51 protein-coding genes, 3 tRNA genes, 2 pseudogenes and 1 riboswitch (1 of these 57 cut by a window edge) are annotated in these 54,135 nt (G+C 57.7%); of the genes and pseudogenes, 20 read left to right on the top strand and 36 right to left on the bottom strand.

The window, feature by feature from the left end; translation table 11 throughout:
• Positions 1–653: 653 nt before the first annotated feature.
• The 5 genes from A1830_RS04805 to A1830_RS04785 form a co-directional block, all read right to left on the bottom strand.
• Positions 654–1,679 carry a DUF481 domain-containing protein gene (locus A1830_RS04805; protein WP_067702553.1) on the bottom strand — a complete coding sequence of 342 codons (1,026 nt, stop codon included), beginning with the start codon at positions 1,677–1,679 and terminating at the stop codon, positions 654–656.
• 419 nt (positions 1,680–2,098) lie between these two features.
• Positions 2,099–3,292 (bottom strand): MFS transporter, encoded by a 1,194-nt coding sequence (locus A1830_RS04800; RefSeq protein ID WP_067702550.1) that lies wholly within the window; start codon positions 3,290–3,292, stop codon positions 2,099–2,101.
• A 50-nt stretch (positions 3,293–3,342) separates the two neighbouring features.
• Positions 3,343–4,311, bottom strand: a complete 969-nt coding sequence (gene dusC / locus A1830_RS04795; RefSeq protein WP_067702547.1) for a tRNA dihydrouridine(16) synthase DusC — start codon at positions 4,309–4,311, stop codon at positions 3,343–3,345.
• A gap of 113 nt (positions 4,312–4,424) precedes the next feature.
• Complete coding sequence (rhlE, locus tag A1830_RS04790) at positions 4,425–5,840, bottom strand: ATP-dependent RNA helicase RhlE (protein WP_067702544.1); 1,416 nt, start codon at positions 5,838–5,840, stop codon at positions 4,425–4,427.
• A 421-nt stretch (positions 5,841–6,261) separates the two neighbouring features.
• A complete protein-coding gene (locus A1830_RS04785) occupies positions 6,262–6,657 on the bottom strand; it encodes a YbhQ family protein (protein WP_067702542.1) in 396 nt (131 codons plus the stop codon).
• Positions 6,658–6,838: 181 nt separating this feature from the next.
• Here A1830_RS04785 and A1830_RS04780 point away from each other — a divergent pair, with 181 nt between their 5' ends.
• The 3 genes and pseudogenes from A1830_RS04780 to A1830_RS04770 all read left to right on the top strand — a co-directional run bounded on the left by A1830_RS04780 (position 6,839) and on the right by A1830_RS04770 (position 9,920).
• Complete coding sequence (locus A1830_RS04780) at positions 6,839–7,600, top strand: endonuclease/exonuclease/phosphatase family protein (RefSeq protein ID WP_067702539.1); 762 nt, start codon at positions 6,839–6,841, stop codon at positions 7,598–7,600.
• Positions 7,597–8,862: pseudogene (gene clsB, locus A1830_RS04775) on the top strand (cardiolipin synthase ClsB); the annotation flags it as partial. The gene A1830_RS04780 and the pseudogene clsB, both read left to right, overlap by 4 nt.
• A gap of 92 nt (positions 8,863–8,954) precedes the next feature.
• Entirely contained in the window at positions 8,955–9,920 is a 966-nt protein-coding gene (locus A1830_RS04770) for a lysylphosphatidylglycerol synthase domain-containing protein (protein WP_067702536.1), read from the top strand.
• 240 nt (positions 9,921–10,160) lie between these two features.
• Here the strand turns inward: A1830_RS04770 and A1830_RS04765 are convergent, their stop codons facing one another.
• The gene (locus A1830_RS04765) at positions 10,161–10,871 is read right to left on the bottom strand and encodes a Bax inhibitor-1/YccA family protein (protein WP_067702533.1); all 711 of its coding nucleotides are present in this window, start codon (positions 10,869–10,871) and stop codon (positions 10,161–10,163) included.
• 250 nt (positions 10,872–11,121) lie between these two features.
• Here A1830_RS04765 and A1830_RS04760 point away from each other — a divergent pair, with 250 nt between their 5' ends.
• Positions 11,122–13,068: a methyl-accepting chemotaxis protein gene (locus tag A1830_RS04760; protein ID WP_067702530.1), complete on the top strand. Its 1,947-nt coding sequence runs from the start codon at positions 11,122–11,124 to the stop codon at positions 13,066–13,068.
• Between the two features lie 47 nt (positions 13,069–13,115).
• On the opposite strand, the gene A1830_RS04755 is transcribed toward A1830_RS04760, so the two are convergent.
• From A1830_RS04755 to moaA, 6 genes are all read right to left on the bottom strand, one after another.
• Positions 13,116–14,210, bottom strand: coding sequence for a DUF1615 domain-containing protein (locus A1830_RS04755; protein WP_067702527.1), 1,095 nt, complete (start codon positions 14,208–14,210; stop codon positions 13,116–13,118).
• Positions 14,211–14,225: 15 nt separating this feature from the next.
• Positions 14,226–14,678, bottom strand: a complete 453-nt coding sequence (moaE, locus tag A1830_RS04750) for a molybdopterin synthase catalytic subunit MoaE (protein WP_067702524.1) — start codon at positions 14,676–14,678, stop codon at positions 14,226–14,228.
• Positions 14,679–14,924 (bottom strand): molybdopterin synthase sulfur carrier subunit, encoded by a 246-nt coding sequence (gene moaD, locus A1830_RS04745; RefSeq protein WP_067702521.1) that lies wholly within the window; start codon positions 14,922–14,924, stop codon positions 14,679–14,681.
• Complete coding sequence (gene moaC, locus A1830_RS04740) at positions 14,917–15,402, bottom strand: cyclic pyranopterin monophosphate synthase MoaC (protein ID WP_067702518.1); 486 nt, start codon at positions 15,400–15,402, stop codon at positions 14,917–14,919. Before moaC ends, moaD begins: the two co-directional genes overlap by 8 nt.
• A gap of 4 nt (positions 15,403–15,406) precedes the next feature.
• Complete coding sequence (gene moaB / locus A1830_RS04735) at positions 15,407–15,922, bottom strand: molybdenum cofactor biosynthesis protein B (protein ID WP_067702515.1); 516 nt, start codon at positions 15,920–15,922, stop codon at positions 15,407–15,409.
• A 14-nt stretch (positions 15,923–15,936) separates the two neighbouring features.
• Positions 15,937–16,926 carry a GTP 3',8-cyclase MoaA gene (gene moaA, locus A1830_RS04730; RefSeq protein ID WP_156484939.1) on the bottom strand — a complete coding sequence of 330 codons (990 nt, stop codon included), beginning with the start codon at positions 16,924–16,926 and terminating at the stop codon, positions 15,937–15,939.
• Positions 16,913–17,044, bottom strand: a riboswitch (molybdenum cofactor riboswitch). (Overlaps the previous gene by 14 nt.)
• A gap of 185 nt (positions 17,045–17,229) precedes the next feature.
• Here moaA and yvcK point away from each other — a divergent pair.
• A complete protein-coding gene (gene yvcK, locus A1830_RS04725) occupies positions 17,230–18,138 on the top strand; it encodes a gluconeogenesis factor YvcK family protein (protein WP_067702508.1) in 909 nt (302 codons plus the stop codon).
• Positions 18,139–18,190: 52 nt separating this feature from the next.
• Here yvcK and uvrB read toward each other — a convergent pair whose 3' ends face one another.
• On the bottom strand, positions 18,191–20,218 hold the full coding sequence (gene uvrB, locus A1830_RS04720; RefSeq protein ID WP_067702504.1) for an excinuclease ABC subunit UvrB: 2,028 nt from the start codon (positions 20,216–20,218) through the stop codon (positions 18,191–18,193).
• Between the two features lie 293 nt (positions 20,219–20,511).
• Entirely contained in the window at positions 20,512–20,718 is a 207-nt protein-coding gene (locus A1830_RS04715) for a hypothetical protein (RefSeq protein ID WP_156484938.1), read from the bottom strand.
• A 428-nt stretch (positions 20,719–21,146) separates the two neighbouring features.
• Between A1830_RS04715 and A1830_RS04710 the strand changes: the two genes are divergently transcribed.
• Positions 21,147–21,863, top strand: a complete 717-nt coding sequence (locus A1830_RS04710; protein WP_067702498.1) for an ATP-binding cassette domain-containing protein — start codon at positions 21,147–21,149, stop codon at positions 21,861–21,863.
• A gap of 71 nt (positions 21,864–21,934) precedes the next feature.
• On the opposite strand, the gene bioD is transcribed toward A1830_RS04710, so the two are convergent.
• The 4 genes from bioD to bioB all read right to left on the bottom strand — a co-directional run bounded on the left by bioD (position 21,935) and on the right by bioB (position 25,676).
• Entirely contained in the window at positions 21,935–22,609 is a 675-nt protein-coding gene (bioD, locus tag A1830_RS04705; RefSeq protein ID WP_067702495.1) for a dethiobiotin synthase, read from the bottom strand.
• On the bottom strand, positions 22,602–23,360 hold the full coding sequence (gene bioC, locus A1830_RS04700) for a malonyl-ACP O-methyltransferase BioC (protein WP_067702492.1): 759 nt from the start codon (positions 23,358–23,360) through the stop codon (positions 22,602–22,604). The genes bioD and bioC overlap by 8 nt, the downstream gene beginning before the upstream one ends.
• A complete protein-coding gene (gene bioF, locus A1830_RS04695) occupies positions 23,357–24,565 on the bottom strand; it encodes an 8-amino-7-oxononanoate synthase (RefSeq protein ID WP_082804094.1) in 1,209 nt (402 codons plus the stop codon). Before bioF ends, bioC begins: the two co-directional genes overlap by 4 nt.
• A gap of 79 nt (positions 24,566–24,644) precedes the next feature.
• Positions 24,645–25,676 carry a biotin synthase BioB gene (gene bioB, locus A1830_RS04690; protein WP_067702489.1) on the bottom strand — a complete coding sequence of 344 codons (1,032 nt, stop codon included), beginning with the start codon at positions 25,674–25,676 and terminating at the stop codon, positions 24,645–24,647.
• Between the two features lie 90 nt (positions 25,677–25,766).
• Between bioB and bioA the strand changes: the two genes are divergently transcribed.
• The 4 genes from bioA (at position 25,767) to A1830_RS04670 (ending at position 29,382) form a co-directional block, all read left to right on the top strand.
• On the top strand, positions 25,767–27,059 hold the full coding sequence (bioA, locus tag A1830_RS04685) for an adenosylmethionine--8-amino-7-oxononanoate transaminase (protein WP_067702486.1): 1,293 nt from the start codon (positions 25,767–25,769) through the stop codon (positions 27,057–27,059).
• 96 nt (positions 27,060–27,155) lie between these two features.
• Positions 27,156–28,199 (top strand): NADP-dependent oxidoreductase, encoded by a 1,044-nt coding sequence (locus A1830_RS04680; protein ID WP_067702483.1) that lies wholly within the window; start codon positions 27,156–27,158, stop codon positions 28,197–28,199.
• 10 nt (positions 28,200–28,209) lie between these two features.
• Positions 28,210–28,890, top strand: a complete 681-nt coding sequence (locus A1830_RS04675; RefSeq protein ID WP_067702480.1) for a type 1 glutamine amidotransferase domain-containing protein — start codon at positions 28,210–28,212, stop codon at positions 28,888–28,890.
• 15 nt (positions 28,891–28,905) lie between these two features.
• A complete protein-coding gene (locus A1830_RS04670; RefSeq protein WP_067702477.1) occupies positions 28,906–29,382 on the top strand; it encodes a kinase inhibitor in 477 nt (158 codons plus the stop codon).
• Positions 29,383–29,428: 46 nt separating this feature from the next.
• Here A1830_RS04670 and pgl read toward each other — a convergent pair whose 3' ends face one another.
• Positions 29,429–30,427 (bottom strand): 6-phosphogluconolactonase, encoded by a 999-nt coding sequence (gene pgl, locus A1830_RS04665; RefSeq protein ID WP_067702474.1) that lies wholly within the window; start codon positions 30,425–30,427, stop codon positions 29,429–29,431.
• Positions 30,428–30,584: 157 nt separating this feature from the next.
• On the opposite strand from pgl, the gene A1830_RS04660 reads away from it, so the two are divergent.
• Positions 30,585–31,403, top strand: a complete 819-nt coding sequence (locus A1830_RS04660) for a pyridoxal phosphatase (RefSeq protein WP_067702471.1) — start codon at positions 30,585–30,587, stop codon at positions 31,401–31,403.
• Here A1830_RS04660 and modC read toward each other — a convergent pair.
• The 4 genes from modC to A1830_RS21155 all read right to left on the bottom strand — a co-directional run bounded on the left by modC (position 31,385) and on the right by A1830_RS21155 (position 34,221).
• A complete protein-coding gene (gene modC / locus A1830_RS04655) occupies positions 31,385–32,461 on the bottom strand; it encodes a molybdenum ABC transporter ATP-binding protein ModC (RefSeq protein ID WP_067702468.1) in 1,077 nt (358 codons plus the stop codon). The genes A1830_RS04660 and modC overlap by 19 nt on opposite strands.
• Positions 32,455–33,150: a molybdate ABC transporter permease subunit gene (modB, locus tag A1830_RS04650; protein ID WP_067702465.1), complete on the bottom strand. Its 696-nt coding sequence runs from the start codon at positions 33,148–33,150 to the stop codon at positions 32,455–32,457. The genes modC and modB overlap by 7 nt, the downstream gene beginning before the upstream one ends.
• A complete protein-coding gene (modA, locus tag A1830_RS04645; protein ID WP_067702462.1) occupies positions 33,147–33,920 on the bottom strand; it encodes a molybdate ABC transporter substrate-binding protein in 774 nt (257 codons plus the stop codon). Before modA ends, modB begins: the two co-directional genes overlap by 4 nt.
• A 145-nt stretch (positions 33,921–34,065) precedes the next feature.
• Entirely contained in the window at positions 34,066–34,221 is a 156-nt protein-coding gene (locus tag A1830_RS21155) for an AcrZ family multidrug efflux pump-associated protein (RefSeq protein WP_073980956.1), read from the bottom strand.
• 144 nt (positions 34,222–34,365) lie between these two features.
• Here A1830_RS21155 and modE point away from each other — a divergent pair, with 144 nt between their 5' ends.
• The 6 genes from modE to gpmA all read left to right on the top strand — a co-directional run bounded on the left by modE (position 34,366) and on the right by gpmA (position 41,063).
• Positions 34,366–35,145, top strand: a complete 780-nt coding sequence (modE, locus tag A1830_RS04640; RefSeq protein ID WP_067702460.1) for a molybdenum-dependent transcriptional regulator — start codon at positions 34,366–34,368, stop codon at positions 35,143–35,145.
• A gap of 75 nt (positions 35,146–35,220) precedes the next feature.
• A complete protein-coding gene (gene modF / locus A1830_RS04635) occupies positions 35,221–36,696 on the top strand; it encodes a molybdate ABC transporter ATP-binding protein ModF (RefSeq protein ID WP_067702458.1) in 1,476 nt (491 codons plus the stop codon).
• Positions 36,697–36,940: 244 nt separating this feature from the next.
• Positions 36,941–37,987, top strand: a complete 1,047-nt coding sequence (gene galT / locus A1830_RS04630; protein ID WP_067702456.1) for a galactose-1-phosphate uridylyltransferase — start codon at positions 36,941–36,943, stop codon at positions 37,985–37,987.
• 2 nt (positions 37,988–37,989) lie between these two features.
• Positions 37,990–39,138: a galactokinase gene (gene galK / locus A1830_RS04625; RefSeq protein WP_067702453.1), complete on the top strand. Its 1,149-nt coding sequence runs from the start codon at positions 37,990–37,992 to the stop codon at positions 39,136–39,138.
• Entirely contained in the window at positions 39,132–40,169 is a 1,038-nt protein-coding gene (galM, locus tag A1830_RS04620; RefSeq protein ID WP_067702450.1) for a galactose-1-epimerase, read from the top strand. The genes galK and galM overlap by 7 nt, the downstream gene beginning before the upstream one ends.
• A 141-nt stretch (positions 40,170–40,310) precedes the next feature.
• Positions 40,311–41,063: a 2,3-diphosphoglycerate-dependent phosphoglycerate mutase gene (gene gpmA, locus A1830_RS04615; RefSeq protein ID WP_067702447.1), complete on the top strand. Its 753-nt coding sequence runs from the start codon at positions 40,311–40,313 to the stop codon at positions 41,061–41,063.
• 99 nt (positions 41,064–41,162) lie between these two features.
• On the opposite strand, the gene aroG is transcribed toward gpmA, so the two are convergent.
• Positions 41,163–42,215, bottom strand: coding sequence for a 3-deoxy-7-phosphoheptulonate synthase AroG (gene aroG, locus A1830_RS04610; RefSeq protein WP_067702444.1), 1,053 nt, complete (start codon positions 42,213–42,215; stop codon positions 41,163–41,165).
• A gap of 288 nt (positions 42,216–42,503) precedes the next feature.
• Between aroG and A1830_RS04605 the strand changes: the two genes are divergently transcribed.
• Together A1830_RS04605 and zitB are read left to right on the top strand one after the other, a co-directional pair.
• Complete coding sequence (locus tag A1830_RS04605; protein WP_067702442.1) at positions 42,504–42,860, top strand: protein YbgS; 357 nt, start codon at positions 42,504–42,506, stop codon at positions 42,858–42,860.
• A 251-nt stretch (positions 42,861–43,111) separates the two neighbouring features.
• Positions 43,112–44,035 carry a CDF family zinc transporter ZitB gene (gene zitB, locus A1830_RS04600; protein WP_067702439.1) on the top strand — a complete coding sequence of 308 codons (924 nt, stop codon included), beginning with the start codon at positions 43,112–43,114 and terminating at the stop codon, positions 44,033–44,035.
• A gap of 1 nt (position 44,036) precedes the next feature.
• On the opposite strand, the gene pnuC is transcribed toward zitB, so the two are convergent.
• The 3 genes from pnuC to A1830_RS04585 all read right to left on the bottom strand — a co-directional run bounded on the left by pnuC (position 44,037) and on the right by A1830_RS04585 (position 46,641).
• Entirely contained in the window at positions 44,037–44,756 is a 720-nt protein-coding gene (gene pnuC, locus A1830_RS04595; protein WP_067702437.1) for a nicotinamide riboside transporter PnuC, read from the bottom strand.
• A 35-nt stretch (positions 44,757–44,791) separates the two neighbouring features.
• Complete coding sequence (nadA, locus tag A1830_RS04590; protein ID WP_067702433.1) at positions 44,792–45,832, bottom strand: quinolinate synthase NadA; 1,041 nt, start codon at positions 45,830–45,832, stop codon at positions 44,792–44,794.
• A 281-nt stretch (positions 45,833–46,113) separates the two neighbouring features.
• The gene (locus A1830_RS04585) at positions 46,114–46,641 is read right to left on the bottom strand and encodes a methylated-DNA--[protein]-cysteine S-methyltransferase (protein WP_067702430.1); all 528 of its coding nucleotides are present in this window, start codon (positions 46,639–46,641) and stop codon (positions 46,114–46,116) included.
• A gap of 222 nt (positions 46,642–46,863) precedes the next feature.
• Here A1830_RS04585 and A1830_RS04580 point away from each other — a divergent pair.
• Positions 46,864–48,305: pseudogene (locus A1830_RS04580) on the top strand (AlkA N-terminal domain-containing protein).
• A gap of 95 nt (positions 48,306–48,400) precedes the next feature.
• Here A1830_RS04580 and A1830_RS04575 read toward each other — a convergent pair.
• From A1830_RS04575 to tolQ, 9 genes are all read right to left on the bottom strand, one after another.
• Positions 48,401–48,476, bottom strand: a tRNA-Lys gene (locus tag A1830_RS04575).
• Positions 48,477–48,483: 7 nt separating this feature from the next.
• Positions 48,484–48,557, bottom strand: a tRNA-Lys gene (locus A1830_RS04570).
• Between the two features lie 35 nt (positions 48,558–48,592).
• A tRNA-Lys gene (locus A1830_RS04565) sits at positions 48,593–48,668 on the bottom strand.
• 164 nt (positions 48,669–48,832) lie between these two features.
• Positions 48,833–49,660, bottom strand: a complete 828-nt coding sequence (cpoB, locus tag A1830_RS04560; protein ID WP_067702427.1) for a cell division protein CpoB — start codon at positions 49,658–49,660, stop codon at positions 48,833–48,835.
• Between the two features lie 9 nt (positions 49,661–49,669).
• Positions 49,670–50,197, bottom strand: coding sequence for a peptidoglycan-associated lipoprotein Pal (gene pal, locus A1830_RS04555; protein ID WP_067702424.1), 528 nt, complete (start codon positions 50,195–50,197; stop codon positions 49,670–49,672).
• A gap of 44 nt (positions 50,198–50,241) precedes the next feature.
• Positions 50,242–51,534: a Tol-Pal system beta propeller repeat protein TolB gene (gene tolB, locus A1830_RS04550; protein ID WP_067702421.1), complete on the bottom strand. Its 1,293-nt coding sequence runs from the start codon at positions 51,532–51,534 to the stop codon at positions 50,242–50,244.
• A gap of 121 nt (positions 51,535–51,655) precedes the next feature.
• The gene (gene tolA, locus A1830_RS04545; RefSeq protein WP_067702419.1) at positions 51,656–53,005 is read right to left on the bottom strand and encodes a cell envelope integrity protein TolA; all 1,350 of its coding nucleotides are present in this window, start codon (positions 53,003–53,005) and stop codon (positions 51,656–51,658) included.
• A 29-nt stretch (positions 53,006–53,034) separates the two neighbouring features.
• Positions 53,035–53,466 (bottom strand): colicin uptake protein TolR, encoded by a 432-nt coding sequence (gene tolR, locus A1830_RS04540; RefSeq protein ID WP_067702418.1) that lies wholly within the window; start codon positions 53,464–53,466, stop codon positions 53,035–53,037.
• Positions 53,467–53,479: 13 nt separating this feature from the next.
• Positions 53,480–54,135: the 3' portion of a Tol-Pal system protein TolQ gene (gene tolQ / locus A1830_RS04535; RefSeq protein ID WP_197473287.1), read on the bottom strand. Its footprint extends 22 nt past the window's final position; only the last 656 of its 678 coding nucleotides appear in the window; its start codon lies beyond the right edge, outside the window; it ends in the stop codon at positions 53,480–53,482.

The raw sequence follows: 54,135 nt of genomic DNA, 5'->3' as shown, positions 1-54,135 counted from the left end.
CGGGACAGGGATGTCACGTCATGACCGCTCCGAAAGGTCGACGAGCGGAGCGAAGAAACCGCGCCACGCGCGGCGCGAGGACCGCCAGGCACCGGGTCCCAGCCGTAGGCGACGGCACTAAGCCTCTAGCGCAACGGGCACTATCCGCAGGCGACATTCATCGTAACCTTCATACACCATGCGCCCCCACAGGCAACATCTTTGCAGCATCAGGCTCCTGTGACAACACGGAGTCTTTGGCAAAGATGGTTCTTATCTACAGCNTATAACCACGAAACCGCTCTTACCCGCAGCCAGCACAATGCAATAAGCAGACGGGTGGGGCCCGGTGACAGGCAATCCGCAGCGCTGAGTGCAGGGAGGAAGACCCGGATGTGTCAGCAGGGATGCTGGCACAAGGGCATGCCGGGACAGGGATGTCACGTCATGACCGCTCCGAAAGGTCGACGAGCGGAGCGAAGGCACCGGGCCACGCGCGGCGCGAGGACCGCCTGGCACCGGGCCCCACCCGTTGGCGACCACACCCCTACCCCCTGGCGACCACTAGGGCCTCTGTCACACCGGGCCCCACCCGTAGGCGACGACACAAGCCTCTGCCACACCAGGCGACACTCACGCCGGGATGGTATGCCCGCTGCGAAAAAACGACTGAACTACCACTTAACCCCCAGCCCGGTAATAAAACTCCGCTCGTTAAGCGTATCACGCGTGCCGCTAATCAGGTTATGACCGTAGGTGATATTAAGCGATGACCAGCTGGTGAGCTGATAACGTAATCCCACCTCCGCATCCATACTGAAAATAGCATCGTCATCCAGCGAATGACCCACTTCACCGTGCGTGAAAAGCGACAGCGTCCTGCCCCGAAGGAAACGCTGATAGTCCCAGCGTACTGAAGCCCCAAAATGGCTATCTGAACTGCCATCGCTGTAACTGTAGGCAAAGGCACCGCCCAAAAGCGACATCGAAAATGAACCCAGCTCATCATCCCAAAACTGGTAGCCGGGACCAGTGCCGATCAAACCCTGCTGGGAAATATCCTCTACCCAGTCACGCTTATAGCTCGCCCTGCCCTGCCAGAAATACCGATCGCGAAACATATAGTCCAGCGCATAGCGCAGACTGTAATTATCGGTATTCATCGTACCGTCTTCTTCTTCGCGGTTGTAAGTTCCGCCAAAGTCATTACGCCACTTACCGACATTCACTTTGTTGTTATAGGCGAGATTGTAATCCTGAGTGCGGGTAGAAGCCTTTTTCAGGCTGACACCCGCATCAATATTCCCCGTCCAGCTCAGCGCAGCCGTTTTCGGCTTTGGCTTGAGGAACTCTTCAAATCGGGCGACGGGCACGCGCTGCTGGCTTTCTCCCTGATGCACGATAATGTAGCCAGCATCGGTGGCTTCAAGGCGGGCTTTAAAGGTTTTGCTGCTTTTACCGTTACGGACGTCAAAATCCTTTTCGCTGGACAGGGTACTCACTGCATTCCAGTTTAGCGATACCGTTCCCGCATAGCCGGTGTCTATGACCAGCTTGCCGTCGCTGAGCGAGCGCACCGTGCCGCTGACCCGGTCACCATTTTTCATCCAGACGGTATCAGCGATGGCAAAAGGCGGAGAGACCAGCAGGCAGGTTAGCAGGCCAGCTCGCGCAGGGCCGCCGCGAATTGAGTGGGGCATAGTGGTGAGTTAACTCCTCAACTTACTTCATCAGGACCATTTTTCTTTCCAGGGTACAGGATCGGGCTGGACAGAGTGAGAGGGAAAGGTCTGATAGATAAGCTTATTGCGCACGAAAGGTTCAGGAATTAATAGAAAGCTATGGCAGCTACGGTCAGCAAAACCAATCATCAGGCCGCTGAGCCTGTTACTGTTATCTGCTCTATATACACGGCGGCGCCCAAAGATAATGACTGCTACGCGAACGCCCATCGCGGCAAACTGACATAGCCCAGCGCTCATCGGCTGGGCTGAAATGTGCACTATTAAGCCAATTGAGCCGCTGCGCCTGGTGCAACACCCCAGGCGGCGCATCTGCGGCTACCAGCCCGGTTAAATCCGATGCACCCGTTCCCGGTGCTGGCTGTCAGCAGGTTGGCTTAGGCGGTATTCTCGTTCGGCGGCGTAATCAGTCGAAGCCGCACGGTGATAAACAGCGCCACCATCACTACCAGGGCCGCCGCCAGGTAGATTGAATCCACGCCCCAGCGCCCGATTAGCAGCCCGGCCACCGGGCCGGTAATACCCAGGCCAAAATCCAGAAATGCGGAATAGAGCCCCAGCGCTGACCCCTGATTCTGCGGAGCCACCCGGCGAATAGCCTCCACGCCAAGAGCGGGAAACACCAGCGAGAAGCCGGAACCGGTGAGGAATGCGCCCACGTCCACCATCCAGGATGAGTGGCCCTGCCAGATCAGCAGCAGTCCAATACACTCAATAACAAACGAAAACAGCGACACCCGGATGCCGCCAAACCGCCCGATAAAGCTGCTGAAAATCAGCCTCATCACCACAAAGCCCAGGCTAAACAGAGTCAGGGAAAAAGCCGCCCCGTGCCAGCCGTGACTGGAAAAATACAGGGTGATAAAGGTGGCAATGGTTCCGAAGCCAACCGTCCCCAGCCCCAGACAAAGCCCATACAGCCAGATCCGCGAGAACACCTGGGTGAAAGGAATGCGCTGCCCCACTGCCACCACTACCGCCGGACGGCGAGTCGCCAGCCAGAAGCCAAAAATCGCCATCAGCATAATCAACACCGCAAAGCCGGGGATACCAAACGCGGAGTTGAGCATCACGCCGAGCGGTGCCCCCAGGGCCATCGCCAGGTAGGTTGCCACACCGTTCCAGGAGATAACCCGCGCGCTCTGTAGCGTGCCGACAATATTTATCCCCCACAGAATCGAACCCGTTGCGGTCAGGCTCTCCCCCAGACCCAACGCGATCCTTCCGGCAGCCAGCAGCAGCAGGCTGGTGAGCGCACTGCCGTGGACCGTCACCGCCAGCAGGGTGAACAGGCCGCTAACTCCACAGAGTAACAGCCCCATCAGCACTACCTTTTTGGGGCCGAGCAGATCGGCATAGCGCCCCGCCTGCGGTCGGCTGATCAGCGTGGCAAAGTATTGCAGGCTGATAATCAACCCGGCCATAAACGAACTGTAGCCCAGATCGTTATGCACGTAGCCGGGCAGTACCGCCAGCGGCAGGCCAATAGAGAGGTAGCAAAAGAAGGTGAATATAACGACCGAGATAATACGCTTATTGAGCTGGGCGCTGGATAAAGCTGCTGAGGACATGACGGGACCAGAAATAGGTGTGATGTGAGTCACATCATACCCTTAGCAGACTAAGAGATCCCGTTAAGAATATTGGGAAATGTGACAGCCGCCGCCTCAATCGCCCGCGCAATATCAACGGAGCGCTTAAGCGGTCGGATGTCTGCAAACAGCATATCGGCCTGCGGATACACTTTACGCAGATATCCCAGCCACTGCTTAATGCGCGCCACGTGGTACAAACCGGTGTCACCCTGCTTTTCCAGCCGGACATACTTTTGCAACAGCCTGACCACTTCCGGCCACGGCATGGGCGGCACATTATCCTTTATGACCCGGCTCAGGTTTGGCACGTTTAGCGCGCCGCGACCAATCATCACCGCATCACAGCCGGTCACCGCCAGGCAGTTCTGCGCGCTCTGCCAGTCCCAGATCTCCCCGTTAGCAATCACCGGGATGGTCAGCCGCTGGCGAATTTCGCCAATGGCCTGCCAGTTAATGCGATCGGCCTGGTAGCCATCCTCTTTTGTTCGCCCATGCACGGCCAGCTCGGTGGCACCGGCCTGCTGTACCGCATCGGCTATTTCAAATCGCTGGTCGTCGGAAGCCCATCCCAAACGCACCTTCACCGTCACCGGTAAATGCGCAGGTACGGCCTGGCGCATCGCTTTCGCGCCGCGATATATCAGCTCAGGATCTTTTAACAGCGTGGCGCCGCCGCCGCTGCCGTTGACCGTCTTCGAGGGACAGCCACAGTTGAGATCGACACCCCACGAACCCAGCTCCGCCGCGCGAAAGGCGTTTTCCGCCAGCCATTCAGGCGACTGGCCTAACAGCTGAATACGTACGCGCGTACCCGCAGGTGTGCGACTGGCATGATTAAGCTCGGGGCAAAGGCGAGAAAAGGATTTAATCGGGAGTAGCTGGTCAACAACCCGCAAGAATTCAGTGATGCAGAGGTCGTAGTCATTAACTTCGGTAAGCAGTTCGCGTACCAGCGAGTCAAGCACGCCCTCCATCGGGGCCAGTAGAACACGCATGTCACAACCCATTGCGTTAATAAGGAGGATCTGGGCGATCCCCCTGGTTAGAAAGCGTTAATGCCTGCTTACATTACGCGCATGAAACCCAGCCTGGATTAAGCGCGTTAATATCAGCTCGGATTAGACCGGCGCTGGCGGGTCACGCCACGCGGTGCGGCGCTTCCGCCTTCTGGCCTGGCGCTGCGGCCACTGCCGTTGGCCTGGCGACGCTGGCCGTTACCCTGGCTGCGTTCACCTGAGGCTGCACTGCGTTCGCCACCATTGCCGCGATTTCCGCCCTGACCACGTTCGCCACCGCGGTTGCCCTGCGGCGCGCCGCGCCCACGGCCTGCACCGCCACCGCCGCGCTGCTGACGACCATTCTGGATCGGATCGGCCTTGATAGACGGATCCGGCTCATAGCCGTCAATGGCGATACGCGGGATCTCACGCTTCAGCACGCGTTCGATATCGCGCAGCAGCTTGTGTTCGTCCACGCAGACCAGCGAAAGGGCTTCGCCCGTTGCCGCAGCGCGGCCGGTACGACCAATACGGTGAACATAGTCTTCCGGCACGTTTGGCAGCTCATAGTTCACTACGTGCGGCAGTTCAGAGATATCAATACCACGCGCGGCGATATCCGTCGCCACCAGGACGCGGATTTTACCCTCTTTGAAATCGCTCAGCGCACGAGTACGGGCGCCCTGGCTTTTGTTGCCATGAATGGCCGCAGAGCCAATGCCGTCTTTATTCAGCTGCTCGGCAAGGTGGTTGGCACCGTGTTTGGTACGGGTAAAGACCAGTACCTGCTGCCAGTTATCGCGGCCGATCAGGAACGACAGCAGTTCTCTTTTACGTTTCTTATCAACGAAATGCACGTGCTGAGAAATCTGCTCGGAGGCGGTGTTGCGGCGCGCCACGGAGACCTGCTCCGGGTTTTGCAGCAGCTTTTCTGCCAGACCTTTGATCTCGTCAGAGAAGGTCGCGGAGAACAGCAGGTTCTGACGCTTAGCAGGCAGTTTGGACAGCACGCGACGGATATCGTGAATAAAGCCCATATCCAGCATACGGTCAGCTTCATCCAGGACCAGAATCTCAACCTGAGACAGGTCTACCGCATTCTGATGTTCCAGATCCAGCAGACGACCCGGCGTAGCGACCAGTACGTCAACGCCGCCGCGCAGCTTCATCATCTGCGGGTTGATGCTGACGCCGCCGAAAACCACCAGCGAACGAATATCAAGGTATTTACTGTAGTCCTGCACGTTTTCACCCACCTGAGCCGCCAGTTCGCGGGTCGGGGTTAAAATCAGCGCACGAACCGGACGACGCCCTTTAGGATGGGGGGTCGCGCTGCTCAGCATTTGCAGTAGGGGAAGCGTAAAGCCGGCCGTTTTACCGGTACCGGTCTGGGCGCTGGCCATCAGGTCACGACCGGCTAAGACAACCGGGATCGCCTGACGCTGGATTGGCGTTGGCTCGTTATAACCCTGCTCTGCAACAGCACGCAGAATGTCGGCATTAAGGCCGAGAGAATCAAATGACATAAAATTGACTGACTCCGGATCCGCCCTGACCGCATTTAAGGGTGTAGTTTCCAGGGGGAGAATATGACGTCAGGCTTCGCCAGACGTTTGAAAGGGAGCACAAACCACGGTGCGTAAGCGGCAGATTATAACAGATGTTATCCCCTCACAGAGAGCGTTTCTTTGCGAGCCGATAAAAACGGCGTTTTTACACCAGAAACGCCCCGTCCCTCAGAGTACGGACCCGCATTCTGCGTCTGATGCGGCATATATACGCCAGTCGTAGGGTGAGATCCTATCCAGCGAGGTGTAAACGCTCGCAGGGGTGATAAGGCTTATGCAGCGAGGTGTAAACGTTAGCGGAGGGATGAGGTCTGATGCAGTAGCATGAAGTCGTAATTTGGCTTTAATAAAACGGGCCGCGTATGCGGCCCGTTTCGTCTCAGCGGTGGCGTGGCCTGACGGCACGACGAACCGGCTCTTTCGCCAGCAGTGAAACCAGCGCGGGCCCGGTCAGCATCAGTACACCCACACAGCCCAGCAGCAGGTTATGGTGAACAACGCGTGACAGCAGGTAGAGTACCAGCATGGCCGCCCCAAAATAGTAGGTGGTGGTGACATCCTCAAGGAAGTCGCCAACGCGGCGCAGATGCGGCAGACGCTGTGTCAACAACATGGCGGTAAATACGCAGGCATAAAGCGCCAGTAAAACCATGGTGACATGCAGCAGGCTTTGGTGTTTCCATCCCCACACCAGCGCTGCAATCAGCAGCAGGTGCAACATGATATGTACGCAGGCTTGTCCGGTGACAATCTGGATACGATTAGACCATTTCATTTTCTTCTCCTGGCACACCCAACATCGGTCGCCCAGTTTGGCTATCACAGTAAGCGATAGCGCATTCTTCAGACTACCCCACTTTTCGGATAATGCCGCAAATAATGAGGCTGCCCGGCACTATTTTGTGACAAAGACTACACTTTATTCTTCGCACGACGAAAAGGAGAGCGCGCACAGTATGTCACAAAAACCGCAAGGATTTTCATTAAAAGTCCTGACGATCAATACGCATAAGGGTTTCAACGCCTTCAACCGTCGCTTTATCCTGCCAGAATTGCGCGATGCAGTTCGGGCCACCTCGGCGGATATTGTTTTTTTACAGGAGGTGATGGGCAGTCACGCCGTCAATCAGCTGCAGATTGAAGACTGGCCTGACACACCTCATTACGAATTTCTGGCTGATACCATGTGGAATGATTTTGCCTATGGCCGCAATGCCGTCTATCCCGAGGGACACCACGGCAACGCGGTGATGTCCCGCTTTCCCATTGTGGAGTATGAGAACCGGGATATCTCCGTCGAGGGTACGGAGAAGCGCGGATTGCTGCACTGTAAGGTGACCCTCCCCCATCGCGATATTACGCTGCACGCCATCTGCGTGCATCTGGGGCTTCGCGAGGCACACCGTCATGCGCAGCTGATGATGATGTCTGAACTGATTAACAGTCTTCCCGCCGATGCGCCAGTCATTGTGGCGGGTGACTTTAATGACTGGCAGCAAAAAGCTAACAGGATCCTGCATCGGGAGGCGGGCATGGATGAGGTATTTAGCCAGCACTATGGTCGCCCGGCCCGAACCTTTCCCGCCCGCTTTCCGCTGCTCCGGCTGGACCGCATTTACGTGAAAAATGCCACGGTCAGCCACCCACAGACTATACCGCTCCGGCCCTGGTCGCACCTGTCCGATCATGCCCCTCTGGCCGTGGAGATTCACTTATGAAAATGCATTGGCGTGAAGGTAATCGGCTGAAACTGTTGGAAAATGGTGAAAACTATTTTCCCCGCGTGTTTGAGGCCATTCGTCGGGCGAAAAGCAGCGTGCTGCTTGAAAGCTTTATCCTCTTTGAGGATGAGGTCGGTAATGAACTGCATCAGGTGGTTTATGATGCGGCAAAGCGCGGCGTGAGAGTCGAAATGCTGCTGGACGGCTATGGCTCCAATAATCTGTCGGAAAACTTTATCCACCAGCTAACCGCCGCGGGCGTACGCTTTATCTATTACGATCCCCGCCCGCTGGTGCTAGGCATGCGCACCAATATCTTCCGACGCCTGCATCGTAAAATCGTCGTTTGCGATAATGAGATTGCCTTCGTCGGCGGTATCAATTTCTCCTCGGAACACAACACCAGCTATGGTCCGGCAGCCAAACAGGATTATGCCGTTGAGGTGAAAGGTCCGATCGTTGAGGACATTGCCCTGTTTGTGCAGCAGGCTATCAACAGCGAACAGGTCACGCGCCGCTGGTGGGGGGGGCGCTCCCATCGTTCGGCGCAAAACACCAAACCCGGCGACGCTCAGGTCCTGTTTGTCTGGCGCGACAATGACGAGCATCGTGACGATATAGAACAGCACTATATTGATATGCTGCGCGAGGCCAAAAATGAGGTGATTATCGCTAACGCCTACTTTTTCCCCGGCTACCGCCTGCTGCGCGAGATGCGCAACGCTGCTCAGCGCGGCGTTTCCGTTAAGCTTGTCGTGCAGGGCGAGCCGGATATGCCGATTGTGAAGACGGGTGCCGAGCTGCTGTATAACTTTCTGGTCGAAGGCGGCGTGGAGATTTATGAATACACCCGGCGCCCACTGCATGCCAAAATTGCCGTGCAGGATACCCACTGGTCTACCGTTGGCTCCAGCAACCTTGACCCGCTAAGCCTGTCACTGAATCTGGAAGCCAACCTGATGATCCACGACCGCACCTTTAACGAGGTCATGCGCGGCACGCTGAATCATCTGCTGACCCAGGACTGCCGACGCGTGCAGAAAAGCGAACTGCCGAAGAAAAACGGCTGGCAGTTTATGAAGAGCATGCTGGTGTTTCACTTCCTGCGCCATTTCCCGGCGATTGCAGGCTGGCTGCCCGCCCATACGCCAAAGCTGGCGCAGGTTACCGCGCCCGCGAAATCGGATCAGGCTGACTCCCCGGTACAAAGCGAGCTGGAAACCCAGGATCGCGTCAAACCGGAGCATAAAACCATCAAAATTGAACATGAGCATAAAACGGTGAAACATGAGCATGAGCATGAGCATGAGCATGAGATTGTGAAGCCTGAGAACGAAAAGGTGAAGCGCTGATGTCAGATTCGCACCCTCGCTGGCGGTGGATAAAGAAGATCCTCACCGGGCTGTTTTTTGTGGCCGTGGTTGTGCTGCTGGTGATTTATGCCCGTAAGGTCAACTGGCACGATGTGGCAGAGGTGATCACCCACTATAACCGGCTGGCCATTCTCTCCTCGGTCGCGCTGGTGATCGTCAGCTATCTGACCTACGGCGTGTACGACCTGATTGGTCAGGCCTACTGCGGGCATCGTTTGCAAAAGCGCCAGGTGATGCTGGTCTCTTTTATCTGCTATGCCTTTAATCTGACGCTCAGTACCTGGGTTGGCGGCGTGGCGATGCGCTATCGCCTTTACTCACGGCTGGGGCTGGACGGCAGCACTATTACGCGTATTTTTTCGCTCAGCATCGCCACCAACTGGCTGGGCTACGTGCTGGTGGCGGGCGTGGTGTTCAGTATGGGTCTGGTGCCTGTCCCGTCAGGCTGGTTTATCGGGGAAGGCACGCTTAGAGCGACAGGCGTCTGCCTGCTGGCGTTTGTGCTGGTCTATCTGGCATTTTGCGCTTTTTCACGCCGGCGGCGCTGGACGGTAAAGGGCCATACGCTGGCACTCCCCTCTCTGCGTATGGCCCTGCTACAGTTCAGCGTATCCAGCGCAAACTGGCTGGTCATGGGTGCTATTATCTGGCTCCTGCTCGGGCAGAGAGTGGATTACCCGCAGGTGCTGGGTGTGCTGCTGATCAGCAGTATCGCGGGGGTGATTATTCATATCCCAGCCGGGATCGGCGTGCTGGAAGCGGTATTCCTGGCACTGCTGAGCGGTGAGCACCTCACTCACGGCGCGATTATTGCGGCGCTGCTCGCCTACCGTGTGATCTATTTTATCGCCCCGCTACTGCTGGCGCTGGTGCTTTATCTGTGGCTGGAGAGCCGCGCGAAAGGCCTGCGGCAGAAAAACCAGCAGGCGATGCAAAAGACCTGACGCTGGGATGGAAAAGTCATCGCCATCGGCAGGTCCAGACCTGTTGGGGCGTTGATGGGCAGAAGAGACATATCTGATATTCGGATGATGGCCGCACAATAAGCGATAAAAAAAGAGGTGCCAGCTGCAAAGCGGGCACCTCTCATATCACAATGCTGCCTCAGGCAGCAGGTTCTTACCTTAGCAACACCATGCGGGCGCTAACAGACCAGCGCCTGCTCAGGCAGCATGGGTGCCGTCTTAGCGACGGTTGCCGAAAATGCGTAGCAGCATCAGGAACAGGTTGATGAAGTCCAGATACAGCGTCAGCGCACCCATGATTGAGTAGCGACGCAGATTCTCTTTATCCTCAACGTTGATGCCTTCACCAATATTTTTTAGCTTCTGCGTGTCATAGGCGGTCAGACCCACGAACACCAGCACGCCAATATAGGTTACGGCCCACATCAGCGCCGTACTCTTCAGCCAGATATTCACCACCGACGCCAGCACAATACCAATCAGGGCCATAAACAGCATGCTGCCCATACCGCTCAGATCGCGTTTAGTGGTGTAGCCCCAGAAACTCATGGCACCGAACATACCACCGGCCACCAGGAAGGTGCTGGCGATGGAAGAGTAGGTATAGACCAGGAAAATACTCGCCATGGTCAGCCCGGTAAGCGCTGAATAGAGCATAAACAGCCCGGTTGCCGCCGCCCCGCTCAGCTTGTGCACCATACCTGACAGCACAAACACCAGGCCAAGCTGAACAATAATCAGGCCAAAGAAGGTAATGCGATTAGCAAAAACCAGTTCCATAACGGCTGGCGTATTGGCCGCAAACCATGACACAAACGCCGTCAGCAGCAGGCCGCAGGTCATCCAGCCATAGACTTGCGCCATGTAGGTCTGAACGCCACTGCTGGCCTGCGATACGATTGACCCATTAGAGCGTGGGTATCGATCCATGATTTTCTCCTTATTCTCACGTGAACGGAATTACCACAAGGTAACCGCAAGTCTGGCACAGTCCGGGGAGATTAAGCCAGCCCCGCACTCACCTTTTTCTTCACCCTGGAACCCCTGCCGTACGGTCAGACTGCAAAATCAGTTCAGCCGTGCTTAAAGAAGCGCCAGTTTATGCCGATAGAACGTACACAGGGAGATCGCTAAACAGGAAGTTTGCCTATGCTGCACCTTTTTACGCCGGGGAACCTGAATGAAAACGAAATCAAACCATAAACGGAAGATGAGCACCCGCACGCTGATGCTCGTGACCGGGGCGCTGACCATCACGCTCGGCTTTACCATTACCATTGGACTGCTGAGCTGGCAGTCAGCCAGGCAGCAGCGCATGCTGGCCGGAGAGTATCTGGGGCAGATTGCCGAAAGCCAGGCCCTCAGCGTGCAAAAAGAGCTGGATTATGCCCGCACGGTAGCAAAAGACCTCGGGCAAAGCCTGATTGCCCTGCCGCCCTCCGGCATAACCGACCGTTCCACTGCTGAAAACCTGATGAAATATTCGCTTAAGCAGAATCCCGACTACCTCTCGATGTCGGTGATCTTTGAAGCGAACGCCTGGGATGGAAAAGATGCAGAGATCGCCAAACTGCCCGGTGCCGCGCCGCAGGGCCGCTTTGCACGCTTTGTCGATCGCGATAAGTCCGGTAACTTTGCAATGCACAATCTGGACTCCTTTCTCACGCCAGGCGAGGGGGACTACTACCTTATCCCGCAAAAACGCCAGAAAGATGTGTTAATTGAACCTTATACCTACGCCTACAACGGCGTCGATACCCTGCTCACCTCCGTTGCCGCCGTGATCATCGACGACGGCAGGCTTAAAGCGGTGGTCACCTCAGATATTTCTCTTGCCTCGCTGCAAAAAACCATCGGTGCCATTCACCCCTGGCGGGGAACCGGCTATGCGCTGCTGATTTCTCATGGTGGGCTGGTGGTGTCCGGCACCGATAAAGCGCAGGCCGGGAAGCCTTATACCGGAAATCGCGGGCCGCGAACGCAGGCTATTGTGGAGCATTACGACAGCGCGCTGGGGGAGAAGGTGCTGGAGACCTGGCGTCCGGTGACCATTGGTAACAGCGACAGCCCCTGGTATCTGGGGATTGTCGCGCCGGTGAGCGCGGTGATGGCGGAAGCAAACCGTCAGCTTTACTCTGCGCTAATTATGATGCTGCTCAGCATCATAATCGTCTGTACCGTACTGGGTCTGCTTTTCAGCCGTAAAGTTGCCAGGCCGATTGGTGGGGAACCCTTGCAGGCGGCAGAGATTGCGCTGGGCGTCGCGCGGGGAGACCTGAGCGCGGCCATTCCGGTTGCGGCACAGGATCGGCAGAGCATCTTTTTCGCCATGCACACCATGCAGCAGCAGCTGCGTACCATGGTGGGGGAAATTATCTCCGCCAGCCACGCGGTCAGGCAGGGTGCCGGTGAGATTGCCACCGGTAACCTGGATCTCGCCTCGCGGACCGAACAGCAGGCCGCCGCGCTGGAAGAAACGGCTGCCAGCATGGAACAGCTCACCGCCACCGTGAAGCACAATGCGGATAACGCGCATCAGGCGACCGCCCTCACCAGTACCGCGACGGATATCGCCAGGCGCGGCGAGGATCTGGTACTTCAGGTGGTGCAGATCATGCAGCAGATCGACGACAGCTCACGGAAAATTGGCGCCATCACCAGCATCATTAACGGTATCGCTTTCCAGACTAATATTCTGGCGCTGAATGCGGCGGTAGAGGCGGCGCGTGCCGGAGAACAGGGCCGTGGTTTTGCCGTGGTGGCCGCCGAGGTCCGCAGCCTGGCCCAGCGCAGCGCCAATGCGGTAAAGGATATTTCTGCGCTGATTGGCGAATCAACCCAGCGCGTGGGCCAGGGCGTTTCTCTGGTGCAGGATGCCGGAAAAACGATGCAGGAGATGAGTGCGGCGGTAGACTCGGTAAAAACCATTATTACCGAAATTGTCCACGCCTCTGACGAGCAGTCGCAGGGCATTGGTCAGGTGACGGTGGCGGTTAACCAGATGGATGGCACCACCCAGCAGAACTCGGCGCTGGTTCAGCAGATGTCGGCAGCCGCTGCTTCGCTGGAAAATCAGGCGAAGCAGCTGGCGGAGACGGTCGAACGCTTTCAGCTGGGTGCGGGTTAGCCGCGGGTGAGCACGCCCGGCCGCTCGTGGCCGGACGTGTCACTGCGCTATTTCGCCCGCGTCAGACAGCGTTGATAGCGTCCGTCGACCCGCTGGGCATACCAGGCGGTGGTGAGATTACGGGTGATTTTCGGGCTTTCCAGCTGGATGCCGGGCAGCCTTTCACGCGGCAGGCGCACGCCGGCATTTTTATCAGCCAGGATGAATACCTTCTCCCACAGCGCGCTTTTCTCAAATGCCAGGGTTTCCCCCTGCTCCAGCGCGCGCCGGATACTGCTATTGCTCATGTCCAGCTGCCTGCTCAGGGTACGGACGGCCAGCTCAGTGGCACCCGGCGTGTCTGTACCATAGCGGATCACATCGCCATCCAGCGCCAGCTTAATGCCGGTCAGCTGCGCCACCGCGGCCTGGAAAGCCGCGTTGCGGCTGGCGTACCAGCCCGCATTGAAATCGGCAAAGCGATAGAGCGGCCTGCTGTAGTGGGTGGGATACCCCAGCAGGTGGCGGGTGCCAAACCAGACTCCGCCGCGCCGGGTAAATACCTCATGGCGCAGCGTGCCGTCGACCGGATAAGGGTAGCCTTTTGACTGCGCCTCCGCGAAGTCAATACTCACCTGCATCGGCCCACCGGTATGGATAGGGTTCAGATTGCCAAACAGCCTCTGTCCCATCGGGGCCATATTGATAAAGTCATCGAAAATGGCGCTTAGCTCTTTTTCACTGCGAACGTGATCCAGCCGCCAGGCGTAGCTTTTTCCGCTGGGTGAGTTAATCATCAGAGCGGTACGGACCACAAAGGCTGGAATATGCAGGCTGGCGGCGCGCCGGTCGATCTCACCCCAGGCGATTTTAGGCAAGCCCGCCACCGTGGCATCAACATTGAAGTTGGACTCCTGATCGGTCACCGCAATGACCGCACAGAGATTGTCGGGGGACGCATCAATGCCCTGGCTGTTGAAGGCGGCAAAGATATCGTTTGCCCAGCCCTGCCTGTCGTTCACTCCGGCGGGGATCAGCCGGACAATCTGCGCTTTGACGTCGGCGGGCCGCCGCTCGGGAAGGTTTTTGTGCGGCTGGCTGCTACAGCCTGCCAGCACCAGCAGTGCCAGCAGCAGTCCGCGCTTCAGGGGGGAACGGATCATGACTTTCCTTGTGGTTTATTTCCAGCGCGAGGCAGCCTGGTGGTCGCTATCGCGGGATTCAACCCAGCGGTCGCCGCCAGGCGTGGCTTCACGCTTCCAGAAAGGCGCTCGGGTTTTAAGATAGTCCATAATAAACTCGGCGGCGGCAAAGGCGCTGCCACGGTGGGCTCCGCTTACCCCTACCATCACAATTTCATCACCGGGAAACAGTTCGCCAGTGCGGTGAATTACCGTTACGCGCTGCATGGGCCAGCGCTCACGCGCCTCGGCGACAATTTCTGCCAGCGCCTTTTCCGTCATCCCGGGATAGTGTTCCAGCGTGAGCGCGGAGACGTTATCGCCGAGGTTATGGTTGCGCACCTTGCCGGTAAAGGTCACTACGGCGCCATCTTCATCACAGGCTGCCAGCCAGCGGTACTCTTCTGCCATATCAAACGGGGCCTGGCCGACCCGGATCCGCGTTTCCATTTATCCTCCGGTGACCGGTGGGAAAAAAGCCACCTCATCACCATCCTGAAGCGGATGCTGAGGCGCCACCAGCGTTTGATTCACGGCGGAAAGCAGCTTACCGGTGGTCAGCGCCAGCGCCCAGCGATCGCCGCGCTGAGCCAGCGCAGCCCGCAGCGCCTCAACCGTGGCGTACTCCTGCGGCAGGCTCAGGCTGTCGGTGCCGGTTAACTCGCGGACCTGGGCAAAAAACAGCACGTTAATCATGGTCAGCCGCCCTGAAGTCACCCGACTTGCCGCCGCTTTTACTCAGCAGTCGACAATGCTCGATGGAGATATCCTTCTGCACCGCTTTGCACATATCGTAGATGGTCAACGCGGCGACCGACGCCGCGGTGAGCGCTTCCATTTCTACGCCAGTTTTACCGGTCACGCGGCAGAGGGATTCAATTCTCACCCGCTGCCTGGCAACGTCAGCCGTTAAGGTGACTTCAACCTTGCTGAGCAGTAGCGGATGGCAGAGGGGGATCAGCTCCCAGGTGCGTTTAGCCGCCTGGATACCGGCAATGCGCGCGGTGGCAAAGACATCGCCCTTGTGGTGGCTGCCATCAATAATCATCTGTAGCGTATCGGCATGCATCACCACAAAGGCTTCTGCCCGGGCTTCGCGTACGCTCTCCGTTTTGGCGGAAACATCCACCATATGCGCCTCACCGGCGGCATTAATATGTGTGAGTTGTGACATCTGTTCAGGGCTTCTTTACGTGTGAAACAAAGTTACAGGGGCGGGTGCGGGCATCAAGCTGATCCTGAATGATCCGTTCCCAGGCGCTCTGGCAGGCCCCGGTCGAGCCGGGTATGGCCAGAATTAGCGTCTGATTCGCCATGCCCGCGACCGCGCGCGACTGGATGGTTGAGCTGCCGATCTCCTCCCAGGAGACCATGCGAAACAGCTCGCCAAAGCCCTCAATTTCGCGATCGAACAGCGGCAGAAGCGCTTCCGGGGTGCTGTTTTTGCTGTTAAAGCCAGTGCCGCCGTTGATCAACACCACCTGCACGTCCGTACTGGCGATCCAGCTGGATACCACCGCGCGGATGCGGTAGCGGTCGTCTTTTACGATGGCCCGATCGCAGACGCGGTGGCCTGCCCCGGTCAGCGCTTCACGCAGATAGTCCCCGGAGGTGTCACTGGCGGCGTCGCGGCTGTCAGAGACGGTGAGGACCGCTGCGTCAAGCGGGATGAATTCTGCTGTGGGTTTACCCATGTTGAGCTCCTTACTTAACCGCCGATAAATGAGAGATTCTGCGTAATGCCGGTGTTGCCCTGATGCAGGAAGTGCGTCTGCTTTTTGGTTCGCAGGCTGGCCGCAATACGCGCCTGCAACGCATCCTGCTGATCGTCGCTTTGCAGCAGATCGCGCAGTGACACGCCGCCGTCGCCAAACAGGCAGAGATGCAGCTTACCGACCGCCGAGACGCGCAGGCGGTTACAGCTGGCACAGAAATCTTTTTCATAAGGCATGATCAGGCCGATTTCACCCTGATAATCGGGATGGGTGAAGACCTGCGCCGGGCCATCGCTTCGCGCGCGCGACTGACGAACCCAGCCCTGGAGCAGCAGACGGTCGCGGATCACCTCGCCGGAGATATGGTGCTGACGAAACAGCGCCCCGCCCTCGCCGGTTTCCATCAGCTCGATAAACCGCAGCTGGATGGGCCGGTCACGGATCCAGTTCAGGAATGTCTCCAGGCTGTTATGGTTGATGTCGCGCATCAGCACGGTATTCACCTTCACCTTGCTGAATCCCGCATCAAAGGCGGCATCAATCCCACTCATGACCTGATGAAATTTATCCTGCCCGGTGATGGCATGAAACTGGCGAGCATCCAGACTGTCGATGCTGACGTTGAGCGCGGTCAGCCCGGCGGCGCGCCATGCAGCGACATCGCGGGCCAGCCGGTAGCCATTGGTGGTAACCGCCAGCTGGCGGATGGCGGCGTTCTCGCGAACGGCAGCGATAATGTCGGTGAAGTCGCGGCGCAGTGAAGGCTCACCGCCGGTAAGGCGGACTTTTTCCGTCCCGGCTGCCGCGAAGGCACGAGTAACCCGCCGGATTTCATCCAGCGTAAGGAAGCTTTTGTTGGTTGTACCCTGGGGCTTATAGCCGTCGGGCAGGCAGTAGCTGCAACGAAAATTGCAGACGTCAGTGATCGACAGACGCAGATAATAAAAACTGCGGTCGAAGCTATCAGTAAATTGTTGCACCAGAACACCTTTCCAATTCGGGAGATGCAGGCATTTCTTTCTGCACCCTGGCAACGTATCGTTGCGGCCAGGGCACCCTATCCAAAGACGTAGGTGCCAGGGCTAAGTGTGGTCTACCGACACCGGTAAACCATGGTATGGAAATTCTACCGCTAAACCGTCCGGGATTCCAACATCATCTTTCGCTATATATTTTGATATATAACGTATTTTAGCCGCCTGTTCCCTGCCAGTTTAGGGTAAAATGGCACAAATGCATGTGGCCCGTTTCGGGTCAATAAACCGCTTCAAAACAGAAGGAATTTTATGCGTAATCGCACATTGGCCGATCTCGATCGCGTGGTGGCTATCGGTGGCGGGCATGGTCTGGGTCGCGTGATGTCGGCGCTCTCCCCACTTGGATCGCGGCTCACTGGCATCGTCACCACCACCGATAATGGCGGTTCAACCGGGCGCATTCGTCGTGACGAAGGAGGCATTGCCTGGGGCGATATGCGTAACTGCCTGAATCAGCTGATTACCGAACCGAGCGTGGCCTCTGCCATGTTTGAGTATCGCTTTGCCGGAAACGGCGAGCTGGCCGGACATAACCTCGGTAACCTGATGTTGGTAGCCTTGGATAACCTCAGCGTGCGCCCGATTGAGGCCATTAATCTGATCCGCAATTTGCTTAAGGTAGATGCGTTTCTGATCCCCATGTCAGAGCAGCCGGTGGACCTAGAGGCTATTGATGAAGAGGGGCAACGGGTGCACGGCGAGACGGAAATCGATCGGATGTGTCGTCCCCCCCGCGAGCTGATGCTCTCTCCTGCGGTGACGGCCACCCGCGAAGCGGTTGAGGCCATCGCCGAGGCCGATCTTATCCTGATTGGGCCGGGCAGTTTTTACACCAGCCTGATGCCGGTGCTGCTGATGCCCGACATGGCACAGGCGCTGCGCCGTACGCCGGCCACGATGGTGTTTATCGGAAATCTGGGTAAAGAGCTGAGCCCTGCCGCCGCTCAGCTCACGCTGGCCAACAAGCTGGCAATTATGGAAGAGTACATCGGTAAAAAGGTCATTGATGCCGTTGTCGTCGGCCCCGGTACCGATACCCACAACGTCACCGATCGCCTGATTATCCAGGAGCCGCTTGAGGCGGCAGATATCCGCTACCGGCACGACCGACAGCTGCTCCACATTGCGCTGGAGCATGCTATTCAGTCGATTGTTTAAGCGAAAAGCGGGAGCATACTTATCAGCCAATGGTTTAAGCGGAAACGCGCGGCTAGGAAGCCGCAATAAAGAGCTCGCGCGCCTCGTGTAGCCGATCGCGTACGCGCGCGGCCTCCTCGAACTCCAGGTTCTGCGCATGCTGCTGCATCTCCGACTCCAGCTCGTGGATCTTCTTCTGCAGCGCCTGCGGCGTCATTGCCAGGTAAGGGCTGTCGTCCTCAACAACAGGATGGGAGGTTTTGCCGCCGCGCCCCCGGGTTTTGGTCTTGTTAATGCCCTGCCCCAGCTCAAGAATATCGGCGATTTTCTTGTTGAGACCCTGGGGTACGATGCCCTGCTCCTTATTGTGCAGTTCCTGCTTTTCCCGACGACGCTCGGTTTCACCAATCGCCCGCGCCATGGAGGGCGTAATTTTATCGCCATACAGAATTGCCTTACCGTTAAGGTTTCGCGCGGCACGGCCGATGGTCTGGATCAGCGAACGCTCGGAGCGCAGGAAGCCCTCTTTGTCGGCATCCAGTATCGCCACCAGCGACACCTCCGGCATATCCAGCCCTTCCCTCAGCAGGTTGATCCCCACCAGCACGTCAAACTTGCCCAGCCGCAGATCGCGGATAATTTCTACGCGCTCCACGGTATCAATGTCCGAGTGCAGATAGCGAACGCGCTCGCCGTGCTCTTCGAGATACTCGGTAAGGTCTTCCGCCATCCTTTTGGTCAGTACCGTCACCAGCACGCGCTCATTGATCACGGCGCGCTTGCGGATTTCAGACAGCAGGTCGTCAACCTGGGTACCGACCGGGCGCACCTCAATCAGGGGATCGAGCAGCCCGGTAGGACGCACCACCTGGTCGATCACCTCACCGCCCGATTTCTCCAGCTCATAATTACCCGGCGTGGCAGAGACGTAGATGGTCTGCGGTGCCAGCGCCTCAAACTCTTCGAATTTCATTGGGCGGTTATCCAGCGCGGACGGCAGCCGGAAACCATACTCCACCAGCGTCTCTTTACGCGCCCGGTCACCGCGATACATCCCCCCGATCTGCGGAATGGTGACGTGTGATTCGTCAATAACCAGCAGCCCGTCGGCAGGCAGGTAGTCAAACAGGGTCGGGGGCGCTTCGCCCGGACCGCGCCCGGAGAGATAGCGCGAGTAGTTTTCGATCCCCGAGCAGTAGCCCAGCTCGTTCATCATTTCAAGGTCGAACTGGGTACGCTGGGTGATGCGCTGCTCTTCCAGCAGCTTATTGTTTTCCAGCAGAACGCGTTTGCGGTCGACCAGCTCCACTTTAATCTCTTCCATCGCCTGCAAAATGCGCTCGCGCGGCGTTACATAGTGCGTTTTGGGATAGATGGTATAGCGTGGGATCACCGATTCGATCTGCCCGGTCAGCGGGTCAAATATTGACAGCCGTTCCACCTCTTCGTCAAACAGCTCTACGCGCAGGGCATAGTCATCGGACTCCGCCGGGAAGATATCGATCACCTCGCCGCGTACCCTGAACGTCCCGCGCTGGAAAGCCTGATCGTTGCGGGTATATTGCAGCTCGGAGAGCCGACGCAGGATCGAGCGCTGGTCGATAACCATACCCCGCGTCAGATGCAGCATCATTTTGAGATAGAGGTCGGGATCGCCCAGACCGTAAATGGCCGACACCGACGCCACCACAATCACGTCGCGACGTTCCAGCAGCGCTTTGGTCGCTGACAGGCGCATCTGCTCGATGTGCTCATTCACCGAGGCGTCTTTTTCAATAAAGGTATCGGAGCTGGGCACATAGGCCTCAGGCTGATAATAGTCGTAGTATGAGACGAAATACTCCACCGCGTTATCGGGGAAAAATTCCTTCATCTCGCCGTAAAGCTGCGCAGCGAGGGTTTTGTTAGGTGCCAGCACCATGGTCGGGCGGTTCAGATCGGCAATAACATTGGCCACAGTGAAGGTTTTGCCCGATCCGGTCACCCCCAGCAGGGTTTGATGAGCCAGCCCATCCTCCAGCCCCTCTTCAAGACGGCGAATAGCCTCAGGCTGGTCACCTGCTGGCTGGAAATCGGAGTTGAGTTTAAAGACTTTGCTCATTGGATTGCTACCTGATGATAAATGCTCGCGGACAGGAGATTAATTTTACTCTGCCGTGGCGATTTTGCCAGCAAAAAAGACTGGATATATCCACAGTTATTTTGCATGATAAAGTGAACCTGCCGTTAAGTCCTTATAGATAATCGGTTAAATACTTAATCAAACAGGGAATAGTGAGGTTATCCCCAGAAGGGTCTGCCACTTTAACATTTGTCAAGCGTGGCTGACAAAATGCGGGAAGCGCGCGGCCGGTTTTTTTATCCTGCTTGATTTTCATCAAGTCGTTGATAGTGTTATGCATTCACCGTAAGATGAGTTTCACAGCAACTCGTGTCCAGGCCGCGCTGGCTCTCGCCTGGCGTGAGTTTTAAGCCGCTCATGCACATGGTTATCCACAGGAATGGTGGATAACTGATTTGAGCGCCCGAACCGTCTGCTGTGTATAAAGCTGCGCTGCCGGTAAAAAAGGATGCTAAAAATTTTTTTTTGCTTTTTTTCACTGTCAATCTTCAGCATTGGCATGATGAGTAAGCATAGTTTTGGTGCCGCCGCCAGCCCTGGTTACCCCTTATTTACTTATATCCTTTCCCCTCTCACTGCTTCTCAGACAGGCAACTGCACCATCACCAGCCTGCACGGGGCACCGCCGCAGTGCAGCACCAAATCACTACCGGTAATTATTAAATAAACATTACCAATAACCGCAGCAAAATGCCTGTCGGTATCATGATTGCGTGCAGCACTTAACAACCTGGCCTGTCAATTGCAAGACACTACGGGAAGCAGGTCACCACCCGGCGCGCTCCTTACACCAGAACGAAGCTCAGAGCCGCAGGTTTCTTATACAAGGCATTGAAGACTGTTTGACAGACGACGGAGAGCGGATGCAATCAGGTGCGATCGATAACTGTCTGAAGGAGAGTGTCAGATGCTCAGCTTACGTTCAATTAATCAGTTTTACGGACAAAACCATATTCTGTGGGATGTCGATCTCGAATTACCGCCTGGCACCTGCACCGGCGTGCTGGGCCGCCCCGGCATGGGTAAAACCACTCTGGTTAACTGTATTATGGGTAATCTGCCCATCAACAGCGGCTCGATTATCTGGCAGGAGGGGAGCCTGCCGCCGCAGGATCTGCTGCTGCAGCCAGTAGAACAGCGGGCCGCGCTGGGGATAGGCTATGTTCCGCAGCGGCGTCAGCTCTTTTCACAGCTAAGCGTGGAGGCCAATCTGCAAATCGCGCTGCTTGCCGGTGCGGGTCCCGACAGGCATCGGGCCATCCCCCCGGTAGTGTACGATCTCTTTCCGGCGCTCTGGTCCCTGCGCCACCAGCGCAGCGGCGATCTGCGTGCCGATCAGCAGCAACAGCTGGCCCTGGCGAGGGCGCTGGTGCTGGAGCCCAGGCTGCTGATTTTGGATGAGCCGATGGAGGGAATGTCCTCCTGGCTGGAGGAGGAGATGGGCAATCTTATCCACCGCCTTAACCATGACTTCGGCCTGACCATCCTGCTGCTTGAACAGCGCATTTCGTTTATCCGCCGGGTGGCCGACTACTTTCTCCTGCTGCACCAGGGCCGCAACGTGGCGCACGGCACCGTTGCTCAGCTTGATGAGAATATGGTTAACACCTGGCTGGCGGTTTGAGCGCTCTGTAGCGGCGCGTTATACCGCTCCAGCATGCTGCCTGCCCCGGTTGCGCTGTCTGGCGCCGCTATTCACACCGGCAGTCTGACGTATTGCCCCAGCTGTTCAAAGTCCTCCGCCTCGGTCAGGTAGGGAATTTCGCCCAGCATCGGTGCCGGGAGCCGCTGCGCCAGCGTGGTCAGATACTCCTGATGCCGCTTGCCCGGCGGCTGAACAGCGTTTGCTATCCACCCTGCCAGCCTCAGACCGCTGGCCAGAATTGCCTGCGCGGTCAGCAGCGCATGGTTAATACAGCCCAGCTTGATCCCCACCACCAGCACAACCGGTAGCTGTTCAGCCCGCACCCAGTCGGCGAAGGTTGCGCTGTCGGTGAGCGGGGTGAACCAGCCGCCAGCCCCCTCGGTCAGCACCCAGTTCGCCTGCTGCGTCAGGGCCTTCAGCCCGGCCGAAAGCTGCTGAAAATCGATAGGCCTGCCCTCCTCCGCGCTGAGGATATGCGGAGCGGTAGGCTCCACAAACGCCATCGGATTAATGCTGTCGTAAGGGAGATCCACGGCGGACGCCTTTTGCAGGGCTAAGGCATCCTCATTGCGCAGCCCCTGTGGCGTGATCTCACTGCCGGAAGCGACGGGCTTGTATCCCACGCAGCGAAAACCCGCCTGCCTGGCCGCCTGTAGCAGGGCGGTGCTGGCGACGGTTTTCCCCACTTCGGTGTCCGTTCCGGTTATAAACCAACGTTCAGTCACGGTTAATTACTCCATAAATCAGATGGTAGCTAAGCAGGCAGCCGCGCGCGTCGCGGGGCCAGACCTGTTCGAGCTGATGAAGATGGCGGCGGGTCAGCAGGGCGCCATTCCGCCCCTGATGCAGGTGCGTTGCTCCAATCCCCTTCAGCGAGCGCAGCGCACTCAGCACGTCGGGGAAGGCCAGCGTCAGCGTCTGGCGGTGTAACGTCAGCGCCATCCCCTCTCCCGCTTCGGCAATCTGCCCGGTGGATAAAAACCGGTTAACCGGCGCGGGAAGGTTGAGATGCTGCCAGGCGAGATGAACTTCGCCGAGTGAACCCGCTTCCAGGGTGGAAAACAGAACCTGTCCTCCCGGGCGGGTCACCCGGCACAGTTCAGCCAGAGCCTGGCGCAAATCACTGCACCACTGCACCGCAAGGTTGCTCCAGCAGAGATCAAATTCTGCTGCGTGAAAGGGCAGCGCTTCGATATCGCCCTGGCGGTAGTCATTGGCGGTCTTTCCGGCTCGCGCCCGCTCCAGCATCTGGGCGGAAAGGTCGAACGCGGTAACGTGGTTTCCCGCCTCGCGCCAGCGCTGGCTGAACCAGCCGGTGCCACAACCGGCATCCAGCACGTTCAAATCCCGCTGGCGGGTGGCAAAACCGGCCAGCGCCTCGCCGCTCAGACGCTGAAGTTCAGCATGCTGGTTGTAACCCTCTGCGGCGCGACCAAAGGCCTGGGCGATGGCCTGTTTATCGACAGCGTGCGTCATGCTCCTCCTCCGCACGCCGGGTGAGGCGCGGCGTCAGTCGGTAACCCGTCCGCCGGACAAGTCGCCTGATGCAGCAGGTCCAGCAGTTGTTCAATATCCTCCGCCTGATGCGCCGCGCTGAGCGTAATGCGCAGCCGCGCCGTGCCCGGGGGAACGGTGGGCGGTCGGATGGCCGTCACCCAGCAGCCAAGCTGACGCAGCCTCTCTGCCAGCGCCAGCGCGCGATGCTCATCACCGACAACCAGCGGCTGGATAGCGGTGAGAGAGGGAAGCAGCGTCAGGCCTCGCGCGCGCGCGCCGTCGCGGAACTGATGGATATTCTGCGCCAGTCGCTGACGGCGATCGTCTCCCTGCTGAACGCAGGTCAGTGCGGCAGTCAGCGCACAGGCCTGCGCGGGCGGCATGGCGGTGCTGTAAATCAGGTGGCGGGCAAATTGCAGCAGGTAGTCGGCGGTGTCCTGCTGGCAGAGTACCGCCGCGCCGCTGACGCCAAAGGCTTTGCCAAAGGTCACTACCAGCAGCTCGGGACGGACATTTTGCTGCCAGCAGCTGCCGCGCCCCTGCTCTCCGACGGTACCGATGCCGTGTGCGTCATCCACCATTAGCCAGCCGCCATACTGACGGGTCAGCCGATGGATCGGTGCCAGCGGTGCGCTGTCGCCATCCATGCTGAACACCCCCTCGGTGACCACCAGCGTTTCCCCCGCTGCGTTGCCCGCCAGCAGCCTGTTCAGTGCGTCAGGCTGGTTATGCGCGAAGCGGCGCAGCGTCGCCGGGCTGAGCACCGCGGCTTCCAGCAGCGAAGCGTGGCTGAGCTTATCGGCGAAAAGCCGATCCCCTTTCGCCATCATCGCCGTAATGACCGCCTGGTTAGCGGCAAAGCCAGAGATAAACAGCAGCGCGCGGGGAAAGCCCAGCCACGCGGCCAGCTGCGTCTCCAGCGCCGCACAGGGGGCGCTGTAGCCGGTGACGTGGCCGGAGCCGCCGGCCCCCACGCCATACTGTTCCGCCCCCTGCTGCCAGGCACGAATAATGCACGGCTCGTGACTCAGCCCAAGGTAGTCATTGGCGGAAAAGTTGAGATAGCGACGCCCGTCGATCTGTAATGTCCGCGCATCGCCCTGCTGGTTGATCCGCCGCTGGCGAAACTGCCCCTTCTCCCGGCGTTCGGCGAGGGCGAGATCGATCCGTTGCTGCCAGCTCATAGGGTCCACCACAGATTTAAACGACAGCCTGTCTGGCTCATACAGGCCACCGCGAATTTAAGGCACATCCAGGACGCATTCAGACCGCCGCGTTATAGAACTGCTCGGTATCGGCGTTCAGCAACTGTCCGGCCAGAGACTGCTGCTGCTCGTTATCGCCCGCCTCGGTGGTGGTGTGCTGCGGATTGAGGCCCAGCTTGCGGAAGAGCAGCATATCCTTATCCTCTTCAGGATTGGGGGTAGTCAGCAATTTACAGCCGTAGAAGATAGAGTTTGCGCCGGCCATAAAGCACATTGCCTGGGTCTGCTCGCTCATCTGTTCACGCCCGGCAGAGAGACGCACGTGCGAGGCCGGCATCATGATGCGGGCGACGGCAATGGTGCGGATAAAATCGAAGGGATCGACGTCATCATTGTCCGCCATTGGCGTGCCTTTGACCTTGACCAGCATATTAATCGGTACGCTTTCCGGCGGCGTGGGCAGATTTGCCAGTTGAACCAGCAGCCCGGCGCGGTCGCTGACGGTTTCACCCAGCCCGACAATGCCCCCGGAGCAGACCTTAATTCCGGCATCGCGGACTTTGCCCAGCGTATCCAGACGCTCCTGATAGCTGCGGGTGGTGATAACGCTGCCATAAAACTCCGGGGAGGTGTCCAGGTTATGGTTGTAGAAATCCAGCCCCGCTTCTGCCAGACGCTGCGCCTGTCCGTCGCTCAGCATGCCCAGCGTCATACAGGTTTCCAGCCCCATCGCCTTCACGCCTTTTACCATCTGCTCAAGGTAAGGCATATCGCGGTCGTTGGGGTTTTTCCAGGCGGCCCCCATACAGAAGCGATCGGAGCCGGCGGCCTTCGCCTTACGCGCGGAGCTCAGCACCTCCTCCACTTCCATCAGCCGTTCGGACTCCAGCCCGGTTTTGTACCGCGCGCTCTGCGGGCAATATTTGCAGTCCTCCGGGCAGGCCCCGGTTTTAATCGACAGCAGTGTACTGACCTGCACCTGACGCGGGTCGAAGTGCTGACGATGCACCTGCTGCGCTTCAAACATCAGTTCGAGAAAAGGCTTATTAAACAGGGCCTGAGCCTGTGAGACCGTCCAGCGAGTTGCCATTGCTTGCTCCAAAAAAGTAGTGTCGTGTCGGGTCGTTGCCCGGTTATACTTGTAAACTAATTTTTTTGAAATTGGTTTACAAGTAATTTTATGACCCCTTCAGACCTCGCCTTCGATCGCAGCCACATCTGGCACCCCTATACCTCAATGAGTCAGCCGCTGCCGGTCTACCCGGTGGTCGGTGCCCAGGGCACCTCGCTTCAGCTGGCCGATGGCCGTACGCTGGTGGACGGCATGTCCTCCTGGTGGGCTGCGATTCACGGTTATAACCATCCCCGGCTTAATCAGGCGATGACCGCGCAAATAGCACAGATGTCGCACGTGATGTTTGGCGGGATTACCCATCCTTCTGCGGTCGCACTTTGTCGCAGGCTGGTCGACATGACGCCAGCCGGGCTGGAGTGCGTGTTTCTGGCGGATTCGGGATCGGTAGCGGTAGAAGTCGCCATGAAAATGGCCCTGCAATACTGGCAGGCACGCGGCGAGAAGCGGCAGCGTTTTTTGACGCTGCGAAATGGCTACCACGGCGATACCTTTGCTGCCATGTCGGTGTGCGATCCGCACAATTCGATGCACAGCCTCTATCAGGGCTACCTGCCCAGCCATCTGTTCGCCGCCGCCCCCGCCTGCCGCTTTGATGAAGCGTGGCGCGACAGCGATGCCGATGACATTGAGCGGCTGATAACGCATCACGCTGGCGAGGTCGCCGCAGTGATCCTGGAGCCGGTGGTTCAGGGCGCGGGCGGCATGCGGTTCTATCACCCGCGCTATTTGCAGCGCGTACGGGCGCTGTGCGACAGGTACGGCATCCTGCTGATTGCCGATGAGATTGCCACCGGCTTTGGCCGCACCGGTAAGCTGTTCGCCTGCGAACATGCTGATATCGCGCCGGATATTCTCTGCGTGGGTAAGGCCCTGACTGGCGGAACCATGACGCTCTCAGCCACGCTGACCACCCGTCACCTCGCCGATACCGTCAGCAACGGCGAGGCGGGCTGCTTTATGCATGGGCCAACCTTTATGGGTAACCCTCTGGCCTGCGCCGTCGCCAGCGAGAGCCTGGCGATGCTCCAGGAGAACCATTGGCCGCAGCAGGTCGCGGATATTGAAGCGCAGCTCCGCCGCTCGCTTCTGCCCCTTGCCGACCACCTTGCAGTAAAAGATGCGCGCGTACTGGGCGCTATCGGGGTGATTGAAACTCATCAACCGGTCAATATGGCCGCTTTGCAGGCATTTTTTGTCGAGTGCGGCGTGTGGATACGCCCGTTTGGCCGGCTGATCTATCTGATGCCGCCTTATATTATCAGCCCTGAAGCATTGCAGCGCCTGACGGATGCCATTGCCGGGGCGCTGGAAAAGCCCGGTCACTTTATCGGGGCCTGAGGGTCTCTGATGCGGTAATGGCACAGGGTGCCAGGCATCAGGTCCGCTGATGCACTACGCTTTTACCAGGCCGCATTCCGCATTAAGGAGAAAATTATGCCGCAAGATAAACAGACTAATCGCCGCATCGTACTGGCATCCCGCCCGCACGGCGCACCGACAGAAGCTAATTTCCGGCTTGAAACCGGGCACGTTCCGACGCCAGCGGCAGGACAAATTCTGCTGCGCACCGTCTGGCTTTCGCTGGACCCGTATATGCGTGGACGGATGAGCGAGGGCCCCTCCTATGTCCCGCCCGTGGCGATTAACGAGGTTATGGGCGCAGGCACCGTCGCCATTGTCGAACATTCTGACCACCCTGACTATGCCGAAGGTGACTGGGTGGTCAGCCACAGCGGATGGCAGGACTTCGCACTCTCTGACGGCAAGGATTTGTTTAAGCTGAGCGGCCCGGTATTAAAGCACCCCTCATGGGCACTCGGGATGCTCGGGATGCCGGGCTTCACCGCCTATATGGGGCTGCTGGATATCGGTCAGCCGCAGCCGGGTGAAACCGTGGTCGTTGCCGCCGCCACCGGCGCGGTAGGATCCATCGTCGGGCAGATTGCGAAATTGAAAGGCTGCTACGTGGTGGGAATTGCGGGCGGCGCCGATAAGTGCCGCTATGCAGAAGAGTCGCTGGGCTTTGACCGCTGTCTGGATCACCGCGCCGGTGATTTCGCGGAATCCCTCAGGCGCCACTGTCCCGAAGGGATTGACGTCTACTTCGAAAGCGTTGGCGGTAAGGTATTCAGTGCGGTACTGCCGCTGATGAATACAAAGGGACGCATACCGGTCTGCGGACTGATTGCCGACTATAACAGTACCGAACCTGCCGCCGGCCCCAACCAGCTGCCACAGTTTCAGGGAACTATCCTGCGCAAACGCCTGCGCGTTCAGGGCTTTATCATCACCCAGGACTATGGCCACCGCTTCGGCGAATTCTTTAGCCAGATGAGTCAGTGGGTGGCAGAAGATCGCTTTGTTTTCCGTGAAGATAGTGTGGAGGGTCTGGACCATGCGCCGGAGACCTTTATCGGCATGCTTGAAGGTAAAAACTTCGGCAAGGTACTGATTCGCGTGGCCGGTGACCAACCCTGAGGATAGAAAAATGAAAGTATTAATGGTGCTGACTTCGCATGACAGGCTGGGTGATACCGGTAAAAAAACGGGCTTCTGGCTGGAAGAGTTCGCCGCGCCCTGGTATGTCTTCCGTGATGCGGGGATAAACGTGGTGCTGGCCTCCCCTGCCGGGGGACATCCCCCGCTCGATCCAAAAAGCGACGAGCCAGACGCCCAGACCCTGGACACCGAACGCTTTCGCCAGGATCTCGTGGCTCAGCAGGCGCTGGCCAACACGCAGATGCTGGCCAATATCGAAAGCAGCACGTTCGATGCGGTGTTCTACCCCGGTGGACACGGTCCCCTGTGGGATCTGGCAGAGGATCGTAAAAGCATTGAGCTGATAGAGAACTTTTATGCCAACGGCAAGCCGGTAGGTGCCGTTTGTCACGCGCCGGGCGTACTGCGCCACGTTAAAAAACCTGACGGTACCCCGCTGGTCGCCGGTAAACGGGTCACCGGTTTTACTAACAGCGAGGAAAAAGCCGTCGGCCTGACAAATGTGGTACCTTTTCTGGTCGAGGATGTGCTGAAAGCGCTGGGCGCGGACTATGAAAAAACCGATGACTGGGGCGTGTTCACCCTGACGGATGGGCATCTGGTGACCGGTCAGAATCCCGCGTCCTCGGCCGCCGCCGCCGAAGAGCTATTAAAACTGCTTCACAAATAATAACAGGGAGATGGAATGAAACTGACCAGTCAGGATTTCAACGATGGCGATAAATTGCCCCTCCGCCATGTGTTTAACGGCATGGGCTACCAGGGAGATAACCTCTCCCCACATTTAGCCTGGGACGAGGTGCCGGAAGGCACCAAAAGCTTTGTCATTACCTGCTTTGACCCCGATGCGCCTACCGGTTCAGGCTGGTGGCACTGGGGAGTGGCGAATCTTTCCGCCGATACCCGCACGCTGCCGCAGGGAGCCGGTTCAGGCGTTGCTGCGCTTCCCGCCGGTGCGGTGCAAACCCGTACGGATTTCGGCAGCCAGGGCTACGGCGGCGCGGCGCCGCCAAAAGGCGAGAGCCACCGCTATATTTTCACCGTCTATGCGCTGGACGTGGATAACCTCGAGGTGGATGAACATGCCAGCGGCGCGATGCTCGGCTTCAACGTCCATTTCCACAAGCTGGGCAGCTCCTCGCTAACCGCGCTTTACGCGTAACCAACAGGGCGCTTCAACAGGGCAGATATCTGCCCTGTTTCCTTTCTCAGTCAAGCCGGTGAATCACCACCCACATTGGGCCCTGGCCAACCGCGTAGCGTGCCAGCGGCGTAAGTGCGCCCTGCTCGCCGTCGATGCTGTACACTTCAATATGATGTGACTTCTGCCCGGCCGCCACCAGATATTTCCCGCTGTGATCAATGTTGAAGCCGCGCGGCTGCGTTTCGGTTGGCTGATAGCCGGTTACCGTCAGCAACCCACCGTCTTCACTGACGCTAAAGTGCGTCAGGATACTGGCGGTGCGATCGCAGCTGTACAGATGGCGGCCATCCGGCGTCAGGTGAATATCCGCCGCCCAGCGGGTGTCGCTGAATCCGGCAGGCATCATGTCCAGACTCTGCACGCGTTCGACCGTGCCATGCGCATTGGCCAGCTGCCACACGTCCACGGTACTGTCCAGCTCATTGACGCAGTAGGCGTACTGCTGATTGGGGTGGAAAACCATATGGCGCGGCCCGGCACCTTCCACGGTAGTCACCTGAGCCTGGCGGTGCGGCTGAAGCTCACCGCTGCTTTGCAGGTCAAACAGGCAGATACGATCCTGCTTCAGCGCCGGAACAAACAGCGTTTTATTGCTGAGATCGATATTGGCTGAATGGCAGCCCTCCAGCCCTTTAATCACCTGGAGCGGCTCGCCCGGCAGGCCATCAGCGCCGATCGGCGACACGCTGACGCAGGCATCGTTATAAGAGCCAACGAAGATAAAGCGCCCCGCTTTGTCGGTTGAGATATGCGTTGGGCTGCCGGGCAGCGGCGCCTGTCCGGCTTCGGTCAGCTTACCCCCGGCGTCAATGCGGTACGCTACGATGCGAAATCCCGGGCGCACGCCCACATAGAGAAACTGCTTATCGGGGCTGACCACCATCGGCTGCACCTGGCCTGGGGCATCCACGACCTGGAGCAGCGTGAGTGCGCCCTCGCTGTCAAGCTGCCACGCGTGGATCTGGTGGCTCTCCGGGCTGGCGGTATAGACGATCTGTTGCATAAATTCTCCTTTCAGTGGGAAACCTGGCTGCCGCAAAGCGTAGCGTATTTTCAGGAAATAATAACGCGACGATCCCCTCTGCAGGGCGCGTGATTTTGTGGCGGACGGCACAGGGTGTAGACTACTGGCGTTTATTTAACCCTATTCGGAACTGATTATGAGCTATCGCGTTATTGCGCTGGACCTGGACGGCACCCTGCTGACGCCGCAAAAAACCATTCTGCCCGAATCGCTGGACGCGTTAAACAAGGCCCGGCAGGCAGGAGCAAAGGTGGTTATCGTTACCGGACGCCACCACGTGGCTATCCATCCTTTTTATCAGGCGCTGGCGCTGAATACACCTGCAATCTGCTGCAACGGTGCCTATTTGTATGATTATCAGGCGAAAAAGGTCTTGCAGTCTGACCTGCTTCCTACCGCTCAGGCGCTGCGGGTGACTGAGATGCTGGATGAGGCCGCCATTCATGGGCTGCTCTACGTGGATGATGCGATGCTTTATCAGCACGAAACCGGGCATGTAAGCCGCACCATTAACTGGGGGCTGTCGCTGCCGGAAGCGCAGCGTCCGGTCTTCAGGCAGGTGGCCAGCCTGGCGCAGGCAGCAGCGGAGGCGCAGTCAATCTGGAAGTTTGCCCTCTCCCACGCCGACACCACCGCGCTCCAGCAGTTTGCGCAGCGGGTGGAAAAGGAACTGGGCCTGGCCTGTGAATGGTCATGGCACGATCAGGTGGATATTGCCCAGGCGGGCAACAGTAAAGGCCGCCGTCTGGCGCAGTGGGTTGCCGCTGAGGGCTACCAGATGAGCGACGTACTGGCGTTTGGTGATAATTACAACGACCTCAGCATGCTGGAAACGGCGGGGCTGGGGGTGGCGATGGGTAACGCCGACGAGGCGATTAAAGCCCGGGCGGGCCGGGTCATTGGCACCAACCTGGAACCGGGCATTGCCGAAACAATCTATCGCGAGGCGCTGTAATCCGTGGTGAGTGAGACGCTTTTGATTTGCGCGTACAGCCACATGCCCGTTTTAATCATCAGTTCGTCTCGTGCCCAGGGCGTGATCCGCGCCCACAGCTCGCTCTGCCCGATGCGCAGTTTGACTTCAATCTGATCCTCCACCGTCAGCAGCTCGGTCACCTGCGCCGGGATGACGTTGCGGATCGTGCTGTTAACCGGAGGCTGTAGCACCAGCGAGACGTCAGCGGACTGAATACGGATGCGCAGGGGCGTTTTCACTGGGGCATTTACCCGGCTGACCCAGATATGCTGATCGCCCAGCGACAGCGCGGTCATTTCATAGCGGGGATGCTGCTCCAGAACCTGGACGCGCAGCACGCTGCTCAGATCGGCGCGCGGCAGCCAGGGGCGCATTGCGCTGCTGGCCCACACCTTTTCCAGCGGGCCCGACGCCTTAACCCGGCCATTATCCAGCACCAGCACGCTATCGGCCAGCTGGAGGATTTCATCCAGGCTGTGGCTAACGTAGAGGATCGGGATAGCCACCTGCCCTGCCAGCCGCTGGAGCCAGGGCAGCAGCTCACGCTTGCGGGGCAGATCCAGCGAGGCCAGCGGCTCATCCATCAGTAGCACCTCCGGGGCGGTGAGCAGCGCCCGGCCAATGGCCACGCGCTGTTTTTCGCCGCCGGAAAGCGATGCCGGATAGCGCGTCAGCAGCGCCTCCAGCCCCAGCAGCCCGACCAGCGCATCAAACTGGGCGCGCATACTTTTCGCCATACCGTATTGCAGATTTCCGCGCACGCGATAGTGCGGGAAAAGGCGCGCGTCCTGGAACACGTAGCCGATGCGCCGCCGCTCGGGCGGCAAATGCACCCCGGCGGCGGCATCGCTCAGCACCCGGCCATTCAGTACGATGCGCCCCTGTTGCGGTTGCGTCAGACCACCAATCGCATTAATCAGCGAGGTTTTTCCCGCGCCGGACACGCCGAAGATAGCGGTGATCCCCTGCGCAGGGAGCTGAACGTCCAGTTCGAGCTGATGGTCGCCAAGACGCTGGCTGAAGCAGAGTTCTAACATTCTCCCCCCAGTTTTTTCCGGCCCCAGCGGGCCAGCCACTCGGAAATCAGCAGCGAGCCCAGCGCCAGCGCAATAGCAATGATGCACAGCCGCGCGGCGGCGTCTTCCGCACCGGGTGTTTCAATCAGGGTATACATGGCGGAAGGTAGCGTGCGGGTTTCACCCGGGATATTGGAGACGAAGGTAATGGTCGCACCAAACTCGCCCAGCGAGCGGGCAAAGGCCAGAACCGTTCCGGCAATCACGCCCGGCAGCGTCAGCGGCAGCGTAATGGTAAAGAACACCCGCCAGCGCCCGGCCCCCAGGGTGCGCGCCGCCATTTCCAGCCCGGCATCCACGCCTTCCAGCGACAGGCGAATGGCGCGAACCATTAACGGAAAAGCAACCACCGCCGACGCCAGCGCCGCCCCGCGCCAGCTGAAAGCGAAGGTAAAGCCAAACCAGTCATACAGGGCGGCACCAATGACGCCGCGCCGGCCAAAACCTATCAGCAGCAGATACCCTACCACCACCGGCGGCAGCACCAGCGGCAGATGGATCAGACTGTCGAGCAGCGCTTTACCCGGGAAACGACAGCGAACCAGAATCCAGGCCATCAGTATCCCAAACGGCAGGCTAAACAACACCGCCACCGACGAGACCTTCAGGCTGAGGGCGACGGCCTGCCATTCCGGTTCGCTAAGGATCATGAGGCAGGCGTGAAGCCATACTGTTTAAAGATAGCCGCCGCCTGCGGGCCTTTCAGGTAGTCGTAAAAGGCCTTTACGCTGGCGCCGGTATGGTTTTTGACGATGGCCATCGGATACTCCACCGGCTTATGGCTGTTTTCAGGGAAAACGCCGACTACCTTCACTTTCTTGCTGGCGACGGCATCAGATCCGTAAACGATGCCATACGGCGTTTCGTTACGTTCGACCAGCGCCAGCGCAGCACGGACGCTGTTTCCGCGTGCCAGCAGCGGGGAAACGGTTGGCCATGCCCCCAACGACTCCAGCGCCTCCTGAGCGTAAATCCCCGCCGGTACATGGTCGGGATCGCCCACGGAGAGGCGCTGCCCTTTCAGCAGGCTTTTCCAGTCGGTAGTTTTAGAAATCGTCACCTGCGGCGCATGACTTTCCGTCGGCGCCACCAGCACCAGCTGATTACCCAGCAGGGTCAAGCGGCTGGCTTCATCAATCGTTTGCTTTTGCGCCGCGTAGTCCATCCACTGCCGATCGGCAGAGATAAACAGATCCGCTGGCGCGCCCTGCTCTATCTGCCGCGCAAGGGTGGACGACGAGGCGAATGACGAGACAATCTTCACCTCTTTGCCCTGCTGATACTGCTCAGCAATGGCCTGCAGGGCATTGGTTAACGAGGCGGCAGCAAAGACGGTGATATTCTCCGCCGCAACGGCCTGCCCCGCCACGCTGGCGCTCAGTACCGCACCGGCAAAGAAAAGACGTAGTTTCACGGACATGGTGTTCTCCAGAGGGTTTCGTTATATGGTTGATAATATAACGAGAAAAAAAACACTGTCATGAAATTTATCGGCAGAGATGAGAAGAAGTTGAGCAGGCGCAGGAAAAAGCGCGCCCGGCGGGTGCCGGGCGCGGCGAGAGACGTTACTGAGGGTTTTTAGCCTGCCGATCGCGGCGATGACCAATTTTAGAAATAACGTTAAAGACTTCACCCAGACCGTAAATCAGGCCAAGGATTATCGCCATTACCACCGGAACCATCAGGATCGCGACGGCCAGGCCTTTTAATAACTCCAGCATTGAAGCCTCCCTTACTGAATAAAAAAGCCATTGTAACCAGCAAGCCGAAAAGTGCACTGTTCTTTTGTGCGTTTCCGCACAATTTATGCCCCGGCCGCCTGACGGTGTACACTTTGCAGATCGTCGTTTTTAACAGGAGCCGCTATGCAGGCCGAAATCTCTCTGACCCTTAAATTGCAGCAGCGCCTGTTTGCCGATCCGCGCCGCATTGAGCTGCTAAAGCAGATCCAGCATACCGGATCTATCAGCCAGGGCGCGAAGCTGGCCGGGATCAGCTATAAGAGCGCCTGGGATGCCATCAACGAGATGAATCAGCTGGCCGATCGCACGCTGGTCGAGCGCGTTACCGGCGGTAAAGGCGGAGGCGGGACGCAGCTGACGGCCTACGGCGAGCGGCTGGTGCAGCTGTTTGCGCTGATGGAGCAGATTCAGCAGAAGGCGTTCGACGTGCTACAGGATGACGTGCCGCTCGGCAGCCTGCTGGGAGCCATTGCGCGCTTTTCACTGCAAACCAGCGCGCGCAATCAGCTTTCGGGAACGGTGGTCGGGCGTGACCATATGCGCGTCCAACAGCACGTTGAGGTGCAGCTTACCGACGGCCAGACCCGTATAAAAGCGGCAATCACTGAACAAAGCGCCAACCGCCTGGCGCTGAGCGCCGGTAAAGAGGTGCTGGTATTGATTAAAGCGCCCTGGATTGAGGTCACGCTGGAGGCCAGTACGGCAGATAACCAGCTACGCGGTACCGTCGCCGGGGTGCTGCGCGGCGAAACCCATAGCGAGGTGCTGATCGCCCTGCCGGGCGGGGAGACGCTTTGTGCCACGCTCAGCAATGAGGCGGTTGACCAGCAAAAACTGCAGCCTGACCTGTCCGTAACCGCACATTTTGATGCGGATAAGGTGATCATCGCGACGCTGCTCTGATCGGGATGCAGGGATTTGACATTAGTCCGGCTGACGATTATTAGTTTGGGTACCCTGCACAAAATGGAATAAATAATGACATCGTTGCATATTTCGCAAGGCACGTTTCACCTCAGCGCAACCCGCTCCCTCTCACTCCCGGCGCTGACGCTTGCGGCCGGCGAAAGCTGGGCCTTCGTTGGGGCCAACGGCAGCGGTAAATCATCGCTTGCCCGGGCGCTGTCTGGCGAGCTTAGCATCGCCAAAGGGGAATACCTGAACGGTTTTGCCCGTCCCACCCGTCTTTCGCTCGAACAGCTCCAGAAGCTGGTATCCGAAGAGTGGCAGCGTAACAACACCGATTTGCTGAGTGCGGATGAAGATGATACCGGTCGCACCAGCGCGGAAATTATTCAGGAAACGGTCAGAGATGCCAGCCGTTGCCAGCATCTGGCCGGCCTGTTTGGGATAACCCACCTGCTGGATCGGCGATTCAAATATCTCTCGACCGGCGAAACCCGTAAAACGCTGCTTTGCCAGGCACTGATGGCCGGGCCGGACCTGCTGATCCTTGATGAACCCTTTGACGGGCTTGACGTTGCTTCCCGCGCCAGTCTGGCAGAGGTGCTGGCCGCGCTGCATCAGCACGGCCATACGCTGGTGCTGGTGTTAAACCGGTTCGACGATATTCCCGACTTTGTCGATAAGGTCGGCGTGCTGGCAGAATGTACCCTTACCCACGTCGGGCCGCGGCAGGAGATTCTGGCCCAGGCGCTGGTCGCCCAGCTGGCCCATAGCGAACAGCTGGAGGGCATGGCCCTGCCGGAAGCGGACGGCGTTGACAGCGAAGCGCCACGCCTCGCGGGCGATATCTCCCCCATCGTGCTGCGTGACGGCGTGGTGAGCTACAGCGATAAGCCCATCCTCAATCATCTTAGCTGGGAGGTGAAGCCGGGCCAGCACTGGCAGATTATCGGCCCCAACGGTGCCGGGAAATCGACCCTGCTGAGCCTGGTGACGGGCGATCATCCTCAGGGCTACAGCAACGACCTCACCCTGTTTGGCCGCCGTCGCGGCAGCGGGGAAACTATCTGGGATATCAAACAGCATATCGGCTACGTCAGCAGCAGCCTGCATCTTGAATACCGCGTCAGCAGTAGCGTCCGCAACGTGATCCTCTCGGGCTACTTTGACTCCATCGGTATCTATCAGGCGGTGTCCGACCGCCAGCAACAGCTTGCCGGCCAGTGGCTCCATCTGCTGGGAATGAGCCCTGCGGCGGGCGATGCGCCGTTTCATGGACTCTCCTGGGGTCAGCAGCGGCTGGTACTGATTGCCCGTGCGCTGGTGAAACACCCGGCCCTGCTGATCCTTGATGAACCCTTGCAGGGGCTGGACCCGATTAACCGACAGCTGGTCAGGCGATTTATTGATGTGCTGATCGGGGAAGGCGACACCCAGCTGCTGTTTGTTTCTCATCATGCTGAGGATGCGCCACGCTGTATTACCCACCGCCTGACCTTTGTGCCCGACGGGGATAGCTACCGCTACGAGCAGGCATCGCAGCGGTAGCGGCCTGAATAGCCTGCTATAGAGTACCGCCGCGTGGGGTGAAGGAGCAGTGTAACCGCTTCCACTTATTGGTATTGTTCAACGTTCTCAACGCTAAATATATTGTGCTATCCACCGAAAGTTCGGAATTATCAGCTTGTGTAAACGATTCCATTTATCCAGACTTGATCACGCTTTGTTTTTTCCCACTGTGCTATTTTTCTTTAAGGCTCCCGACGCATAGAGAAGATTATCAGGACGCAACATGCAAAAATTTAATCCGGTCGATCACCCCCATCGCCGCTATAACCCGCTGGCTGACCAGTGGATTCTGGTTTCTCCTCACCGTGCTAAACGCCCCTGGCAGGGCGCGCAGGAGACGCCTTCTCAGCAGCAGCTTCCGTCCCACGATCCGGACTGCTTTCTCTGCCCGGGCAACACGCGAGTAACGGGTGACAAAAACCCGGACTACACCAGCACCTGGGTGTTCACCAATGACTATGCGGCACTGATGACCGACACCCCGGACGCGCCGGAAAGTGACGATATGCTGATGCGCTGTGAAAGCGCGCGCGGCACCAGCCGGGTGATCTGTTTTTCCCCGGATCACAGTAAAACGCTGCCGGAGCTGTCGCTTCCCGCCCTTGAGCAGATAGTCAGAACCTGGCAGGAGCAAACCGCCGATCTCGGTCAGCACTATCCCTGGGTGCAGGTGTTTGAAAATAAAGGCGCGGCGATGGGCTGCTCCAATCCGCACCCGCATGGGCAGATCTGGGCCAACAGTTTTCTGCCGAATGAAGCCAAACGCGAAGACGATCTCCAGCGCCGCTGGTATCAGCAGCACGGATCGCCCATGCTGGTGGATTATGCCGCCCGCGAACTGAAAGATGGCAGCCGCACCGTCGTGGAAACGGCGCACTGGCTGGCCGTGGTGCCCTGGTGGGCCGCCTGGCCGTTTGAGACCCTGCTGCTGCCCAAAACGCCTGTTCGCCGCCTGGTGGATTTGACCGACGCGCAGCGTCAGGATCTGGCGCTGGCGCTGAAAAAACTGACCAGCCGCTATGACAATCTTTTCCAGTGCTCTTTCCCTTACTCAATGGGCTGGCACGGCGCACCCTTCAACGGGGAAGCTAACGAACACTGGCAGCTGCACGCGCACTTTTACCCCCCGCTGCTGCGTTCCGCGACGGTGCGTAAATTTATGGTCGGCTACGAGATGCTGGCTGAAACCCAGCGCGATTTAACCGCGGAACAGGCCGCCGAGCGCCTGCGTTCCGTCAGTGATATCCATTTCCGCGAGACGGGAGCATAACCATGACGTTAAAGACCTCTGCCCAACAGATCTTCCAGGACAATTTCGGCTACGCGGCCGACCATCACATTCAGGCGCCGGGTCGCGTCAATCTGATAGGTGAACATACCGATTATAACGACGGATTTGTCCTGCCCTGCGCCATCAATTATCAGACGGTGATTGCCTGCGCACGCCGCGATGACCGCCAGGTACGGGTGATTGCCGCCGATTACGAAAATCAGCAGGATACTTTTTCACTGGATGAGCCGATCCTCAGCCACAGCGACTGGATGTGGGCAAACTACGTCCGGGGCGTGGTGAAACACCTCCAGCAGCGCCATAAAGATTTTGGCGGCGTGGATATGGTGATTACGGGTGATGTGCCACAGGGTGCCGGCCTGAGCTCCTCGGCATCGCTGGAAGTGGCGGTCGGAACGGTATTCCAGCAGCTCTGGCATCTGCCGCTCGACGGCGCAGAGATCGCGGTGAACGGACAGGAAGCCGAGAATCAGTTTGTCGGCTGTAACTGCGGCATTATGGATCAGCTTATCTCCGCGCTGGGTAAGAAAGATCATGCGCTGCTGCTGGACTGCCGCACCCTGGGAACGCGCCCGGTCCCGGTCCCAGCGGACGTGGCGGTAGTGATTATCAACTCCAACTTCCGCCGCAGCCTGGTGGGCAGTGAGTACAACACCCGCCGCCAGCAGTGCGAAACCGGCGCACGCTTTTTCAGTCAGCCGTCGCTGCGTGACGTCGACCTTAACCAGTTTAAAGCGGTGGAGCATGAGCTGGATCCGCAGGTGGCGAAACGCGTCCGTCACGTACTGACTGAAAATGCCCGTACGCTGGAAGCCGCCGACGCGCTGGCGAAGGGCGATCTGGCGCGGATGGGCGAGCTGATGGCGGCGTCCCATGCCTCCATGCGCGATGATTTTGAAATTACCGTCCCGCCCATTGATGCGCTGGTAGACATTGTGAAAGCGACCATTGGTGAACGCGGTGGCGTACGCATGACCGGCGGCGGCTTCGGCGGCTGCGTGGTAGCGCTGGTCCCGCTGGCGTTAGTGGATGCCGTGCAGGCGGCGGTGGCGGAACAGTACGAGGCGAAATCCGGCATCAAAGAGACCTTCTACGTCTGTAAAGCCTCAGCGGGAGCCGGTCAATGCTAACAGAACCGCATTCTCATGCTCCTGACGGCCAGCCGTGGCGGATTACCCACCTGCGTAATGCGGGTGGCATGGTCACTACTTTTATGGACTGGGGCGCGACCTGGCTGTCGGCGCGGGTGCCGATGAAAGATGGCTCGGTGCGTGAAGCACTGCTCGGCTGCGCCACACCGTCAGACTACCTCAGCCAGACCGCCTATCTGGGCGCGACCGTGGGCCGCTATGCCAATCGCATCGCCAATGCGACCCTTCACGCCGGCGGCAGGACGGTGCAGCTCGCGGCGAATCAGGGCGCCCATCAGCTGCATGGAGGTCCCGATGGCTTTCATAATCGCCGCTGGCAGATCGTGCGTCAGGCTGAGCAGGAAGTGGAGTATCGCCTGGACTCACCAGCGGGCGATCAGGGCTATCCGGGACGGCTGCTGGCCTCGCTGGTCTACCGTCTGGAGGACGATAATACGCTGACGATAAGCTACCACGCGACGGTCGATGCGCCCTGTCCGGTGAATCTGACCAACCATGCCTATTTTAATCTGGATGCTTACCACGGCGATGCACGTGAGCACCGGCTCCAGGTCAGCGCCGATCGTTATCTTCCGGTCAGCAGCGAGGGGATCCCCAATGCCAATCTGAAGCCCGTCGCCCACACCAGCTTTGATTTCCGCCAGGCAAAAACGCTGGCGCAGGACTTTATGCAGGATGAAGATCAGCGCGCGGTGAAGGGCTACGATCACGCCTTCCTGCTGAACGCGCGCGACGCGGCCACCCCTGCCGCGCAGCTCTGCTCTGCCGATGGGCAGCTGATGCTAAGCGTATTTACCTCTGCTCCCGCCCTACAGGTTTATAGCGGTAATTATCTGGCGGGAACGCCCGCGCGTGAGCAGGGCGTCTACGCGGCGCACCAGGGTATTGCGCTGGAGAGCGAGTTTTTACCCGATTCGCCGAATCATCCTGAATGGCCGCAGCCGGACTGCTGGATTAAACCGGGTGAATCGTTTCAGTCTGTCACCCGCTACCGGCTGACGGCGGTTTGATTAAGCGCATGAAAACGTGCATCCTGAGTGCTTCAGGCTTACGTGCCGTGAAGATTTCCGCTATGGTAGGTCACAATCAAATTGCCAGGGCAATTTGCAGTTTACCAATATCATAGAAACGTCAGATTAAGGAGTTGAGCTATGGCTGTAACTAAGCTGGTTCTGGTACGTCACGGCGAAAGCCAGTGGAACAACGAAAACCGCTTTACCGGATGGTACGATGTTGACCTGTCCGATAAAGGCCGTACCGAAGCCAAAGCAGCAGGTGAGTTATTGAAGAAAGAAGGTTTTACCTTCGACTTTGCTTACACGTCCGTGCTGAAACGAGCCATCCATACCCTGTGGGCTATTCTCGACGAAGTTGATCAGGTCTGGCTGCCGGTTGAAAAATCATGGCGTCTGAACGAGCGTCACTACGGTGCGCTGCAGGGGCTGGACAAAGCTGAAACCGCACAGAAATACGGTGACGACCAGGTTAAGCAGTGGCGTCGCGGCTTTGCCGTTACGCCACCGGAACTGGATCGCAGCGATGAGCGCTTCCCGGGCCACGATCCACGCTACGCGGGCCTGACCGCTGAGCAGCTGCCGACCACGGAAAGCCTGGCGCTGACCATCGATCGCGTGCTGCCCTACTGGAATGAGTCCATTCTGCCGCGCATGAAAAAAGGTGAGAAAGTGATCATCGCTGCTCACGGTAACTCACTGCGTGCGCTGGTGAAATACCTGGACAACATGAGCGAAGAAGAGATCCTCGAGCTGAACATCCCAACCGGCGTACCGCTGGTGTATGAGTTTGACGAAAACTTCAAGCCGATCAAACACTACTATCTGGGCGATGCCGACGAGATTGCCGCTAAGGCAGCCGCCGTGGCTAACCAGGGTAAAGCGAAGTAAGCTTTCTCCCTTCCCTTTTGGGAACAAAAAATCCGCCCTTGGGCGGATTTTTTTATGCCTGTTTCCGGGAGCAACAGCGGCTGTCACCCCCTTCTGCCATCAGCCGCGACGGACTCTGACGGCCTCGGCCAGCTGGCGAAGCACCTTAGTGGTATCGTCCCAGCCGATGCAGGCATCGGTCACGCTCTGGCCGTAAACCAGCGGCTCACCGCTCTCCAGGCTCTGGTTGCCTTCAACCAGATGGCTTTCAATCATCACGCCCATAATGGCCGCTTCGCCGCCAGCAATCTGCTGAGCAACGTCACTGGCAACGTCCATCTGCTTCTGATACTGCTTACTGCTGTTGGCATGGCTAAAGTCGATCATCACCTGCGGGGTCAGCCCGGCCTGCTCCAGACCGCGCTTAACGGTATCGACATGCTCAGCGCTGTAGTTTGGCTCTTTGCCGCCGCGCAGGATGATATGGCAGTCAGCGTTTCCGCTGGTTTCGACAATGGCTGAGTGGCCATATTTGGTCACCGACAGGAAGCAGTGCGGCGCACTGGCCGCATTAATGGCATCGATCGCCACCTTGATGGTGCCGTCGGTACCGTTTTTGAATCCTACCGGGCAGGAGAGGCCGGAAGAGAGTTCGCGATGAACCTGCGATTCGGTGGTTCGGGCACCGATTGCACCCCAGCTCATCAGGTCAGCGACATACTGCGGGGTGATCATATCCAGAAACTCACCGGCGGTGGGTAAACCGGAATCGTTAATTTCCACCAGCAGGTTACGGGCAATGCGCAGCCCATCGTTGATCTGGAAGCTGCCATCCATATGCGGATCGTTAATTAACCCCTTCCAGCCTACGGTGGTACGCGGCTTTTCAAAGTAGACCCGCATTACCACTTCCAGCGCATCACCCAGCTCTTCGCGCAGGCTGAGCAGGCGCCCGGCATACTCTTTTGCCGCCGCCGTGTCATGGATGGAGCACGGCCCAATCACCACTAATAGGCGATCGTCCTCTTTTTTAAGGATAGCGTGAATGGCCTGGCGGGAGCGGGCTACGGTCTGTGCCGCCAACTCCGTGGCCGGAAACTTTTCGAGCAGAGCTACAGGGGGTAAAAGTTCCTTTATCTCTTTGATTCTTAAGTCATCATTCTGATAGTTCATAATCTTTCCAGTATCGTAGTCGCAGTACTGCACACCTGGCGCATCCCGCCCAATTTATCGCGTGCACAGGTTGGTGTAAATCGACGGAGAGAAATTCCTGATAAGGATATTTGCCGTTTTTCCATCCTTAACTACACTTTATTGTGCATACACCTAAAAAAAACGCATAAAGATCACCAGCTTCAGGCGGGCGAACGTTATGCGTCTGGGTATTTATCACCATACTCAGCGTTATTTGGACTGCTTTTATGCCGACTTTTCGGCACTACACAAAATGAATGGGGCAAAATGATGAATAAGATCGCAATCGTACTTCTGGCAACCGCAATGACTTTCGGCAGCACCGCAGCAATGGCTGCAGGCAGCGGCGAAGGTAATTCCAACAACGCCGCCGCAGCGGGCGCGGTAGCCGGTGGCGCAAAAGATAACCTTGCACCTAACAATGTTGATAACAACAAAATCAACACCGGGAGCGAAACCACCACGCATCCGGTGAAAAAGCATCATAAAAAGGCCCAGCATCATAAAAAAATGACCGCTGACCAGATGGATAAAAACGCCCAGTGTAAAGACGGCAAATGCCCGGATATGAACAAAAAAGTGGGTCCAGGCGCGGATACTAAAACCGATGGCACCACCAACTAATTCGTCCTTATGACAAAAGGGGGCGCTGCATACTCCCTTTAGTTGGCCGACAAACCCCACTCACAGGTGGGGTTTTTCATTTTTAGCAATTTTATCTTCGGGCCCGACATCGGAGTAAGCAAACGCTTTCACCTCTACCTGACCCAGTCAACCCTCGCGGACCACAACGGCTAAAAGCCTGACCGCCTGATATGACCGCGCTGAATTTATTGATATCATTAGCAGAAGTATACTGACGGAACTGGAAATTTATGGCTCACACCCACACTGAAGATAAGGGCAACCAAAACCGCCTGCTGGCGGCGTTTATTGTCACTGCGGTATTTATGGTGGCAGAAATTGCGGGTGGCCTGCTTTCAGGCTCACTGGCGCTGCTGGCCGATGCCGGACATATGCTGACCGATACGGCTGCCCTGCTGATGGCGCTTCTGGCGGTGCATTTCGCCCGGCGTAAACCGAGCGCGCGTCACACGTTCGGTATGCTGCGTCTGACCACACTGGCAGCCTTTGTTAACGCCATCGCCCTGCTGGTGATCACCGTACTGATTGTCTGGGAAGCGATTCGCCGCTTTATGCATCCGGAGCCTGTCGCCGGCGGCGTCATGCTGGTCATTGGCGTGGCCGGGCTCTTTGCCAACCTGTTCTCTTTCTGGCTGCTGCATCACGGCAGCGAAGAAAAAAACCTCAACGTACGGGCGGCTGCGCTGCACGTACTGGGCGACCTGCTCGGCTCGGTCGGCGCCGTCGCGGCCGCGCTGATTATTATGTATACCGGCTGGACGCCAATCGATCCGCTGTTATCCATTCTGGTCTCCCTGCTGGTGGTGCGCAGCGCCTGGGCTCTGCTGAAAGAGAGTCTTCATGAACTGCTGGAAGGTGCGCCATCACGGCTGGATGTGGAAAAGCTCACGAAGATGCTAAAGCGCGGCATCCCGGAAGTGCGCAATGTGCATCATATCCACCTGTGGCAGGTGGGTGAGAAACCGGTCATGACGCTGCACGTGCAGGTTATTCCCCCGCACGACCACGATGCATTGCTGCACCGCATTCATGAGTATCTGCACGAACACTATCAGATAGCCCATGCCACGGTGCAGATGGAGTATCAGCACTGTGAGGAGGCGGACTGTACGCTAAGCGCAGAGTCAGCCGGACACGCGCACCATCACCACTGAGTTATAACGAGAGCGCCCGCTCGCCCTGCTGCCGGGCGCTCCGGATCCACAGCCAGCTACCATTGAGCGCAATCAGCGTCAGAATGACATATTCTACCGCCATCGCCCAGACGCCCTGCCGGGCAAAAATCATTACGCTTATCACGTTAATGACCACCCAGATCAGCCAGTTTTCGACGTATTTTCGCGTCATTAAGATCATCGCAACAATGGATAGCACCATCAGACAGGAGTCCCAGAACGGGAACGCGTCCGGCTGCAGCGTCGGCTGCGTCACCGCCAGCCCCATCGCCTGCATGCCCTCCACCGCAATGGCGGTCAGCCAGGCAAATACCGGATTGATATAGCGCGTCATCAGTGCGATAGCGACAACGCAGACCACCAGCCAGGCCAGCGCCTTCGGCAGTCCCATCCAGCGGATTTTTAGCGCCTGCTGATGATCCGCCGTCTGCCTGCTCCAGGCATACCAGCCGTAAATATTGGCTACCAGGAAAAAGAGCTGGAGCAACAAACTGGCGTAGAGTTGGATCTGAAAGAAGATCACCGCGAAAAGGGTGACGTTTACCAGACCAAACGCATAGTTAATTATTTTTTCCTGGCTGGCAAGCCAGATGCAGAGCAGCCCTGCCAGCGTGCCTATGGCTTCAATCCACGAAAGATCGTAACCGCCTGCGCCGAGGGGAATGTGAACCAGAATATTATGCGTGCTGAAAAAATCCATATTGACACCTTTTGCTGAGCAGTAAGGAGGCCCGTTTATTTTTTTAAACCCGCTGCGAAGGTTAACATACGATTCAGCGGGATCAACGCCGCTTCACGCAGTGTAGCCGCCACCTGAATTTCATGCGTGTCGCCCGCCTGTTCCAGCCCGTCGGCAATCGCTTTCAGCCCGTTCATGGCCATCCAGGGACAGTGCGCGCAGCTGCGGCAGGTGGCTCCCTCTCCTGCCGTCGGCGCTTCAAGCAGTTCTTTTTCAGGGCAGGCCTGCTGCATTTTGTAGAATATGCCCCGATCGGTGGCGACGATAAGCTGCGGATGCGGCAGCGTTTTAGCCGCCTGGATAAGCTGGCTGGTGGATCCGACTGCATCAGCCAGGTCGACAATGGCCTGTGGCGATTCAGGGTGTACCAGCACCGCCGCCGCCGGATAGAGCGACTTCATACGATGCAGCGCCTGGGTTTTAAACTCATCATGGACGATACAGGCTCCCTGCCAGCAAAGGATATCGGCTCCGGTTTGCCTGGCAACATATTGCCCAAGGTGACGATCCGGCGCCCAGAGGATCTTCTCACCCAGACCGTCCAGATAATCAATCAGTTCTACGGCAATGCTGGAGGTCACCACCCAGTCAGCGCGGGCTTTGACGGCCGCAGAAGTGTTGGCATAGACGACGACGGTGCGGTCGGGATGGAGATCGCAGAAGCGGCTAAACGCTTCGTCCGGGCAGCCAAGGTCGAGGGAACACTCCGCTTCAAGGGTGGGCATCAGGACGGTTTTCTCCGGGCTGAGGATTTTAGCCGTCTCCCCCATAAATCGTACGCCTGCCACCAGCAGCGTTGAGGCGCTATGCTGGCTGCCAAATCGCGCCATTTCGAGCGAATCGGCCACGCAGCCGCCGGTCTCTTCCGCCAGCGCCTGTATTTCCGGGTCGGTGTAATAGTGGGCCACCATCACCGCATCACGCTTTTTCAGTAATTCTTTGATTTTTTCCCGGTAGAAAGCCTTCTCATCGGCAGTCAGTCGTACGGGTTTAGCCGGGAAAGACCAGGCCGTCTCAGGATTGAACATCAGGCTCATATCGCGACTCTCGTTTCTGGAACTTAACCCATTCAGCAGAATTAAGGCTTCATTACGCTTAAATTCGGATTTTTGTTTGATATGCTAAACAAGATAGCCGAATTTTTTTTCCCTGTCGTCGGTTTTTTCATCTGTGGCGAGAGGGGCCTGCTCTGTCTCGCAGTGAAATATTTGCGGCTGAGGGCAGTTTCCCGCTCGCAATGCATTGTTTGCCGGTGTGGGCTGCTTCCCGCTCGCAATGCATGATTTGTCGGTGTGGGCTGCTTCCCGCTCGCAATAAGTTATTCTCCGGTGTGGGCAGGGCTCAGCAGGCTGCCTGAATCACCATAGTGGGTGGCTTCAAGTCGTAGCAGCAGCGCCTTGACCTCAAGCCCGCCAGCAAAACCCGTCAGTTTGCCATTGGCACCGATCACACGGTGACAGGCGGCAATGATTGAGATCGGGTTTTTTCCATTGGCCGCGCCCACTGCGCGCACCGCCGCAGGGTGACCGATTTGGCGGGCAATCTGCGCATAGCTGCGGGTTTCACCAAAGGGGATGTCCAGTAGCGCCTGCCACACCTTTTTCTGAAAATCGGTGCCGACAAAATCGAGAGGCAGGCTAAAACGAGTACGCTCGCCGGAAAAATACTCGTTAAGCTGTCGCGCCGTCTCCAGCAGTACCGGATGCGTGGGATCCTCCTGCGGCGACATCTGCCGGACACGCTTAGGGTTTTCATTTTCCCACAGTACCGCCGCCAGCCCTCTGTCGCTGGCGATCGCCGTCAGCTCACCCACCGGTGAAGATATCCTTTTAAAGAAGTAATTCATCATACTCACCCTGCGTCACGCCTTGTAGAAACAATAACGCTTATTATCCTTAATCCTGCAGGGTCTGCCAGCCGTTTTCGGACAGGGGAATAAACCGGTTTGCCGTCCGAAAACCGCCAGTTATAAAAATGAATCATTGCTATCTTCGGTGTCAGGTGATGCCTCCGGAGAGCAGAAAACCTGCATGCTCTTCCCCTCCACCCGATGCAATAAGGCAGCAGAATGATCGATCGTACCGTAGCCTGGCGTGCCATGATCTCACGCGACGTCCGCTTTGACGGCGTGTTTTATGTTGGCGTCACCTCGACAGGGATTTATTGTCGGCCCGTCTGCCCGGTCAAACCGCCCCATCAGCAGAACTGCCTGTTTTTTGACAGCGCCGAAGCTGCAGAAAAAGCCGCCTTTCGCCCCTGCCTGCGCTGTCGGCCTGAGCTGGCACCGGGTAATGCGCCGATCGATAACGGCCAGCGAATCGCTAATCTGCTTATCCAGCATATTGAAAACGGCCAGATCGATGCGGCAGAAGGATTAGAGCAGATTGCCGCCCGCTTTGCGCTCAGCTCCCGGCAGCTACGACGCATCATGCATAAAGAACTCGGCGTTTCTTTCGTTGAGCTGCGGCAAACCCGGCGTCTGCTGCTGGCAAAGCAGCTGCTGACCGAAACGGCACTGTCGGTCACCGATATCGCCTATGCCAGCGGCTTCGCCANGCGGCCTCTTCGTCGGCAGCGTCAGATGTGTATAAGAGACAGCGCCTGCGTAAAACCGTTCGCGAAACCGGATCCGCGGTCCAGGGGGAAACCTCAACGCTGCTGCTGAGCTATCGCCCACCCTACGACTGGGCGTGCCTGCTTGACTTCCTGCGCCTTCGCGCACTAAAAGGCATAGAGAGCGTGGATCACGAGAGTTATGCCCGTACGGTGCGTCTGGGGCAATATACGGGCTGGGTGCGCCTGTCACATCAGCCGCATAAGAACAGTTTGCGCGTGGAGTTTACACACTCCCTGATACCGGTCCTGCCCGTACTGCTCCGGCGGCTGAGACATTTATTCGATCTGGACGCTCATCCCGATCGCATCACCACCCACCTTGAGCAATCCCCGCTGCTGCGGGAAAGCCTGCAAAAAAACCCGGGGCTCAGGCTTCCCGGCGCGTTTGATGGCTTTGAAACGCTGGTCAGAGCCGTTCTGGGCCAGCAGATTACGGTTAAGGCCGCTACCACGCTCGGAGGGCGCTTCGCCGCAGCCTTTGGCGAGCCGTTCGCCACCCCGCTGCCGACGCTTACGCATCTGACGCCGCGGGCGGCAGACGTGGCTCAGGCCAGCCTGGATGAGGTTGCCCGCCTGGGTATTATCAGCGCACGCGCACGGACGCTTATCGCCGCCGCGCAGGCCTGTGACAGCGGGGCGCTGACGTTTGATGCCGTAGCGCATCCGGAGCAGGCTATTGCCGCACTGACTGCCCTGCCCGGCATCGGCCCCTGGACCGCACACTATATCGCCATGCGCGCGCTGCACTGGCCGGATGCCTTTGTCAAAGAGGATGTGGTCGTGAGGAAGAATCTGGGCGGCGTTACCGCCAGAGAGGCGGAGGCGCTTGCGGAAGCCTGGCGTCCATGGCGCGGCTATGCCGTTATGCATATCTGGAAAAATCTGGCGCCCTGAGCGTGCGCTTCGTTATCAGACCCGACCTGGTGTAGCTTCGCACCCTGCACAAATGCAGTAAAGCAAAAAGGCGCCTTTAGGGCGCCTTTTGACATTGGTGGGTCGTGCAGGATTCGAACCTGCGACCAATTGATTAAAAGTCAACTGCTCTACCAACTGAGCTAACGACCCGCTGAAGCGGTGTNGTGCAGGATTCGAACCTGCGACCAATTGATTAAAAGTCAACTGCTCTACCAACTGAGCTAACGACCCGCTGAAGCGGTGTACTGCCTGTTACTATCTGATAGTGGTGGGTCGTGCAGGATTCGAACCTGCGACCAATTGATTAAAAGTCAACTGCTCTACCAACTGAGCTAACGACCCACTTTCGTGCTGTCAGAACGTTTTAACATATGTCCCGGCAACGGCGGCATATATTACTGATTTACCGATTCAGCGCAACCACTATTTTAAACTAACCCGTTCAACTGACTACCTTTCGCGCGTATGGACCAGAAATCACGCGATAACAGGTCAAAGTGTGACACTTACTGCGCGCCAGCCCGTTTTTGCGCATTTTTCGCCGCGTCACTGTTCGGATAAAGTTTGACCACCTGCTGCCAGACGGCTTTCGCTTTTTCCGTGTCGCCCTTCTCCTGCATGATCACGCCAACCTTGTAGAGTGCGTCAGGACTTTTCGGTGACTTAGGGTATTTCTTGACCACGGTGGCAAAATAATAGGCCGCGTCGTCTTTTTTACCTTTGTTGTAATTCAACTGCCCCAGCCAGTAGTTCGCATTTGGCTGGTAGGTTGAATCCGGGTATTTTTTTACAAATGCCTGAAAAGCAGTAATAGCCTGGTCGTTCTGTTTTTTCTCCAGAACAAGGGCGACCGCCGCATTGTAATCGGTATTGGCATCTCCGCTTTGCACGCCAGCCGCAGCCGCGCCGCCGTTAGCGTGCGTACCGCCTGAGGCCGCTGCGGCATCCTCACCCGATACGGTCGGCTGAGCCTGAGCATCAGAACCTGTATTGGCACCAGCAGTAGCATTAGCGCTGCCAGCGCTGCTGCTTAGCGTATCAATCTGCTGATAAAGGTTTTTTTGACGCTCGGTGACCTGATTCAGCTGATACTGATTTTCCTGAATCTGTCCACGGAGGGAATCGATATCGCGCTGGGTGTCGGAGAGCTGCTGCTGAAGCTGCTGGAGAAGTTGTCCCTGAGCATTCGAGATACGCTCAAGGGTAGTGACGCGGTCATCGACCGAGCCTGAGCCAACGTTACTGATTGACGCCTGGGCATTAGCGGCCCAGGGAGCCGCTACGCCAACCAGTAACGACAGACCCAACAGGTGAAGTCTGAAGTTACTAATCATGTGATTCTCTTAGTAGACCAGTACGGCACGACGGTTTTTAGCATAAGCCGCTTCGTCATGACCCAGCACCGCTGGCTTCTCTTTACCGTAGGAGACGATAGAGATCTGATCGGCAGAAACGCCTTTGCCCTGCAGGTACATTTTAACCGCAGTCGCACGACGTTCGCCCAGGGCGATGTTGTACTCTGGCGTTCCGCGCTCATCCGCATGACCTTCTACGGTCACTTTGTATGATGGGTTGTTACGCAGGAAAGTCGCATGCGCGTCCAGCATCTGAGCGAAGTCAGACTGGATGTCATACTTGTCCAGACCGAAGTAAACGATGTTGTTTTTCTGCAGTTCCTGCATCTGCAGGCGAGCCTGCTCGTCAGAAGACATGTTGCCGCCGCCGTTCATGCCGCTGTTCATGCCGCTATTTGCACCATCGCCCATACCGCTGGTCTGGTCGTTGTTGTTGTTTTTGTGTGAGCTACAAGCAGCCACTGCGATTACTGGCAGTGCCAGCATTAAGCCTTTCAGCACTTTATTCAGTTGCATTTCTACAATCCTATTATTGTTTGCCATACATATTTACACATGCATCACAGATACGGCGACCAGGCAGGTGATTTTACCTGTCCATCGGTTGCCGGAAGACGCGCTTTGAAACGCCCATCAGTCGAAACCAGCTGCAGAACGGAACCCATACCCTGTGTAGAGCTATAGATTACCATCGTGCCGTTTGGCGAGAGGCTTGGCGTTTCATCCAGGAACGTGTCCGTTAATTGTTGCACGGCTCCCGTTTCCAGATCCTGCCTGGCGATGTGCTGCGCACCACCGTTGGTGCTAACCATCACCAGTGATTTACCGTCAGTGCTGACGTCGGCATTCTGATTCTGAGAACCTTCCCAGGTCAGACGCTGGGCTGCGCCACCGTTAACACTGATTTTATAAATTTGTGGACGACCTGCCTGATCGGAGGTATAGGCCAGCGTCTGGCTGTCCGGGAACCAGGTAGGTTCGGTATTGTTATAGCGACCGTCCGTTATCTGGCGGATCTGACCGGAACCCAGATCCATCACGTACAGGTTCATGCTGCCGGTCTTCGACAGGGTGAAAGCCAGCTTAGTACCATCCGGTGAGAAAGCCGGTGCGCCGTTATGGCGTGGGAATGAGGCCACCTGACGGATAGCACCGTTTGCCAGCGTCTGAATGACCAGCGCTGATTTACCGCTTTCAAAGGTCACATAGGCCAGTTTGCTGCCATCTTTTGACCAGGCCGGAGACATCAGCGGCTGCGGTGAACGATGAACGACAAACTGGTTATAGCCGTCATAGTCGGAGACGCGCAGTTCGTATGGGAACTGACCGCCGTTAGTCTGTACGACATAGGCGATACGCGTACGGAATGCACCCTTAATGCCGGTCAGCTTCTCGAAGGATTCGTCACTGGCGGTGTGCGCGGCGTAACGCAGCCACTGTTTGGTTACCTTATACTGGTTTTGCGCCAGAATAGCACCGGGATTCCCTGATGTATCCACCAGCTGGTAAGAGACCAGATAGCTGCCATCAGCCCCCGGCTGTACCTTACCCACTACCACGGCATCAATGCCCAGTGCGGTCCACGCCGCAGGCTGGACTTCCGCCGCCGTCGTCGGCTGCTGTGGCAGACGGGCGCGATCCAGCGGATTAAATTTCCCGCTGTTGCGTAAGTCTGCCGCCACGATGCCGCCGATATCTTCAGGTGCGGCACCCGGACCGTCCCATTTGAAAGGCACGACGCCAATTGGACGCGCGGTGTTCACCCCCTGGGTGATTTCAATACGAACTTCTGCATGCGCGACCGCGACAAACAGCAGTAAAAAACTCAGTGCTACACGAAATGCCTGCTTCATCTTTTCTCCCTTACCTGAACGCGATGTCCACGATAATTAGCAGTGTTTCAAAGAACCGTGAATGCATATGTAGAGTCCGGCACGGGAGTTTTGGTTCCCCCTGCCGGAACATACCGGTTTATTATGGCTTGAATATCAGCGTTGCGTCTTTCACCGCCTGATAAACATCCGCGCTTGGCGGCTTCGGTATCCGCGCCATTCTGGCTGCATTGATTGCCGCCTGGCACAGCGCCGGATCGCCCCCCGACTGCACGGCCGAAATTAACAAACCATCAGGTGCAAGTTTGATGCGAACGTCGCAGGTTCTGCCCTTGAACGTATCTGAATCATAGAACTTACTCTGAATTGCGCCCTGCACCTGACCAAGATAGCTATCAATGGCCGCGCCGGAAGCGCCGGATTTTTTCTGGTTACCCTGCCCCGCCGCGCCACCGGATTTACCCTGCTTTGGCGCATTCTTGCCAGAACTGAGTCCGCCCAGCAGATCGTCAACATCACTGCTGTCTTTTGCGGCTTCAGCAGCTGCTTTTTTCTTCGCATCGGCCGCGGCTTTTGCTTTGGCAGCAGCGGCGGCTTTCGCTTCGGCTTTTGCCTCTGCTTTGGCTTTCGCTTCTGCCTGAGCCTCGGCTTTCGCTTTCGCTTCCGCCTTAGCCTCTGCTTTCGCTTTCGCCTCTTCCGCAGCCTGTTGTTTGGCTTCCTGCGCCGCTTTGGCCTCTTCGGCGGCCTTCGCTTTCGCATCGGCGACGGCTTTGGCTTTCGCCTCCTGCGCAGCCTTCACCTTAGCGGCCTCAGCCGCAGCCTCTTTGGCCTCGGCTTCCGCCTGCTTTTTAGCCTCGGTGGCTGCTTTTTTGGCTTCAGCCTCCGCTTTCTTGTGCGCATCAGCCGCCGCTTTAGCCTGCGCGTCAGCTTTCGCCTTTGCGTCAGCCTGAGCTTTAGCCTGCGCGTCAGCTTTGGCCTTTACCTGCGCGTCTGCCGCCGCTTTAGCCTGCTCATCCGCCTGCGCCTTCGCATCAGCCTTAGCCTGGGACGCAGCAGCCTCAGCCTGCTTCTGCTGCTCCTCGGCCTGCTTTGCCGCTTCCTGCGCCTGCTTCTGTTCTGCTGCCTGCTCGGCCGCCTGCTGCTTCGCTTCCTGCTGCGCCTGCAAACGCTCTTTTTCCATCTGCTTTAGCTGCTGCTGTTCCGCCGCCTGCTTCTGCTGTAGCTCTTCCGCCTGCTGTTTTGCCTGCTTCTGACGCTGCTGCTCGGCACGCTTGCTGTCGCTCTGTTGATTCTGCTGACGATTGTACTGTTCAACCACCGCGCCAGGATCAACCATTACTGCATCAATATCACTACCGCCGCCGCCGCCGCTGGCTTCGATATGTTCGTCAAAAGAGCTCCAGATCAGCAGTGCAATCAAAAAGATATGCAGAATAACTGAAATGATAATCGCTCGTTTTAACTTATCGTTTTGCTCGGTTGCCTTCGACACTCTCGGTTCCCAAAAACGGTTCGAATGAATTAAATCGGCTGCGTCATTAAGCCAACAGACTTAACGCCTGCCTGATGCAGCAGGTTAAGCGCCTTGATGATCTCGTCATAGGGCACGGTCTTCGCACCGCCAATCAGGAAAACCGTCTTCGGATTCGCCTGGATACGACGCTGCGCTTCAGCAATGACCTGTTCAGGAGGGAGCTGCTCCATGCGGTCGTGATCGACCACCAGGCTGTACTGCCCTACTCCCGCCACTTCCACGATCACCGGTGGATTATCATCGCTGGAAACGGTTTTTGAATCCGTTGCGTCCGGCAGGTCAACTTCCACGCTCTGGGTAATGATGGGAGCCGTTGCCATAAAGATCAGCAGCAGCACCAGCAGCACGTCCAGTAAAGGCACGATGTTGATTTCGGACTTCATGTCGCGGCGACCGCTGCGACCACGCTTTCTGGCCATAGAGCCTCCGCTGTTACTTGCTGACGTCGCTGGAGAACGCCTGACGATGCAGAATGGCCGTGAACTCTTCCATAAAGTTATCGTAATTCTGTTCCAGCCGGTTCACGCGCTGATTCAGGCGGTTATACGCCATGACCGCCGGGATTGCCGCAAACAGACCGATCGCCGTGGCAATCAGCGCTTCTGCGATCCCCGGTGCCACCATCTGTAGCGTGGCCTGTTTAACCGCGCCCAGGGCGATAAAGGCATGCATAATCCCCCAGACCGTACCAAACAGCCCGATATAGGGGCTGATCGACCCCACGGTGCCAAGGAAAGGAATATTGTTTTCCAGCGCTTCCAGCTCGCGGTTCATTGAAATGCGCATAGCGCGCGTCGCCCCTTCCACCACCGATTCAGGCGCATGGTTATTGGCGCGATGCAGGCGGGCAAACTCTTTGAAGCCCGCATAGAAAATTTGTTCAGATCCCCCCAGCTCGTCGCGACGCGCCTGGCTCTCCTGATAAAGGCGCGAGAGTTCGATTCCCGACCAGAATTTATCTTCGAATGCGTCCGCATCACGCCCTGCCGCATTCAGAATGCGGGTACGCTGAATAATGATTGCCCAGGAGGCGATAGAAAACCCAATCAAAATCAACATGATAAGTTTGACCAGAAGGCTCGCCTTCA

This window comes from Erwinia sp. ErVv1 (assembly GCF_900068895.1).
Lineage (GTDB): Bacteria > Pseudomonadota > Gammaproteobacteria > Enterobacterales > Enterobacteriaceae > Erwinia.
Note: the sequence above shows the minus strand (reverse complement) of the source record. Positions and strands in the feature narration are given on the sequence as shown.

Bases quoted from the DNA above. Each gene is read 5' to 3' on its own strand.
- aroG (WP_067702444.1), bottom strand. From the start codon at position 42,215: ATGAACTATCAGAATGATGACTTAAGAATCAAAGAGATAAAGGAACTT.
- A1830_RS04585 (WP_067702430.1), bottom strand. From the start codon at position 46,641: ATGAATTACTTCTTTAAAAGGATATCTTCACCGGTGGGTGAGCTGACG.
- A1830_RS04605 (WP_067702442.1), top strand. From the start codon at position 42,504: ATGATGAATAAGATCGCAATCGTACTTCTGGCAACCGCAATGACTTTC.
- A1830_RS04670 (WP_067702477.1), top strand. From the start codon at position 28,906: ATGAAACTGACCAGTCAGGATTTCAACGATGGCGATAAATTGCCCCTC.
- A1830_RS04780 (WP_067702539.1), top strand. From the start codon at position 6,839: ATGTCACAAAAACCGCAAGGATTTTCATTAAAAGTCCTGACGATCAAT.
- A1830_RS04660 (WP_067702471.1), top strand. From the start codon at position 30,585: ATGAGCTATCGCGTTATTGCGCTGGACCTGGACGGCACCCTGCTGACG.
- pgl (WP_067702474.1), bottom strand. From the start codon at position 30,427: ATGCAACAGATCGTCTATACCGCCAGCCCGGAGAGCCACCAGATCCAC.
- A1830_RS04800 (WP_067702550.1), bottom strand. From the start codon at position 3,292: ATGTCCTCAGCAGCTTTATCCAGCGCCCAGCTCAATAAGCGTATTATC.
- nadA (WP_067702433.1), bottom strand. From the start codon at position 45,832: ATGAGCCTGATGTTCAATCCTGAGACGGCCTGGTCTTTCCCGGCTAAA.
- moaC (WP_067702518.1), bottom strand. From the start codon at position 15,402: ATGTCACAACTCACACATATTAATGCCGCCGGTGAGGCGCATATGGTG.
- galK (WP_067702453.1), top strand. From the start codon at position 37,990: ATGACGTTAAAGACCTCTGCCCAACAGATCTTCCAGGACAATTTCGGC.
- tolB (WP_067702421.1), bottom strand. From the start codon at position 51,534: ATGAAGCAGGCATTTCGTGTAGCACTGAGTTTTTTACTGCTGTTTGTC.
- modC (WP_067702468.1), bottom strand. From the start codon at position 32,461: ATGTTAGAACTCTGCTTCAGCCAGCGTCTTGGCGACCATCAGCTCGAA.
- A1830_RS04755 (WP_067702527.1), bottom strand. From the start codon at position 14,210: ATGATCCGTTCCCCCCTGAAGCGCGGACTGCTGCTGGCACTGCTGGTG.
- A1830_RS04710 (WP_067702498.1), top strand. From the start codon at position 21,147: ATGCTCAGCTTACGTTCAATTAATCAGTTTTACGGACAAAACCATATT.
- gpmA (WP_067702447.1), top strand. From the start codon at position 40,311: ATGGCTGTAACTAAGCTGGTTCTGGTACGTCACGGCGAAAGCCAGTGG.
- pal (WP_067702424.1), bottom strand. From the start codon at position 50,197: ATGCAACTGAATAAAGTGCTGAAAGGCTTAATGCTGGCACTGCCAGTA.
- A1830_RS04675 (WP_067702480.1), top strand. From the start codon at position 28,210: ATGAAAGTATTAATGGTGCTGACTTCGCATGACAGGCTGGGTGATACC.
- moaD (WP_067702521.1), bottom strand. From the start codon at position 14,924: ATGATTAACGTGCTGTTTTTTGCCCAGGTCCGCGAGTTAACCGGCACC.
- galM (WP_067702450.1), top strand. From the start codon at position 39,132: ATGCTAACAGAACCGCATTCTCATGCTCCTGACGGCCAGCCGTGGCGG.
- moaB (WP_067702515.1), bottom strand. From the start codon at position 15,922: ATGGGTAAACCCACAGCAGAATTCATCCCGCTTGACGCAGCGGTCCTC.
- bioB (WP_067702489.1), bottom strand. From the start codon at position 25,676: ATGGCAACTCGCTGGACGGTCTCACAGGCTCAGGCCCTGTTTAATAAG.
- yvcK (WP_067702508.1), top strand. From the start codon at position 17,230: ATGCGTAATCGCACATTGGCCGATCTCGATCGCGTGGTGGCTATCGGT.
- galT (WP_067702456.1), top strand. From the start codon at position 36,941: ATGCAAAAATTTAATCCGGTCGATCACCCCCATCGCCGCTATAACCCG.
- pnuC (WP_067702437.1), bottom strand. From the start codon at position 44,756: ATGGATTTTTTCAGCACGCATAATATTCTGGTTCACATTCCCCTCGGC.
- rhlE (WP_067702544.1), bottom strand. From the start codon at position 5,840: ATGTCATTTGATTCTCTCGGCCTTAATGCCGACATTCTGCGTGCTGTT.
- A1830_RS04765 (WP_067702533.1), bottom strand. From the start codon at position 10,871: ATGGATCGATACCCACGCTCTAATGGGTCAATCGTATCGCAGGCCAGC.
- cpoB (WP_067702427.1), bottom strand. From the start codon at position 49,660: ATGATTAGTAACTTCAGACTTCACCTGTTGGGTCTGTCGTTACTGGTT.
- A1830_RS04770 (WP_067702536.1), top strand. From the start codon at position 8,955: ATGTCAGATTCGCACCCTCGCTGGCGGTGGATAAAGAAGATCCTCACC.
- A1830_RS04805 (WP_067702553.1), bottom strand. From the start codon at position 1,679: ATGCCCCACTCAATTCGCGGCGGCCCTGCGCGAGCTGGCCTGCTAACC.
- uvrB (WP_067702504.1), bottom strand. From the start codon at position 20,218: ATGAGCAAAGTCTTTAAACTCAACTCCGATTTCCAGCCAGCAGGTGAC.
- moaE (WP_067702524.1), bottom strand. From the start codon at position 14,678: ATGGAAACGCGGATCCGGGTCGGCCAGGCCCCGTTTGATATGGCAGAA.
- modE (WP_067702460.1), top strand. From the start codon at position 34,366: ATGCAGGCCGAAATCTCTCTGACCCTTAAATTGCAGCAGCGCCTGTTT.
- tolR (WP_067702418.1), bottom strand. From the start codon at position 53,466: ATGGCCAGAAAGCGTGGTCGCAGCGGTCGCCGCGACATGAAGTCCGAA.
- A1830_RS04680 (WP_067702483.1), top strand. From the start codon at position 27,156: ATGCCGCAAGATAAACAGACTAATCGCCGCATCGTACTGGCATCCCGC.
- modA (WP_067702462.1), bottom strand. From the start codon at position 33,920: ATGTCCGTGAAACTACGTCTTTTCTTTGCCGGTGCGGTACTGAGCGCC.
- bioA (WP_067702486.1), top strand. From the start codon at position 25,767: ATGACCCCTTCAGACCTCGCCTTCGATCGCAGCCACATCTGGCACCCC.
- bioC (WP_067702492.1), bottom strand. From the start codon at position 23,360: ATGACGCACGCTGTCGATAAACAGGCCATCGCCCAGGCCTTTGGTCGC.
- zitB (WP_067702439.1), top strand. From the start codon at position 43,112: ATGGCTCACACCCACACTGAAGATAAGGGCAACCAAAACCGCCTGCTG.
- A1830_RS21155 (WP_073980956.1), bottom strand. From the start codon at position 34,221: ATGCTGGAGTTATTAAAAGGCCTGGCCGTCGCGATCCTGATGGTTCCG.
- dusC (WP_067702547.1), bottom strand. From the start codon at position 4,311: ATGCGTGTTCTACTGGCCCCGATGGAGGGCGTGCTTGACTCGCTGGTA.
- A1830_RS04760 (WP_067702530.1), top strand. From the start codon at position 11,122: ATGAAAACGAAATCAAACCATAAACGGAAGATGAGCACCCGCACGCTG.
- bioF (WP_082804094.1), bottom strand. From the start codon at position 24,565: ATGAGCTGGCAGCAACGGATCGATCTCGCCCTCGCCGAACGCCGGGAG.
- modB (WP_067702465.1), bottom strand. From the start codon at position 33,150: ATGATCCTTAGCGAACCGGAATGGCAGGCCGTCGCCCTCAGCCTGAAG.
- modF (WP_067702458.1), top strand. From the start codon at position 35,221: ATGACATCGTTGCATATTTCGCAAGGCACGTTTCACCTCAGCGCAACC.
- A1830_RS04785 (WP_067702542.1), bottom strand. From the start codon at position 6,657: ATGAAATGGTCTAATCGTATCCAGATTGTCACCGGACAAGCCTGCGTA.